This window comes from Actinoplanes sp. CA-030573 (genome assembly GCF_050951115.1).
Classification (GTDB): Bacteria; Actinomycetota; Actinomycetes; order Mycobacteriales; family Micromonosporaceae; genus Actinoplanes.
The window spans coordinates 1,393,137-1,449,617 of the sequence record NZ_CP192038.1 but is presented as its reverse complement, the minus strand read 5'-3'; the positions used below and the strand labels follow the sequence as shown (position 1 = coordinate 1,449,617).

Sequence of the window (56,481 nt, the reverse complement as noted above, 5' to 3'; positions counted from 1 at the left end):
CCGGCCTTCCCCGGTAACCCGGCCTCCCTCGGCGATCGGAACATCGTGATCCACGACGCTGGAAGCCGGTGCACGCTCTGCGACCGGCTGGTGCTGGGCCTGGCCGGGCACGACTGGACGGCCCTGCCGTGGATGATCGCGGCCGGCAGCGGGGTCCCGCCCGGTCCCTGCCACGTCCGCTGCCTCGAGGAACTGGGCTGCGGGTGGGCCTGGGCCGGGGCGGTCGAGAACTACCACCGGATCCGTTGGCCGTTCTGGCTCGGCGGCGTCGAGGGCGGCGTGCGCTGGCGGCTGCACGGCAGCCGCTCGGCACGGCGGTTCCATCTCTGGCGCTCCGACGGGCTGCTCATCTCCTTCCCGTACGCGTCGACGGCCGCCCATCCGGGGAGGATCCGCACGGAGCTGGCGGAGGTCGGCACCGCCCACGCGGCGGCGCTGCTGACCGCGATGGGCACCGACGAGCCCGCCATCGCGGTGCCCCTGACCTCGATGACCACCGCCCTGGGCGTGGCCGACCGATACCCGCGCGTCGCCGGCACGGTGACCCGGGACCGGGCCGGCGCCGCCGATCTGGTGACCGCCCGCCACCGGCTGACGCTGACGCCGGCCGTGGTGCGGACCGCACGGCGCATGCTGCCGAGCGGGGGCTGACTATGCTGCCGCTTATCGGTGCCGGTCGGGGGCGTGTGGTGCAGCGATTCGAGATGCTCGGCGAGGTTCGGGTGCGGCGGGACGGCGAGGAGCTGCCGCTCGGCCCGGCCAAGCAACGTGCTGTACTCGCGGTGCTGATGCTGCATGCGGGCCACCCGGTCCCGACGTACCAGATCGTGGACGCGGTGTGGGGCGAGGATCCGCCCGGGAACGGCGCCAACGTGGTGCAGAAATACGTGGCGGGGTTGCGCAAGGCGATCGGGCGCGAGCTGATCGAGCTGACCGGCGGCGGGTACGTGCTGCGGACCGCCGGCGCGGCCTTCGACCGCGACGAGTTCGAGGCCGCCGTCCGCCGGGCCGCCGCCGAGCGGGCCGCCGGTCAGCTGGTGACGGCCGCGCAGACACTGCGGGACGGCCTCGGCCTCTGGCACGGGGCGGCCTTGGCCGGGCTGACCGGCCCGGTCTTCGAGGCCGTCCGGGCCGGACTCGCCGAGCAGCGCGCCGCGGCCTGGGAGACGTGGGCCGACCTGGAGATCGCGCAGGGCCGGGCCGGCGACCTGATCGGCGAGCTGACCCGGCTGACCGGCGAGTTCCCGCTGCGCGAGGGCCTGCGCGCCCAGCTCATGATGGCCCTGCACCAGGCCGGCCGGTCGGCCGAGGCGCTGGCCGTCTTCCGCGATGCCCGCGAGTACCTGCGGGACGAACTCGGCACCGAGCCCGGTGAGCGCCTACGGCAGGCACACCAGCGGATCCTGCGCGCCGAGCCACCGCGGCCCGCGCCCGGCCCGCCGATTCCCGCGCCCGGCCCGCCGATTCCCGCGCCCGGCCCGCCGATTCCCGCGCCGGTGCCGTCGCCACGCCGGCGGGCCATGGTGCTGGAGGTGCTCTTCGCCCTGCTCCTTCCGGCCGCCACCTGCCTGCTCGGCTCCTGGGGGTTTTTCCTGTACGTGGCGGTCCGCCGCCGCAAGCCCCGGTACTACGCGATCGCGGCCGGATACGCCGCCGCCGTGCTGGTCGGCTTCCTGCTCGGCTGGGTCATCGACCCGTCACCGCTCGACGCCGACTATTCGACCCCCACCGAGGACGCGGGCGACGCCATCCTGATCGGCGTGGCCGTGGCCGCGACCGTGCACGGCGTGATCGTCGCCCTGCTGCACGACGGCTCCGACCAGCAACAGGCGCTGACCTAGCCGGCATATCCGGATCAGCGCGACCCCGCCGCGGTCAGCTGCCGGCGCGCCACGTATTCCACCAGCTCGATGAGCACGTTGCGGGCCGCCATCGGCTCGCGGGCGTCGAAGAGCACCACCGGCACACCGGGGTCGAGGTCGAGCGCCCGGCCGACCGCGTCCGGCGCGAAGCGCTGCTCGGCGTCGAAGCAGTTCACGGCGACCACGAACGGGGTGCCGCGCTGCTCGAAGTAGTCGATCGACGGGAAGCAGTCGGCCAGGCGGCGGGTGTCGGCCAGCACCACGGCGCCGAGCGCGCCCTGCGACAGCTCGTCCCAGAGAAACCAGAAGCGGTCCTGCCCGGGGGTGCCGAAGAGGTAGAGCTGCAGGTCCTCGGTGATGGTGATGCGCCCGAAGTCCATCGTCACGGTCGTGGTGGTCTTGCTCTCCACGCCGTTGACGTCATCCGCGCCCTCGACCCCGGTGAGGATCTCCTCGGTCTGCAGGGGACGGATCTCGCTGACCGACCCGACCATCGTGGTCTTGCCGGCGCCGAAACCGCCCGCGATCAGGATCTTGAGCGCCACCGGGATGCGCGACGACGCGCCGTTGCGGTCAGAGCGCACGGAGTCCATTGACAACCGCCTTGAGTACGTCGACGTCGTGCGGCTTCGTCGCCGCCGGGGGTTCGTACATCGAGATGAGACCAGCCGAGCGTAGATCACCGAGCAAAACCCGGACGACACCGACCGACAGGTCAAGCGTGGAGGCGAGCTCCACCACGGGGATCGGCTCCCACGCCGCGGCGACGATCGCGTGATGCTCCGGCTGCAACGGGCCATCGACGAACGTCTCCGCGTGGGCCGCCACGACGAACGCCATCATGTCGATGTCGCCGCCGGCGGGTGCGACCCGGCCCTGGGTCATCGCATAGGGACGGACCACCGGGCCCGCGTCGCGGTCGAGCCAATCGTGCGCTACGCGGGGCGGGTCAGCCGGCATCGGAGGGCGTCACCGGCGTGCGTTCGGGCGCGCTCATGTTCTGGCCGACCCGGGTGACGAGCATCGCCATCTCGTACGCGATGAGGCCGAGATCGGCGTCGCTGGAGGCGAGCACCGCCAGGCAGGCGCCCTGCCCCGCCGCCGTGACGAAGAGGAAGGCCGACTCCATCTCGACGACCGTCTGCCGTACCGGCCCGGCCCGGAAGTGGCGGCTCGCACCCTTGGCCAGGCTCTGGAAACCGGCCGCCATCGCCGACAGGTGCTCCGCGTCCTCCCGCTTGAGCCCGGCCGAGGCGCCCATCATCAGCCCGTCGGCCGACAGCACCACCGCCTGCTGCGCGGTCGGCACCCGCTCGACTAGATCGTCGAGAAGCCACGTGAGGTTCGCGCTCTGGTTGGTCGTCTGGATCACTATGCGTCCTCTTCCGGCCTGGTCACATGGTCTTGCCCGCGGTCGTCGCCCGCGTTGTCGTGCCGGCTCCCGTGGTCGTGCTGGTCGCCGTCGCCGTTTCCCTTCGCCTCGCTCGCCTGAGCCAGCGCGGCGTTCACGATCGCCGGGAAACTGACGGTAGCCGCATCGGCGAACGACGCGCCTCCGGGTGATCCCCCGTTGCCCGTTTCCTCCGTCTTCCGCCGATCTTCAGATGATGCGGGGACACGTGGCCGGGGAATCATGCCGGACCCGCCCTCCCCCGGCAAGCGAGACGCGTCGATGCGTCCGCGGGTGGTGCCCTGCTGAAGGGCGCTCATGATGCTGCGCACCTGCTCGGGCGAGCGCAGCGGAACGGTCGGCTCGTCGGGCATCGAGCCGGCCGGCCGCCGCAGCTGCGGCGCCAGGCTGGCCTGCCGGACCCGCTTGGGGAGACCGTCCTGGGTGGTCTCACCGACCTGCTTCGCCGGCGCCGCCCTCTCCAGGGGCGCCGCCCTCTCCAGGGGCGCCGCCCTCTCGAGCGGCGACTCCCTCGCCGGCGCCAGAGCCTCGGGCGGCAGGTCGATCGACGGCGTGGCCTTCTCCGGGGCGGCGGGCAGGGCGGTCGCGAGGTCGATCGGGCGGCGTACGCGGCGGCGCTGCACCAGGCCGTCCACGCTGAGGCCGTCGGCCACCGAGGACGGGACCGGGCCGCCGATCGCCGGCTGCTCCCGCGCGGGCACTTCACGCCCACGCACCGACGGGTCCTGCGCGCCGATCGAGGGCTCCCACGCCGGCCGGTCCTGAGCGCCGCCCGCGGGCCGGCCGACCGAAGGCTCACCCACCAAGGGCTCACCGGCCGAGGGCTCACCCACCGAAGGTTCCCGCACCGGGGGCTCCGCGACCTGCGGCAGGGCGGCGAGCGCGCCGTTGAGGGTGACCGGGCGACCGGCCACGGTGACCTCGCGCAGCTGCTCGGTCCCCTGCCACTGCAGCGCCGCGAGCGAGCGGCGGTCGTCGGTGCCGGAGCCGACCAGCGGCCGCTCCCATGGCTTGTCGATGGGCGCACCCGAGGGCAGGGCGGCCTGATCGGGGCGGCCGGCCACCAGGTCGCCCGGCACGAGCACGATCGCGGTCACCCCCGCGTACGGGGAAGGTCGCAGTGAGACTCTGATGCCGTGCCGGTTGGCCAGTTGCGCCACCACGAACAGGCCGAGACGGGCGCTGTCGGCGGGGTCGAAGTCGGGCGGCTCGACCAGCTTGCGGTTGGCCTCGTCGATCGCCTCGTGGGTCATGCCGAGGCCGCGGTCCTCGATCTCGATCGCGTAGCCGTTGGGCAGCACCTGGCCGGAGACCTGGACCCGGGTGTGCGGCGGCGAGTAGGACGTCGCGTTCTCGAGCAGCTCGGCCAGCAGGTGGATGACGTCGCCGACGGCCCGGCCGAGCACGGCCGACCCCTCGATCGAGCGGATGTCGATGCGCTTGTAGTCCTCGACCTCGCTGATCGCGCCGCGGACCACGTCGATGATCGGGACCGGGTTGCGCCACCCGCGACCGGGCGCGGCGCCGGCCAGGATCACCAGGTCCTCGGCGTGGCGCCGCATCCGGGTGGCGAGGTGGTCCACCCGGTACAGGTCCTCGAGCTCCTGCGGCTCGGTCTCGCGGCGCTCCATGCGGTCGAGCAGGGCGAGCTGGCGGTGCAGCAGGGTCTGGCTGCGGCGGGCGATGTTGAGGAACACCTCGTTGAGGCCGCGCCGGACGTTGGCCTCCTCGACCGCGGACCGCACGGCGGTGCGCTGTACGTCGTTGAACGCCTGACCGACCTGGCCGATCTCGTCGCCGCCGTACTCCAGCGGCGGGGTCTCGACGTTGACGTCGACGGTCTCGCCGCGCTGAAGCCGGCGCACCACGTTGGGCAGACGCTCGGTCGCCATCTCCAGGGCCTCGCCGCGCAGGCGGCGCAGCCGGCCGACCATCGACCGGCCGACCTTGATCGACACGGTGACCGACACCGCGACCGCGATGAGGCCGAGCACGCCGGCCAGGGCCAGCCGCAGCAGGATCGTGATCGCCAGCGACGAGCCGCGGTCGGCCAGGTCCTTGATCGCGGCGTCCTCGAAGTCGCGCAGCTGCCCGGTGGTCTGGGCATAGGCGCCGTGCCAGCTGTCCGCGCCGACGGGCGAGATCGCGCCCGCCCGGCTCTGCGTGACCAGCCGGTCCATCATGCCGTCGAGCTGCTCGTACGGCGTGTCGCTGCTCAGCCTCTGGAAGGCCGCCCGGCTCGACTCGGGCAGGTCGTCGACGCCCTGGGCGAGCAGGAACCGGGCCGTACCCACGTCCTGCACCAGGGCCGAGCGCAGCGGGTCGGAGAACTGGCCCGCCACCGTGGCGCCGGCCAGCAGCGAGTCGACCCGGCTCAGGTACTCCTGGCCGCGGCCGACGGTGGCCAGCGCCCGGATCTGCCGGTCGATCTCGTCGTCCGGGAAGGTCGCGGTGGCCGCGAACATGTCGAAGCCGGCCGCCACCATGGTGCTGTAGAGATTCTGGGCGCCGATCGGGTCGAGCTCGCGGTTGTCGATGTGCCCGCGCTGGGCCTGCAGCAGCGCGATCTCGGTGGAGAACTGGTCGATCCGGCCGCGCAGGCTGTCGCCGGCCGAGCGCCAGGCATCGCCGCCGCGGGCCGCCGAGCGGAAGTCCGCGACGGCGCGGTCGGTCGCGGCGCGCTGCGGGGTCAGCATGGCGACCGAGGCGCTGGTGTCGGACAGGTACTGCACCGAGAGCCGGCGCTCGCGCTGGAGCTCGGTGATGACCACCTCGCCCGGGTTGGCGACATCGGTGGCCAGCGTGCGCGCGGAGAGCAGGGTGAGCACCGGGCTCGCGGTCAGCGCCGTCGCGAAAAGCCAGACCACGAGCAGCGCCGTGAGCGGCACCGTGACCATCGTGATGATCTTCGAGCGAATCGACCAGTTGCGGGTTCTCATCAGGCTCCGCCCGAGGGTTGACGGCATCTCCTCGGCGCCGCCGGTCGTCGCAGGTTGTGACCGACCGCTCGCGCCTTCCGGAGAATACGTAAAACCTTCAACCGGCACTACCATCTGCTCGGCCGAAATTGGACCGCTCTGTCCTAAATGTCCAGCGGATCGGCATCCGTTCGCGAAGTCGACCTTGTGACAGAGCGCCGATCGAGTCCCTACTCAGCGGTAGTCGAACCGTTCCGACCAAAGGGGATTGACGACCCTCGGTGAGTGGGCATAACGGGGGGCGAAGAAGGAGGAGACCGATGTCCCCCACAGTCACCATCGTCCTGATCATCGTCGTCCTGGTGGTCATCGCCGCGATCGTGTACGGCGTGCAGGCCGGCAGGCGCAAGAAGCTCCAGAGCACCTTCGGACCCGAGTACGACCGCGTGGTGGCCGACACCGGCAACCGGACCGAGGCCGAGAAGGAACTGCGCGAGCGCGAGAAGCGGCACGCCGAGTTCGAGCTGAAGGAGCTGACCCCCGAGTCCCAGCAGCGGTACCGTGCCGCCTGGGAAGAGGTGCAGATCCAGTTCGTCGACAACCCGTCCGAGGCGGTCACCACCGCCGACGAGCTCGTCACCCGGCTGATCGGCGAACGGGGCTACCCCACCGACGGCGAGTACGACGACCGGCTCGCGGACCTGTCCGTCGCCCACGCCAACACGCTGCAGCACTACCGCGACGCGCATGCGATCAGCGAGCGGAACACGGCCGGGTCGGCCAGCACCGAGGACCTGCGCCAGGCGCTGGTGCACTACCGGGCGCTCTTCGCCGATCTGCTCGGCACCGACCCGGTGTCGACGACTGCTGGTACTACTACTTCCGTTCCCGATACTTCCGATCGCGACGATGAGCCGGCCCCCGCTCCCCGCGAGGCCGCCGACACCGACGCCGCCCCCGACACCCGCCGCTGAGGAGTCATCGAGCCATGAAGTTCTTCTCGAACGAAGCCAAAGAGAACGAGCCCGAGTACGACCGTGAGAACTCGGACGTGGTGACATCGGAGCCGGTGGCGGTGCCGCAGCAGCGTGCCGGCTCGCCGTGGAGCGACGCGCCGGCGTCGGGCGATCACATCGCCGCCGATCACGCGACCGATCACTCCACCGACGTGGACGGTAGCCCCGACGACGAGCTCGCCGACCGGGAGCGCCGCGACGGCACCGAGGAGGGCGACTCCTTCCGCCGGGACGAGACCTCCCTCGACGGCGACTCCTTCCGCCGTGACGACACCGCCCGCGACACGGGCCTCGACGACACCGGCCGCGACGACACGGGCCGCGACGAGACCGGACGCGTCGACGGGCACGACGGGTCGGACCCGGTCGATGTCGACCTCGACGATCCCGCCACGCGTCACGACGAGGACGCCTCGCGCCGGGATGCCGGCGAGGCCGAGGCCGTCACCTACGGTCCGGACGGCACGGTCACGCCGGCCTCGACCGACGACTCCGACCGGGACACCACCGAGGGTGTTTCCGGGGGCACCGCCGAGGACGCCGCGATCAAGGACGAGGGCACCTTCGAGAGCCCCGAGGTCGTCGACCCCGCCACCGGCGACAAGCTCGACGAGTCCGGTGCCGCCGGCCGGCGCGACGTCGCCGACGAGAACGCCGACGACCGGGCCGGGGCCAGGGCCGAGGCGGACGAGACGGTCGACGAGGCGCGCGCCGACGAGGAGCGGGCCGAGCACGAGCTCGACGGCACCGGGACGACGCTCGACGGGACGTCCGCCGAGGCCGCGCAGTCCGAGCCGGTCCCGGTCGCCGCGGCGACCACGACCACGACGGACGACGCCGCCGCGACGACCACCGACGAGCCCGCCGCCGCCACGCCCGGCAGCGTGCCCGCCCCCGCGCTCGACCGGCTGTTCGCCGAGGGCGACTCGTTCGCCGACCGGTTCCGCGACATCCAGCTCCGCTTCGTGGACAGCCCCAAGGAGGCGACCGCCGAGGCCGCCGCCCTGGTCGGCGAGGCCGTCGACAAGCTGACGTCGGCCCTGAAGGCGCAGAAGGACGCGCTCGCCGGCGAGTCCGACGACACCGAGCAGCTCCGGGTGCAGCTGCGCAGCTACCGCGACCTGCTGAACCGCCTGTCCGCGCTCTGAGACCGGTCATCATCGAAGGGGAGCCTCGGCTCCCCTTCGTCGTGTCCGCCGGTTAGCGTGCGGTAATGCGCGCGGGCCGTCTCGTCTCGCTCCTCCTGCTGCTGCAGACGAGGGGCCGGATGACCGCGCGCGAGCTGGCCGACGAGCTCGAGGTGTCGGTGCGCACGGTCTACCGCGACGTGGAGTCGCTGGGCTCGGCCGGCGTGCCGATCTATGCCGACCGCGGGCCGGCCGGCGGCTACCAGCTGCTCGACGGCTATCGCACCCGGCTGACCGGGTTGACCGGCGACGAGGCGGGCACGCTCTTCCTGGCCGGCATGCCGGGGCCGGCCGCCGAGCTGGGGCTGGGATCGGTGCTGGCGGCGGCGGAGCTCAAGCTGCGCGCCTCGCTGCCGGGCGAGCTGGCCGACCGGGCTGACCGCGTACGGGAAAGGTTTCATCTCGACGCACCCGGCTGGTTCCGTGGTGATGAGCCCACGCCGCACCTGTCCACCGTGGCGGAAGCGGTGTGGGGGGCGCGGCTGCTGGAGGTGCGGTACCGCCGGTGGAAGGCCCCGCGTGAGGTCACCCGCACGCTGCACCCGCTCGGTGTGGTGCTGAAGGCCGGCCGGTGGTACCTGGTGGCGACCGCCGGCGACCACGTCACCGCCTACCGGGTGTCGAACATCCTCGAGGCCGAGGTGCGCGACGAGCCGGCGGTCCGGCCGCCGGGCTTCGACCTGGCCGCGTACTGGCGCGAGTGGGCCGACCGCTACGAGCGGAGCGTCTATCGGGACACGGCGACCGTACGCATGACCGAGGCCGCGCTGCGCCTGATGCCGTTCGTGTTCCCGCCCGAGATGGCCCGCGCCGCGCGCGAGGCGGCCGGGCCGCCGGACGAGGACGGGTGGCTGATCACCACGGTGCCGATCGAGTCGGTTCGGCACGGGCACATCGAGCTGCTCAAGCTGGGGGCCGAGGCCGAGGTGCTGGAGCCGGCCGAGTTGCGGGCGCGCTTCGCGGAGACGGCCCGGGGGCTGACCGCCCGGTATCTCACCGCCAAGGACGCCCGGGCGGCACGGCTCTCGGCCGCCGCGGTCAGCGAGACGTGGCCGGCGCCGGATGATCGCCCCGGATGGTGATGGTTCGGTCGTTAGGCCGGGCCACCCCCTCCCCCGCCCTCATGGGTGGGCCTGATTCAAGCACGCCCCACCGACAATTTTGGCGCGCTGTCCACAGGGAGAGCTAGCCCGGCCCGCCCGCCGCGATGCCGCCGCTGTCGCCGTTCAGATGGTTCTCCGGGTAGCTCGGGCCCGGACCGCCCGAGGTGGGCGGGTCGGGCGGCGTCGTCGGCTCGGTGGTGGGGTCGGTGGACGGCGTGCCCGGCTGGGTGGTCGACTCGGTGGGCGGTGTGGCCGGGGTGGTCGGTCCGCCGGTGGTGGCCGACGGGGATGCGCTGGCCGAGGCCGACGCCGAGGCCGAGGTGGTCGTGGGCGCCGCCGACGTCGCCGGGGTCGCGGACGGCGTGGGGGACGTGGAGGCGCGCAGCGGGAGGACCTTCACCCGGTGCGTGGCCTTGATCGTCGGCTCGTCGCCGATCTCGCTGTCGCCGGCCCCCTCGCCGCCGAGCAGCGTCTCCGGCCCGGACGTGTGCTCGCCCACGACGGCGGGCGGACGCACCGGCGCGACCTCGACCGCGCCGAGCTGGACCCCCAACCACATCGCCGGACCCAGTCCGACCGCGACGATCGCCCCGAAGAGCGCCGCGGGACCCCGATCCATGAGTGACCTCCCCCGTATACAGGCGATCATCCGCGCGATCCCCGTCCGAGGACTACCCATTTCGGGAAACGCCAAGCGAACAACCACTGAGGCTATTGTGACTCAAGGTGATCAGGCGGTTGCTCATTCGTCGCGGATGAGACGCTTCCGTTGTGGGCCACGGATCCGCAGGTCAGAGAGTTCAGACCGGGGCATGCCGGTTTGAGCGCAGTCTGCAATCAAGCCCGGTTTCGCACCGACCGCAAGCCCTCGGTACGCCCGCCGGCGCACTCGCGACGGCCGGCTCAGCGGGTGCTGGTGAGGAACGCCACAGCGTCGTCGAGGGCCGTCCAGCCGCCGGGCAGCTCGTCGGAGTCGAGCCCGGTGCGCACGCTGATGGCGCCACCGTCGCGCAGGCTCATCTCCCACGACCGGCGCCCGTTGCGGGTCGCCGACGCGCCGGCCATGTCGGCGAACGGCACGAACCGGCTCCCGCTGGTCTCCCCCGCGGCCGGGGTCTCGGCGAGGACGGTGCCGTCGGCCAGCACGCCGTCGGTGGCGACCTTGCTGAGCCGGCGTTTCGCCTCGCCGGTGCGTGACCGGGGCAGCCCGGGCAGCAGGAACAGGCCGGTCTCGACCACGAGCAGGTCGGTTCGCACGCCGTCGACCAGCACGTTGACCACGCCGCCGATCACCGGCACCCGGGCCGGCGCGCGGCCCGCCGCGGCCGGGTCGGCGGCGCCCAGGTCGATGCCGATCGCGGTCAGCCGCTCGCGGGCCTCGGCCACGGTGGCCGGGTCGGCGGCGATCTCGGCCACGCCGACCAGGTCGAGGTGGGCGCCGTCGATCGCGACCAGCTCGGCCGTGCCGGTCCAGCTGTGCCGCCAGCGCGCGACCCCGCCGTGCAGCGCGGCCAGCGCGAACAGCAGGGCGATCAGGTCGGTGACGCGGCCCGCCACCTCCTCGGCCGGCCGGTCGTCGAAGACGGTCTCGGCGATCTTGCGAAGCCGGCCGTCGGCGGCGAGGTCGAGCACCTGTGCCGGGCCCGCGACCGGCGAGCCGGCGGCCCGGGAGATCGCCCGCAGGGACGCGTCGGCCTCGCGTTCCATCTCGGCGACCCGGGCCGCGCCGAAGAACTCGTCCCACGGCACGACCGTGCGCCCGGCCGGCGGGAACGCCACCGCCTGCAGCGCCCGGCCGAGCCCCGGCAGGTCGGGCACGAGGTCGCCGGCGGCGCCGCGCTCGGCCGGCTCGGGACCCTCGGCGGTCAGCGCGACCAGGGCCGCGACCCGGTCGGCGAGCGGCGGATGCGGGTCGCCCTCGGCCGGCGGCGCGGGCTCCAGCGCGCGCAGCAATGCCATGTCCTCGGGTCGGGCGGCCAGCACCCGCAGGAAGCCGCCGAAGATGTCGTCCGGCACGTAGCCGGCCTGCCAGCCGGGACTGAGGTACTCGGCGTGGAAGAGCTGCTGCATGCCGTCGAGCGCCGGCTCGTCGCGCAGGATCTCGGCCATCGCCCGGCCGCCCGCGAACTCGGCCGCCACCCGGTCGGCGGCGAGCTCCTGCTCGCGGGCGAAGGGCGCGTCGACCGCCCTATACCACCTCGCGTAGGCCCGCAGCAGCGGCCCGGCCGGGCTGCGCCGCGGTATGCGCGGCACGATCCGGGCGATCGCCAGCCGGCCGCGGTAGGCCATCGGGGCGAACCGGCCGAGCCGCGGCGTGCCGTGGGCGAGCTCGTGCGCGACGGCGGCCCGCAGGCGTTTCTCGTCCCACGCCTGCAGCAGCGGCAGGCCGAGGAACAGCACCCGGCGGCCGCCGCGCAGGCCGGTCAGCAGGACGTGCTCGACGAGGCTCGCGGTCGCGCCGGCCACGACCACGATCTCGGCCGGCGGGCGCACCCCGGCCGCCTCGGCGGCGGCGTCGGTCATCGCCCAGAGATCGGGGGCGTCGGACCGGGTCACCGGCACCCCGGCCGGGGCCGGCCGGCGCAGGCGCAGGGCGCGCACGGTCGCGAACCACAGCAGACCGGCGGCGGCGATGACCAGCGGAAAGGCGATCCGCAGGGCGGCCGCGCCGGGCAGCGCCGACAGCACCAGCAGGACGGCCAGCAGCACCACTACCACCTGCAGCCAGGCCGCCAGCAGAAAACCGGCGAACATGGCGGCCGACAACGCCGCCCGCTTGCCGTCGCGCACGGTACCTCCGAGTCGAGGGGAACTGAACGGGCACAGCCTAGACAGGGCCACCGACCGAAAACCCAGACGGCGAGTCCGGCGCCCGCAAGAATTAAGGAAGTCTTGTGGCCTCGTTTCGGCCCGTGACGAGAGGGGATACGGATGGCCATGGTTCTGCCCGACCAGACCCCCCTCATTCCGATCAAGGGCTACGCCTGGCTCCCCGATCTGCGCCGCCGCTGCCACGGGCAGCCGGTCCGGATGCGGGTGATGGGCCGGCCGGCGGTCGCGATCAGCGGGCCCGACGCGGCCCGCTTCTTCTACTCCGACGGCAACCTCGAGCGGCACGACGCGCTGCCGCACCCGGTGGTGGCGACGCTGTTCGGCCGCGGCGCCGTGCACACGCTGGACGGACGCGACCACGAGGTGCGCAAGGCCCTCTTCGTGTCCCTGCTCATGCACGAGGACGGCATCGACACGCTGGCCAAGATGGTCGGCGAGTCGTTCGACACCGCGGCCGACCGATGGCGCGGCGGCCCGGCGGTCTCGCTCTTCGACGAGACGGCGAAGGTGCTCGCGGACGCGGTGACCCGCTGGACCGGCGTACCGGGGGAGGCGCGTGACCGAGCCGCCCTGGCCGCCGATCTCGTCGCCATGGTCGACGGGTTCGCGACGCTGGGTCCGCGGCATGCGCGGGCCCTTGCGGCGCGCCGGCGGCAGGAGCGCCGTCTGGCCAAGATCATTGCGGATGTACGGCGTGAAGACCGTTACCCATCGCCCCTGTCCGCCGTCGCGCACCACCGGGCCGGCGGCGAGTTGCTGGACCCGCGCACCGCGGCCGTCGAGGTGCTGAACATCATCCGGCCCACCACCGCGGTCGCCTGGTTCGCCGCGTTCGCCGGCCACGCGCTGGAACGATGGCCGGAGAACCGCCGGCGCCTGACCGACGACGACTTCGCCCTGGCGTTCGTCCACGAGCTGCGCCGCTTCTACCCCTTCGCCCCGTTCCTGGGCGGCCAGGCCACCCGCGACCTGCGGTTCCAGCGGGTCGACATCCCGCGGGGCGCCCTCGTGCTGCTCGACGTCTACGGCCAGCATCACGACGAACGGGTCTGGCCCGACCCGTACGACTTCCGCCCCGAGCGCTTCCTGCACCGCCCGGTCGGCGCGTTCGAGCTGATCCCGCAGGGCGGCGGCGACCCGCGCACCGGCCACCGCTGCCCCGGCGAGAAGATCACCATCGCCGTGCTGGGCACGATCGTGCAGCGCCTGGCTCGCCTCGAGTACTACATGCCGCCGCAGAACCTGTCGATCGACCTGTCCCGCATCCCGGCCCGAGTCCACGACGGCCCGCGAATAGTCGTGCCCTGAGCAGGCACGTCACTCGGCCCAGTCGATCTCCGGGGAGCGGTGGAACGTGACGCCCTGTGCGGTCCAGCGCGGCCCGAACGCGCCCACCCGCGCGCGGAACGACGGCCAGTTCCGCCTCTCCCGGGGCGTCCAGCCAATCTCGGCGATCGCCGCCAGCCGGGGGAACGCCATGAACTGCACGTCGGCGATCGAGCGCAGGGTCTCCGACCAGAGCGGGGCCTCGACGCCGAGCAGGGCCTCCTCGCCCACACCCGGCAGGCGGTCGGCCGGGTCCCAGTCGTACGACCGCTCGACCCCGACCAGTCCGGCCCAGTCGAGCCCGAGCGGGGTCTGGTCGTCGTACTTCATGTCCAGGTAGCTGCGGTCGGCGGGCGACATGATCACCTGATGCCCGTCCGCGGCCGCCCGGGCCACGCCGTCGTCGGCCGGCTCGATCCGCCAGTACTGCGGGATCGCGTTCGGCGGCAGGTCGACGGCGGCCATCTCGTGCCAGCCGATCGGCTGCTTGCCGTACTTGCCGGCCATCGGCAGCACCCGGCTCATGAAGACGCGGTAGTCCTCGGGCGGGGTGGAGAACGCCTCGTCGCCGCCGATGTGCAGGTAGGGCCCGGGAGTCATGGCGGCGAGCTCGCGGATCACGTCCTCGACGAACTCGTACGTCCGCTCCTTGTCCGCGACCAGCGAGCTGTAGCCGACCTCGGCGTCGGTGCGCGGCCCGACCGGGTTGCCGTCGCGGGTCAGCTCCGGGTAGGCGACCTGCGCCGCGTTCACGTGACCGGGCATGTCGATCTCGGGGACGATCGTGACGTACCGGCTCGCGGCGTATTCGACCAGGTCGGCGTACTCCCAGGCGGTCAGGAAGCCCGGCCCCGCGCCGTCCACCCCGGTCCCCGCGCCGCCGCTGACCTCGGTGAGCCGCGGCCAGCCCGGGATCTCCAGGCGCCAGCCCTGATCGTCGGTCAGGTGCAGGTGCAGATGGTTGATCTTGAACTGCACGATCGAGTCGATGTAGGACCGGATCTCGGCCGGCGCGAAGAAGTGCCGGGCCAGGTCGAGCATGGTGCCGCGGTAGGCGAAGCGCGGCTGGTCGTCGATCCGCCCGCCGGGCAGGATGATCTCCCCGGTGGTCCGCTCCTCCGGCAGGAGCTGCCGCAGCGTCTGCAGAGCCAGGAACAGACCTTGGTTGCTCGCGGCGCGAAGGGTCACGCTTTCCCGATCGATTTCCAGCCCGTACGCCTCCGTGAGCGGGCCATTGTCGTCGGACCCCTCGAGGAGGACCCGGAACGAGCCGCCGTCCGCCCGGGAGACCGGCCGGCCGGTGACCCGTCGCAGCAGCTCCACCAGCTGCTCGGCGATGTCCTCCGCCGCCGGGGTGGCGGTCACGGACACATCTGCCGGAATGCGGAAATTCCCGGCCGAATCGGGCCGCACCGCGGCCGGAAGGGGGATGACGTCACCGAGCTGTCGGAGTGCGGGCACGATCGAAACCTTAAACTGTCTTTCCATGTCGATCACGACCCGTCGCGCCGATCCCGCGGATGCCGACCTGCTGCATGACCTCGCGGCTCGTACGTTCGGACTAGCCTGCCCGCCCGGGACCCTCCCGAGCGACATCGACGCGTTCATCGCGCGGCATCTGTCGCGGGAGAGCTTCGATCGCTACCTGGCCGACTCCGGCCGCACGATCCTCATCGCCGAGCAGGACGGAACGCCGGTCGGCTACTCGATGCTGGTCGACGGCCCGATCGCCGACCCCGACGTGGCCGCGGTGGTCGACGAGAAGACGAGCATCGAGCTGAGCAAGTTCTACGTGGCCGAGGACCGGCACGGCTCGGGGGCGGCCGCCGCCCTGATGGCCGCGACGCTGACCGAGGCGGCGGCGACCGGCGCGGAGCACTGCTGGCTGGGCGTGAACCAGCAGAACGCGCGGGCGGCCCGCTTCTACAAGAAGCACGGCTTCGAGATCGTCGGCGTCAAGCGCTTCCTGGTCGGCGACGTCTGGCACGACGACCACGTCCGCGTGCGGTCCCTGCCCTGACCTTCGTGGGCCGGTGTCGTCTCCTTGGCCGGCCTCGTCCTCGATCAGGCTGCGTCGATCTTGACCCAGTCGACGTACTTGCCGGTCCGGGCGTCGCCGGAGGACCGGCCCCGCAGGCGGCGATTCACCCACGGAAGGACGTGCTGGCGGTAGTAGCGGGCCTCGGCCAGCACGCCGCGCGACTCGTCCGGGCCCGGGTCGATGACGTGGGCCTCGGTCGGGTGCCCGAGCGCGGTCAGCACCAGGCCGGCCACCCGGCGGTGACCGGCGGCGTTGAGATGCAGGCGGTCGGCCGACCAGTAGCCGGCCCGGCGGATCTCACGATCGTGGAAGACGTCCACGAACGTGACGTCGAACCGATCCGCGAACGGCGCGATGGCGGCGGTCAGCATCTCCCCGCGGCGGCGCATCATGCCGCCGAACGGAAGCCGGTCGGAGGGGTCGGCCCCGCTGAGGAGCAGCACGCGTACGCCCGCGTCGGCACAGCGGCGCAGGGCCTGCTCGGTGAGGGCGACCAACCGGCTCATGTCCCCGCCCGGCCGCATCATGTCGTTGCCGCCGCCGTTGAGCGACAGCAGCGTGGGCTGCGGCGACAACGCGAGCGCGGCCTCGAGTTGCTCGGTCACGATCGGCTCGAGCAGCCGGCCACGGATCGCCAGGTTCGCGTACTGGATGGTCTGCGACTCGCCCCCCGCCAAGCCGGCGGCCACGAGATCGGCCCACCCTCGCTGGCTCCCGTCCGGCAGCGTATCGCCGAGGCCCTCGGTGAAGCTGTCCCCGATCGCCACGTACCGCGTCACCGCTGTCCTCCGCTCACCCGCGCCCACTTGCGCACGCCCGCTTGTCCGCCGCCGCTTGTCCGCCGCCGCTTGTCCGCCGCCGCCGCTTGTCCGCCGCCGCCGCCGCTTGTCCGCCGCCGCCGCTTGTCCGCCGCCGCCGCTTGTCCGCCGCCGCCGCTTGTCCGCCGCCGCCGCTTGTCCGCCGCCGCCGCTTGCCCGCGCCCGCTTGCCCGCGCCGCTTGCCTACGTCCGGACCGACGTTACCGAACGCTTCCGTGCAGAAACCCCGCCCGCGCCCGGCACGTGACCGAAGTCGCCCGGTAGCGCGATCCGGTCTAGCCGAGGACCGGCTGACCCGTCGCGAACCAGGCCGCCTCCCCGGGCAGGACGGCGAGCTCGATGCGGCGGCGGGTGCGTTCGTCGATCGGCGGCAGGGCGTCCAGCGTGAACCAGCCCACCTCCAGCGACTCGTCGTCGTTGACCCGGGCCTCGCCACCGATCGCGCGGCAGCGGAACGCGATGTCGACGAACTCGCACTGGTCGCCGTTGGGATAGGTGTTCGGCTGCTGGGTGAACACGCTGATCACCCGCTCGGCCACGGCGTGCACGGCGGTCTCCTCGAAGACCTCGCGCACCGCCGTCTCCGCGGGCTGCTCCCCCGGGTCCATCACGCCGGCGATGGGCGCCCACTTGCCGTTGTCGGAACGCCGGGCCAGCAGCAACCGACCGAGGTCGTCGAAGACGATCGCGGTGACCCCGGGAAGCAACAGGAGCCGGTTCCCGAGCTCGGCGCGGATGCTCTTGATGTACGGCGAAATCGGCATATCGGACAAGATAGGCCGTTGATGGCGGTCAGGCGAACATGGGACCGACCTCCTCGGCGACCTGTCGCACGAAGCCGACCGGATCGGGGTCGTCCACGGTCGGCTGAAGGATCAGCTTCGTGGCGCCGGCGTCGACGAACTCGTGCAGCCCGGCCGCCATCTGCTCGGGACTGCCGGACACGCCGGGGACGTCGATCTCGTACCGCCGCTGCTGGTCCTCGAGACGCGCGGCGGCGCCCGGCCCGAACGCGGCCGGGACGAAGACCACCAGCTCGTGCGGGCCGGCGGCGTTGATGTGGGCCTTGGCCCGGGCGACGCCCTCGGGGGACGTGCCGGCGGTCAGGATCGTGCCGTCGCCGACCTCGCCGCCGAGCGCCAGCGTCTTCGGGCCGGTGGAGCCGACGTAGAGGGGCGGGACGACCGGCGGCGGCCAGTCGAGCTTGACGTTGTCGAGATTGACGTAGCGGCCCTTGGTCGTCACCGCCTCGCCCTGCAGAAGCGAGCGCAGGGCCGTCGCGTACTCCCGGAGGAGCGTGAGCGGCGACGCGACGCGGGCGCCCACCTGGCCCATCCATTCCTGCACGCCGTGGCCGATGCCGGGCAGCGCACGGCCGCCGGAGATGCGGCTGAGCGTGGCGATCTCCATGGCGCAGGCGGCCACGTTGCGGAACGGCAGCGGCATGATGCCGATGCCGACCTTCAGATTCTCGGTCCAGGCGAGCGCGGCGGCGGTCGCCGAGACACCGCCGGCGAGGAAGCAGTCTTCCCACAGCCAGAGCTCCTCGAGGGCGGCCCGATCGGCAGCGACGGCGATGTCTCGAAGCTTCTCCGGCGGATTCTGCGGCAGCGCGATGGCACCCAGGGTCGTCATGGTCACCTACTCTGCCACCGCTCGGCCGCTCACATCGGCCCCGCTCGCCACCTCGCCGCCGCTCCTGGCCAGCTCGGCGCGGGCGCGCATCAGGGCGAACCCGAGCAGGTTGAGGCCGCGCCAGCGGGTGGGATCGGTGGCGCGCTCGTCGCTCGCGGCCAGGCCGATGCCCCAGACGCGGTCGGTCGGGCTCGCCTCGACCAGGATGCGGTCGCCGGTGGTGAGCAGGTAGGCGCGCAGGTCGGCGTGCTGCCCGAACTTGGCCAGGCTCGCGTCGGTGACGATCTCGAAGCGGCGGTCGGCCCAGGTCTGATCGTCGAAGCCCGCCACGCCGCGGCCGAGCATCTTCGCGTCACGCGGGTGCCCGGCCTCGAGGATGCGGCCGGCCGTCGTCTCGTCGCCGAAGAGCTTGGCCTTGCGCCACATCATGTAGTGCTCGGCCGAGCGGAAGACGACGCCGTCCACAGTGAACTCGACCGGCCACCACTGGCTCAGGCAACCGGCGCCGACACTGCCGTCGCGCTGCGGGCGATGGCCCCAGAACAGCAGGTATTTCACGCTGTCGCCCAGCGCGACCAGCTCGTCAACAGTGCTCGGTGGCTTGTTCACGGCGCCCATTGTGCTGGGCGCGACGGCGGCGCGACAGCCGAATTTCGGGCCTGTGGATATCCGGTCAATCTTATATAAGCGACGGCTTAGAAAGGGCCGGAAAATGTCGGAGGGGGTCGATAGCTTCGTGCATGCGGATCGGCGCCACGGGGGCGCCGATCCGCACCGATGATCGTCGGGCGGCCGGGGAGACGCGGTCCGGGAGACGCCGTCCGGGAGACACGATCAGGCGGAGTTGCGCAGCAGGGTCTCGCCCACCTCGCGGACGCGGTCGCGCAGCTCCGGCGGCGACTCCACGGTGAAGGGCGCGCCGAGCACGCCGAGGGTCAGGACCGGCCACGAGAGGTCTTCGACGTTCATGCGCAGGCGGCACGACCCGGCTCCCGCGTCGCTTACGGAGGACGGCTGTCCGGCGGGAGAAAGGGCAGCGTCGGCGGGAGACGAGCCAGGGGCGGCGGGAGACGCGCCGGCGGTGGCGGGAGGCGGGCCGGCGGTGGCGGGAGACGCGCCGGCGGTGGCGGGAGACGCGCCGGCGGTGGCGGGAGACGCGCCGGCGGTGGCGGGAGACGGGCCGGCGGTAGTGGCAGACGGGCCGGCGTCGGTCGCCGCTGCGGGATCGGCGGCTCGGGCGGTGGCGGGCGCGGGCAGGGGCAGGGGCTCGACCGTGCCCCAGTGGCCGACGACGGCGCGGACCTGGTCGGGTGCGGCCTCGATCACGACCGAGACGTCGTAGCGGTTGGGCAGGGACCGCATGCGGGAGCGGAGCCAGGCGGCCGGGTCTCCGCCGGGGATGTCGCGCGGGCGGAAACGGGCGCCCGTCAGCGCGGGGGCGGTCAGGCGGTCCACGCGGAAGCTGCGCCAGTCGGCTCGGTCGAGGTCCCAGGCGAGCAGGTACCAGCGGCGGCCGAGCGGGACCAGGTGGTGCGGCTCCACGTGGCGGGCGGCGGCGTCGCGCTCGCGGGCGACGTACGTGAAGCGCAGCCGCTCCTCGCCCCGGCATGCCAGGGCGATGGTGGTCAGGACGGATGGGTCGAGGGTGGGGCCGCCGCCGAGGACGCCGGGGGTGGTCACGGCCCGGAGGGCGTCTATGCGGCGGCGCAGGCGCGGCGGCAGCAGCTGGATGACCTTGGCCAGGGCCCGGACCGAGGTCTCCTCGAAGCCGGCCACGGCGCCGGCGGCGGCGGTTCGCAAGCCGATCGCGATGGCCACGGCCTCGTCGTCGTCGAGCAGCAGCGGGGGGACGGCGGCGCCGGCCTGGAGCTGGTAGCCGCCGGCCGCGCCCCGGTTGGCGTCCACCGGATAGCCCAGCTCGCGCAGGCGGTCCACGTCGCGGCGCAACGTGCGCGGGCTCACCTCGAGGCGCTCGGCGAGCTCCCCGCCGGGCCAGTAGCGGTGAGTCTGCAGCAGCGACAGCAGTCGGAGCATCCGGGCACTCGTGTTCGCCATGAATTCAGACTCCGCCGCATTGAGGCCAGAAACTGTCCGCAACGAACCATAGCGTCGGAACCATGATTGAGACACGAGGTCTGACCAAGCAGTTCAAGGACGTTCGCGCGGTGGACGGCATCGATCTCAGCGTGCGCGCCGGGGAGCTGGTCGCGCTGCTCGGGCCGAACGGGGCGGGCAAGTCGACCACGCTGCGGATGCTGACGACCCTGATCCCGCCGACGTCGGGCACCGCCACCGTGGCCGGCTTCGATGTGGTCAAGCATCAGCGCGACGTGCGGCTCCGGATCGGATACATCGGGCAGGGAAATGGTGCGGGCCATAGCCAGCGCGGGCGGGATGAGCTGATCAGCCAGGGGCGGGCGTACGGGATGAGCGTGCGCGACGCCCGGCGACGGGCCGGCGAGCTGATCGAGTCGCTGGGGCTGGCCGAGGTGGCCGACCGCACCGTGGCGACCCTCTCCGGTGGGCAGCGCCGGCGGCTGGACATCGCGATGGGCCTCATCCACGCGCCCGAACTGCTCTTCCTGGACGAGCCGTCGACCGGGCTCGATCCGCAGAACCGGGCCAACCTGCAGGAGCACATCCTGCGCCTGCGGCGGGAGCACGACACCACGATCGTGCTGACCACGCACTACCTGGACGAGGCCGACTCGATGGCCGAGCGGGTCATCGTCGTCGACCACGGGCGGATCATCGCCGACGACACCCCGGCACGGCTCAAGGCCGAGCACGTCGGCGACACCATCCGGCTCGGCTTCGACTCGGCCGACGAGGCCTCGTGGGCGGCCGCGCAACTCCAGAACCGCAAGCTCACCGCGTACGGGAAGGGCATTGTGATCCACACGCAGGGTGGGCCGCGGCAGGTGCCCGGGATTCTCGAAGATCTGCGTTCCGCCGGAGTGCCGGCCGCCGAGGTCGAGGTGACGCGGCCGACGCTGGACGACGTCTTTCTTCAGCTCACCGGCCGCAGCCTGCGTGAGCAGCAGCCGATCCAAGAGCTCGTGGAGGTCTGAATCATGCTCACCGACACCATGACCGTGTTCAGCCGCGAGCTGCGGCCCACGCTGCGCAACCCGTTCACGCTCATCATCGCGATGGTGCAGCCGCTGGTGTTCCTGGCGCTGTTCGCGCCGCTGCTCCCGGGCGACAAATCGGACGCGCTGCGCTGGTTCGTGCCCGGCATCGTCGTCATGTCGTGCCTGTTCGCGTCCTCGATGACCGGGTCGAACCTGCTCTTCGAGATCCAGACCGGCTCGCACGAGCGGATGCTGGTCACCCCGCTGCGCCGGCCGGCCCTGCTGATCGGGCGTGCGCTGAAGGAGATCGTCCCGATGGTGGCACAGGCGGCCCTGATCGTGATCGTCTGCCTGCCGTTCGGCTACCGGCTCAGCGTCGGCGGCGCGTTGTTCGGGCTCATCATCCTGGCCGGCTTCTGCGTCGGGCTCGGCGCGCTCTCGTACACCCTCGCGCTCGCCTCCAAGCACCAGGAATGGCTGTTCTGGACCGTGCAGCAGACCGTGCTCTTCCCGATCCTGCTGCTCGCCGGCGTGCTGCTGCCGCTCGACGGCGGGCCGGGCTGGCTGCGCGCGCTGGCCGCGTGGAACCCGCTGCGCTACGTGGTCGACGCCGAGCGGGCGCTGTTCACCGGTGACGTCTGGCGGTCGACGACGGTCACCGGCTTGCTGGCCGCCGCCATAGTGGGATCGCTCGGCCTGCTCGTCGGCGTGCGAGCGATGCGCCGGTCCGACTGACCACTACGGTCGGGTCCGGACCAGCGGGCGGACAGGGGTGGAGCGATGTTCGGGTTGCGGCGGCTCATCGAGGGGATCACCCCACGGCGTACGCGAGGAGCCGTGCCGCCGCAGCGCCGGCACAACCCGGACGCCGTCGTCGACTGCGCGGTCTACGCGGCGGGCGAGCGGCGGCCGGGGACGGTTCATTACACCGAGGCGGCACGCTTGGCGCGACGGCATGGGGCGTACGTGTGGCTGGGTCTGCACGAGCCGGACCGGGCCACCATGCGCTCGATCGCCGAGACCTTCGACCTGCACGAGCTGATCGTGGAGCGGACCGTCGAGGGCGGCCACCGCCCGGCGCTCGAGGTGATCGGCGACGTGACCCGGCTGGTCCTGCGCACCGCGCGGTACGTCGAGCACGACGAGCTGACCGCCACGTCGGAGGTGGTCGACACCGGCGACGTGACGGTGCTGATCGGGCCGTCGTTCGTGATCAGCGTGCGGCACGGCGCGGCCGGAGCGCTCTGGCCGGTGCGGCAGGACCTGGAGAAACGGCCGGCGGTGCTGCGGCTGGGACCCTGGGCGGTGGCGTACGCGATCGCCGGCCGGATGGTCGACGAATACCTCGATGTGGCGGTCGCGGTCGAGCACGACCTGGAACGGCTCGAGGAGGAGACGTTCGCCGACCAGCGCTCCCCCGAGATCGCGCACTTCTACCAGCTCAAGCGGGAGATGGTCGAGTTCAAGCGGGCGGTGCTCCCGCTGCAGGAGCCGCTCGCCCGGTTGCTCGACGAGCCGCGGCTCCCGGTGGCGCTGCGGCCCTACTTCACCGACGTGCGGGGCCGGCTGGCGCGGGCGGTGGACCGGGTGGCCGGCTTCGACGACCTGCTCAACTCGATCCTGCAGGCCCGGCTCGCCCAGGTGTCGATGGGCCAGAACAACGACATGCGGATGATCGCGGCGTGGGCGGCGATCGCGGCGGTTCCCACGGTGCTGGCCGGGATCTACGGCATGAACTTCGAGCAGATGCCGTTCCTCGACGCGCCGTACGGGTTCTGGGGCGTCATCGCCGCGATCGCGGTGATCTGCGGCGGCCTGTACTGGCGGTTCAAGCGCGTTGGCTGGCTGTGACCGAACTCGTGGCACACCAGCAACGGAGATCATCCGAACGGTCGGCAGTCCACTCCGGACAGCGGCCACGAGGCTGCCCGCTCTCCCGTGGTCCTGGTCACCGCCGGTAACTACCTTGAGGTCGTCGACGTCCTCGGGGATCGGACGCCGTCGGAAGAGGACCTGCGCCCGGCCGGTACTGCCCCCCAGCCGGCCGGGCGCATCCCTTTTTATATGTTCGGCAAAGTCGCCGGGTACAAACGTCGCGCGAGTCGGGGCCGGTCGCCCCGGCCCCGTCTCACGTCATTCCCCCGTTGAGGCCGCGGCCACTACTCGAGCGTAGAAGCCGGGCCGCTCCGACGTCCCCATTCCGGAGATTTACGGATTTGTCGGACAGAGCGGGTCGGGGCGGCGTCAGTTGTTGCCGTTGCCGTTCCCGTTGCCGTGGCCGTGGTTGTGCTGGCCGTTGTCACCCTGCTGGCCGCCACCCTGCTGGCCACCGCCCTGCTGGCCGCCACCCTGCTGGCCGCCCTGCTGACCACCGCCCTGCTGACCGCCGCCCTGCTGGCCGCCCTGCTGACCACCGCCCTGCTGACCGCCGCCCTGCTGGCCGCCCTGCTGACCGCCACCCTGCTGGCCACCGCCCTGCTGGCCGCCCTGCTGGCCACCGCCCTGCTGACCGCCCTGCTGGCCGCCACCCTGCTGACCGCCACCCTGCTGGCCGCCCTGCTGGCCGCCCTGCTGACCGCCACCCTGCTGACCGCCGCCCTGCTGGCCGCCCTGCTGACCGCCACCCTGCTGACCACCGCCCTGCTGGCCACCGCCCTGCTGACCGCCCTGCTGGCCGCCACCCTGCTGGCCACCACCCTGCTGACCGCCGCCCTGCTGACCGCCGCCCTGCTGGCCACCGCCGTGCTGGCCGTGGTCGTCGCCGTGACCGCCGGGGCCGCCCTGGCCCGGGAAACCGGGACCGCCGGGGAAACCGGGACCACCGGGGAAGCCCGGACCGCCCGGACCACCCGGGTGGCCGCCGGGGAAGCCGTGGCCGGGACGGTCGTTGCGGACGACCGGCAGCGCCAGGCTGAACGAGCGCCACTCGGTGCGGGCGCGCCGGGTGCAGTCGTCGAAGGAGACGATCGCGCGGAGGCGGGCGATGCCGGAGCGGTCGAAGTCGGCGTTCACCCGGATCGGGGTGAAGTCGGTGCGGCCGGGGCGGAGGGTGTCCCCCCGGAAGAACGTCGCGTAGGGGCGGCGGCCGGCGTAGTCGACGTCGACGTCGCGCGCCACCAGCCGCACCGAGAAGTCGCAGACCCGGCGGTCGGTGCGCCAGTTGATGTTGATCCAGTTGTCGGTGTGCGCGCGCACCGCCCGCAGCCAGCTCGACACCGGCTGCGGCCCGCGCGCGGCGGCGTTGGCCGGCGCCGCCGTGGTCACCGCGGCCGTGCCGACCGCCGCCGTGGCGAGGGCCATCAGCACTCCGATACGCCGACTCTTGTTCATCATTCCTCCGGTGGCTGATCGGTTTCATTCGCCCCGAGCCGTCGCGGGGCAAAACGGACACTATGGGCAACCGGCCTCCGGGGTGCGGTTTTACGCGGTGTTTCGGACTTATCTACTCTTTCCTGTACAAAATGTTTAGCGCCCCCTCGGCCGAAAAGATGATGTTGGAGACGCGGCGGACGCGATCGGCCACGATCAGGGCGTACGAAGGGAGAAGTCATGTCGCTCAGCGGTGCCCACAAAGCGGCGTTTCGTCGCGAGGTCACGCAGGGAGGTCACGTCTACGCGATTCGCGACCCGGACGGTTTCCCGGCTCCGGCCGGCGAGGACGGGCGGCGCGCGGTGCCGTTCTGGTCCAAGCCCACGCGCGCCCAGCTGATCGTCAAGCACGTCGACGCGTACAACGGCTTCGAGGTTGTTCCGATCCCGGTCGAGGAATGGCTCTCCGGTTGGATGACGAACCTCGAGCACGACGAGATGATGGTCGGCGTCAACTGGGCCGGAGCGCGCGCGACTGGCTACGACATGACGCCGGGCCAGGTTCTGCGGTGGTTCGCCGAGCTCGGCACCGAGGCGACCGGCGAGCCGCGGGTTCCGACGGCCCAGCGGTAGTTCGGATCGACCCGTACCCCTATGCTTGCGGCACTGCAAATACAGGGGGTACGGCAATGCGGAGCCTGCAGATCCTCGTCGTCGACGACGACGATGCCGACGCCCTCATGATCTCGGAGGCGCTGGCCACCGAGACCGACGCCAGCGTCGAACGGGTGCACGACGGCCGCGAGGCGCTCGACTACCTGCGCCGCGAGGGCCCGTTCAGCGACGCCCCGCGCCCCGACCTGATCCTGCTCGACCTCAACATGCCGCGGATGGACGGGCGCGAGACGCTGGCCGCGATCAAGACGGACGACGAGCTCAAGGCGATCCCGGTGGTGATCCTGACGACCTCGGGCGCGGCGCCGGACATCGTGTCGAGCTACCAGCAGCGGGCCAACGCGTACGTCACCAAGCCTCTTGGTCTTGATGACTTCGAATCGACCGTACGCCAGATCAACCGCTTCTACCGCGAGGTCGCGAGCCTGCCCGACGCCGGGCTCTGAACCGCGCCGCGCCGTGTACCGGGCACGCGCCCGGGGTACCACCGGAGCATGACCGACAACGACACTCCCGTGGATCTCGGCGCCCCGGTCTCCTACCTCGTGCTCAAGGACGGCACGCCCGTCTTCGACCGGTCCGGCAGCAAGGCCGGCGAGGTCGAGCACGTGGTGGCCGACGAGCAGGCGGACGTCTTCCACGGTCTGCTGATCAAGACCCCGGCCGGGCACCGGTTCGCGCGGGCCTCGCTGGTCGACGGCCTCTTCGAGCACGGCGTGATCATCTCGGCCGCGGCCGGCGAGCTGCCCGAGCCGAGCGCCGACCCGGCCGCCCGGAAGACCGAGGACGACGAATCGCTCACGCACGGCCTCAAGAAGGCCTGGGACTGGCTGGTCCAGCCGCACTGACTCCCGCGGCCGCATGGCGCCGGGCGGTTGAGGCCGCCCGGCGCGGCCCGCACCCGCCGGCGGATGCGGGCCGCGTGCACGGCACGGCGGCGGAAAGCGGCCGGTGCGGCGCGGCCGCGGGAGGCGGCGGGTGCGGCGCGGCCGCGGGAAGCGGCAGGTGCCGCGCGGCCGCGGGAAGCGGCAGGTGCCGCGCGGCCGCGGAAAGCGGCGGGAACGGTCAGCGGGAACGGTCGCGGTACGTCCAGTTGCCGGCGCCGAGGGCGGAGGCTCCCCGCGACGGCTGCTCGACCGCCGGCGCCTCGGCCTGCCGCGGGATGAAGCCGGTCTGGCCGGACTCGCGGCGGGCTGCCAGGTATTCGGCGGCCGCGCGGTCCTCCTCGGTCGGGGCGGCCATCAGCGCGTACGCGAGGCCGAGGATGCCGAAGACCACGGTGAGGCCGACCGGGACGATCATCGCGGTCGCGGTCGCGCCGGAGAGGACGCCGGCCGGGTCGTGCTCGGTGACCGACATGGCGGACATGCCGGTGAAGTGCATGCCGTTGACCGCGATGCCCATGACCAGGGCCGACACGAAGACGATGAGCGGCTTGCGGACGGTCACGGCGAGCCAGAGCGCCACCGAGGCGGCGACGACGGCGATGCCGATCGACATGCCGACCCGGGTGGCCGAGTACGCGATCTCGCCATTGAGGTGCATGGCCGCCATGCCGGTGTAGTGCATCGCCGCGACGCCCAGCCCGGCGATGATGCCGCCGGCCAGGATGCGGAAGTTCTGCGCGCGCTTGCCGAACAGCGCGATCACGAGGCCGAGGCCGACCGCGACGACGGCGATGACGGCGCTCGCGATGGTGAGGCCCACGTCGTACCGGATCGGGGTGCCGACCACGCTGAAGCCCATCATGGCGACGAAATGCATGCTCCAGATCGCCGTGCCGCCGATCGCGACCGCGGCGAGGATCAGCCACCAGACGCGCTCGGTGTTCGAGCGCGCCGATCGGAACCGCACCGCGAGCGTGAGTCCCAGCAGTGATCCGAGCACGGAGAGCACATAACTGATCGTCGGGGTGATCCACCCATGATCGAAGTGATGGATCTGCGCCATTGCGTTCCTTCCTCGGTGCCCGCCGCGATGCATCCTGCCTGCTCGATCGTGACCTTGGGAAGCATTGTGACCGAGGTTGCGTCACCTTCCGGCTACAGATGTCGAAACAACGCGCGAAGCTGGCGTTGGCCGCGAAGCAGCAGGTCAACCAAGGATTGATCTTCAGCGATGCCGATCAACCGGCGGTCTTCAGGCCGCTCTCGGCGCAAACGCCTGACATATCGGAAGCCGCGGCACCAACCGCCGCCACCTTGTCCGGTTCATCCGCTTTGCCGGCCGCGGCCACGGCGATCTTGTAGGCGTCGCCGAGGCGAGTCGCGGCGTCGGCGAGCGGCGCGTCGGCATCCCGGGTCGCCGCCACGACGTCGTCGACCACACCGGGCGTCATGAGCGAGCCGGCGGTGATGGCGGCGCCGAGCAGGGCGCACCCAACGGTGCCGGGCGGGTCGTCGACCATCGCGGTCTCCGACGACAGAATCACGCTCGGTGAAGGACGGTCCGGTGACGATCGAGCCCGATCACGGACACTGCAGCCGGCCGTCAGAGCGATGCCGCACCCGGCCGTCAGCGCGACAAGGAGAACCAACGACGCGATCCGGTGCATTAACCAAGATTATGCGCAATTTCCGCGTACGGAACGGGAAAGGCGCGGCCGACAGTCGACCGCGCCTTTCTCCGCCCGTTCTCGTTACAGGTAGCTGAGCTTCTTCCACGCGGCCCAGCTGAGGTTGAAGTCGGTCCAGCCGTTGCCCTGCTTGAGCTTTTCCTCGGTGCCGCTCACCGTGATCGGGTCGCCCATCATCGTGCGGCTGAAGAGCCAGGCGCCCATGGCCTCGGAGACGTTCACGCAGCCGTGCGACACGTTGACCTTGCCCTGCTTGCCCTCGGACCAGGGCGCGGCGTGGATGAACTGGCCGCTCCAGGTGATGCGCTGGGCGAAGTCGATCGGCGTCTTGTAGCCGTTCTTGGGGTCGGTGTCGGTGGTGTCGAAGACGGTGTGCCTCATCTTCTCCATCACGATCATCGTGCCGCTCGACGACGGGGTGCTCGGCTTGCCCAGGCTGACCGGCAGCGTCTTGATGACCTTGCCGTCCTGCTTGACGGTCATCTGCTTGGTCTTGTTGGAGACCGTCATGACGAACGAGCGGCCGATCTTGAGGTCGACCGTGAGATCGCTCTTGCCGTAGTAGTCGTTGCCCAGCGGCACGCCGGCCAGCTGCACCTTGTAGAAGACCTTGGAGTTGGCCTTCCAGAACTCCTTGGGCCGGTAGTGCACCTCGGTCGGGCTGATCCAGCCCCAGGAGCCGACCTGCGCCGGGCTCGCGGTGACGGTCATGCGGCGCTCGACGTCGTCGCGGTAGCTCGCCGGGATCGCCCGGCTGAACTTGATGATCAGCGGCATGCCGACGCCGACGACGTTGTTGTCGCCGAGGAAGCTCGTCACCCGGATCACCTTCGACGGCTTGGCCATCGTGGTGAACGTGCTGGTGGTCGTGCCGCCCTTGCCCTCGGACGCGGTGCCGTTGACGGTGACCGTGTACTTGGTGCCGTAGGCCAGCGCCTTCTCCGGCCGCCAGACCTTGTCGTCCTTGTCGAGCGTGCCCTTGACCTCTTCGCCCTTGTCGTCGGTGACCTTGACCGACGTGTTCTCCGGGTCCTCGCTCGTGTACTTCACCTCAGTGGCGGCCACCACGCCGGTCGCGTCGGACTTGGGCGAGACGACGGCGACGGTGGCCGGCGTCGGGGACGGTGACGGCGTGGCGGAGGCGGTGCCCCCGTCGGCCTGCGCGCTGTTGTTGACGCCGCTGCCGTTGCCGTTGCCGCCGCCCTGCCAGCTCGGCGACTTGTCGCCGTGACCGCAGCCCGAGCTCAGCAGGACGGTGCCTGCGATCAACCCCACCGCGGCGATGCGCCACGGCCGGCTCACTCGACTGTTCTTCATGGTCCCCTCACGGCGTCGTTCGTCCCCGGCGCCCAATAGTGCTCTATGAAAGCCCGGTGACCAATCCCGGATTCGTGCCGCGGCATTCACCGTCACACAGGTCATCGGGGCAAGTCGCCCGTTCAGGGCCATTTGTGCGACCCCGGCCGGGCTACTTCAATGCCGCCGGCACGGGCAGGGCGCTGCCCTTGACGAACTCGGGCCAGCTGACGTTCCACGGCGTCCAGCCGTCGCCGTAGCCGAGCTTGCTGCCGGTGCCGTTGACCTTGACCGGGTCGCCGATGAGCGTCTTGTCGAACAGCCAGCGGGCGTTGCCGGGGGCGACGTTGACGCAGCCGTGCGACACGTTGCGGTGGCCCTGGGCGCCGACCGACCAGGGGGCGGAGTGGATGTACTGACCGCTCCAGGTGAGGCGTTGCGCGTACTGGATCTCGGTGCGGTAGCCGTCCGCGCCGTCGGTGTCGGTCGTGTCGAAGACCGTCTCGGCCAGCTTGTCCATCACGACCATGGTGCCGCTGGCCGAGGGCTTGCTGGGCCGGCCGAGGCTGACCGGCATCGTCTTGACGACCTTGCCGTCCTGCTCGACCGTCATCTTCTTGGTCTTGTTGTCGACCACCATCTCGAACTTGCGCCCGATCTTCGCGGTCGCCGCCCGGTCCCGGTCGCCGTAGCGCCCGGCGCCGGTGGGCACGCCGCCGACCGCGATGCGCACGGTCAGCGTGGTGCCGCTCTGCCAGTAGTCCTTGGCGCGGTAGTAGGCCTGGGTGCCGCTCGGGGTCCACGACCAGACGCCGGGCTGCGGCGGGTCGGTCTTGACGAACATGCGCTTCTGCACGGCGGCCCGGTCGGCCTTCTTGATGCCCGGGCTGAACTCGACCACGACCGGCATCGCGACGCCGTAGGTGTGGTCGTCGAAGAGGTAGAGCCCGGTGCCCGTCCGGTGGGCCGGCGCGCCCATCGTGGTGAACGTCGTGCCGACGGTCTTGGTCAGGCCGCTGTCGCTGGTGGCGACGACGCTCGCCGCGTACGACTCCTTGGTCTTGAGGGTCTTGCTCGGCACCCAGCTGGAACCGTCGTCGCGCAGCTCGCCGGCGACGGGCTTGCCCTTGCTGTCCTTGAGGGTGACCGAGGTGACCTTGGCGCCCGCGACCTTGAACCCGATCTCGGCGCTGACCGGCACGTCCTTCTTACCGGAGACGGGAGTCACGGTCAGCTCGATCGGCACCGCGGCGGACTCGGGCTGCGGCGCGCTCGCGCTCGGACCCGCGCTGGTGGACGCGCTCGGCTGCCCGGCGGCAAAGGCGGCCGGCTTCTTGTCATCACCGCAGGCGGACAGCGCGAGAGGCGCGATCACCGCCGCCACCACCACAGCCACCAGCGAGCGCCGCATGCCGACCATCCCCGTGAGATCAACTTCTGGAGTTCGTTGCGGGGACATCCTGCCTCATGGATGCAAGGTGTGGTTCATCCCTGGGGCTGATTCAAGCTGTGAAGGTGTTGGGAGGAGGGCCGATTTCAAGGATCAAGGAGGTGCGTGCTAACGTTTCCGTCGTTGCCGGAGAGCGCCGCTAGCTCAACTGGCAGAGCAGCGGACTCTTAATCCGCGGGTTGTAGGTTCGAGTCCTACGCGGCGCACCACGCATCACCAGGCCATATAGCCATCCGGCTATATGGCCTTCTTCTATGTGGCGCCTGAGCACGTCACCCCATCGGGGGTTCGCGACGTCTCGCGGCCGATGCCGACGCATTGAACGATGTCGCGTTGACTTCCGCATGTCTAGGGTCGTGGCTACTCCTCGCGGAAGGATCCTCCGTTGTCGGGTGCGCTCATGGTCGTACTGGTGATCTTCGCGGTCCTGCTGTCCGTGGTGGTATACGGGTGGCGGCGCAAGAAGGTGGACGCCGCCATCGCGCTGGCGCTGGTCGCAGTGGTGGTCGCCGTCTTCGCCAAACCGATCGAGGACTTCTTCGACGTCTTCCTGGAATCGCGTCCCGGCGGCGCCGCCCCGCAGGTCGTCAACCCGCCCTCCGCTGGTGTCACGGACGCCCGGACATCGGCGGCGGCGCCGGCCACGACGCAGCCTTCGCAGCATGCCCGCGCCACCGGCGCGCCGGTCACCACCAGCGACGTTGCGTCTGATCCGGAACCGGCGACGACGCCGCCGAAGCGGCCGAGCGGACCGCGATCGATGTTCGTCGCCGACTTCGAGTCCTCCGACGTGCGGTCGTCGAGCAACACCTACGAGGCCGACAGCGTCAACCTCGACGGTCGCACGTACTCGAAGTCGAGCCTGCCGACCTGCTATTACGACGACACGTGGACCGAGTTCACGTTGCACCGGAAGTGGACGCGGTTCTCGGCGCTGGTCGGGATCAAGGACGAGGCCCAGAGCGACTACAGCGCCACCGTCACGATCTATCTCGACGGCAACCTGTGGAAGGAGCCGCTGACCGTCAAGGTCGGCAACCCCAAGTCCGTCCGGATCGACGTGACCGGGGTGCTGAAGCTCAAGCTCATCTGCTCACCCGGAACAGGACACGAGGGCTTCATCCGGCTGGCATTGGGCGACGCTCTGGTGTCGGCGCCCACATAGAACGAGGCTACGCTCGGGGCAAGTACGGTGACCGGGCAAGATCGGCGTCCGGGCCGGCCGAGGTACAGCGATCATGAGCCTTCCGCACGCACACCAGCGCATCATCGACGCGGAGATGCGCGCCAGCCGTCGCGAGCTGTTGCGCCAGTTTCGCCGCGAACTGCGCCGTGACCCGGAAACGCTCGTCGCTCCACGGTTCCTCGACGTGGCGGACTGGCCCGCGGTCTGCACCGCGATCACCATCGCGGCCGGCGGCGGCGCCGACGCCTGCGCCCTCCACGCTCCCTCTCCCTATACCTCGGTATGGCGCATCGTCCGCCACCGCGGCCTTCCGGCGGCGCTGCTCGATCACCTCAGCACGGTCGGCCCCACCAGGCCGTCGGTGCTGAGCGCCGTGTTGTCGACGGGCGCCCCGCTGAGGATCGACGACCTCACCGTCAGCCCGATCCTCGCCGGGGAACCGGGGCCGGGCCTGATGCTCGCCGCCGGCATCCGCTCGGTGCACTCGTACCCGCTCCATCACCCGCAGGGCTCCCTGCTGGCCGTACTCACCCTGTACAACCGCACCAAGGGCCGCCACCCCGCCCATGCCCGGCTCGCGAAGGTCGCGGCCGAGGCATTGGCCACCTCCGCGACGCGCTCACCGAGCCGGCCCCCGGTTACCGCGAGCCGGACCGCAGCCCCGTGATCTTCTTCCGGAGGTCGCCGGCCGACACGTGCTCGAGTCTCGTGCGGATCTCCAGAGCGCGGCTCCAGGCCTCGCGGGCGGCACCGGGCCGGCCGGCCTCGTGGTGGGTGTCGCCGAGGCGCTCCAGGGCGTCGGCGGTCATCGAGGCGTGACCGAGCCGGCGGAAGATCTCGATGGCCCGCCGGTAGCAGTCGACGGCCTGCTCGTGGTGGCGCAGGTGCTGGTGGGCGTAGCCGAGGCTGTCCAGGGTGAAGGCGATGTTCTCGTGGTCGCCCCGCCGGGTGTTGATGGCCAGCGCCTCCCCGCAGAACTTCAGGGCCGCGGCGTGGTCGCCGAGCAGGGCGCGGAACCAGCCGACCGTGTTGAGGGCGCGGGCCATCCGCAGCTCGACCGGCTCGGGGGCGGGCGACTTGCCCGACCGGGTCGCGGCCAGCGCCCGTTCCGCGTGCGCGAGGGCCTCCTCGAGATGGCCCTCGCGCTCGGCCAGCATCGACAGGTCGAGATGGACGTCGGCCTCGCCGCACCGGTCGCCGATACCGTCGAAGAGAAGCAGGGCCTCCCGGGCCTGGGCGGCGGCCTCGGCCGGGCGGCCGAGACCGCGGTAGGCCTCACCGAGCCGGCGGTGGGTGTACGCCAGCACGCCGGGACTGCCGAGGTGACGGGCCGCGGTGACGGCCGCCTGCCAGGTGTCCATCCGGTCGTGCAGGTGCCACTGGCGGCGGTGGAAGGTGTCCAGGCCCCAGGCCAGCTGCCAGGTGTACGCGTGCAGGCCGGCGGTGGCGGCATGGCTCGCGGCCGCCAGCAGGTTGGCGTGCTCGGCCGCCAGCCACGCCATGGCCGCCTGGTGGTCGGCGATCGGCTCGGCCTCGACGCCGTCCGGCAGCGGCGCGAGCGGCACAGCGATGGCGTCCAGGTTGGGGTAGACGATCCGGTTGGCGGCGCAGGCGGTGTGCACATAGTGGGCGATGAGCCGGGCCGGCGCCTCGGCGGCCTCGTCCGCTTCCTCGGTCGCGGCCAGCTCGGCGGCGTAGGCGCGGAGCAGGTCGTGCTGGGCGAACCGGCCGGGCCGGTGTTCGGTGGCGAGGTTGGCCCGGGTGAGTTGGGTCAGCAACCGGCGCGTCTCGGGCACCGGCGCGCCGGCCAGGGCGGCGGCGGCCGGTACCGACAGATCGGCGCCGGGATGAACGCCGAGCAGGCGGAACAGCCGCGCGGCCGGGGGCGTGAGCGTCGCGTAGGACCAGGAGAAGATGGCGCGTACGTCGCTGAGCGGGTCACCGGCGTCGAGCGCGTTGAGCCGGTGACCGGCCGCGTTCAGGTCGGCGGCGAGCGCGGCCAGCGGAAATCCGGACTGCCGGGCCCGGGCGGCGGCGATGCTCAGCGCGAGCGGCAACCCCGCGCAGGCCGCGACGATCTCCGGCACGGCGCCCGGCTCGGCCGCGACCCGGTCGTCGCCGAGCCGCTCGTTCAGCAGGTCCCGCGATTCCTCCGGGCTGAGCACGCCGAGCTGCAGCGGGTGCGCGCCGTCGGTGGCCAGCAGACCGGTGAGCTGGTTGCGGCTGGTGACCAGGACCAGGGCGGACGGGCTGCCGGGCAGCAGGGCGCGGACCTGCTCGGCGTCGCGGGCGTTGTCGAGCAGCACCAGGACCCGTTTGCCGGCGAGCAGGCTCCGATAGCGGGCGGCCTGCGCGTCCGCGCCGGCCGGGATCCGGTCGGGCGCCACGCCGAGCGCGTCCAGGAACCCGCGGACGGCGTCGGCCGGATCCATGACCCGGCCGTACGGGTCGAAGCCGCGAAGGTTGACGTACAGCTGGCCGTCGGGGAAGTGCCCGGAGACCCGGCGGGCCCAGTGCACCGCGAGGGACGTCTTGCCGATCCCGGCCATGCCGGACAACGCCGAGATGACGGCTACGGTCGGCCGGTCGCCCGACATCGCCAGCAGCGCGTCGAGTCGGGCCAGTTCCTCGGCGCGGCCGGTGAACGGGAACATCTCCGGGGGCAGCTGGGCCGGCGGCCGGGTGGGGGCCGGCTGGGTAGGCGGCGGCCCGCCGGCCGTCTGGCAGAACGAGTCGCGCGCCTCGCCGGTGAGCCCGAAGGCGTCCGCGAGCAGGCGCATCGTGGCCGGCCGGGGCCGGCTGATCCGGCCCGCCTCGACCTTGCCGATCGTGCTCGTGCTGACACCGATCCGCTCGGCGAGATCTTCCTGCGAAAGCCCCAGCCGCCGCCGGTGCGCCCGTACGGCGAGCCCGAACGCCGATGCTCCCACCTCGCCGATAGTACGGGTGAGTTACCGGTGAAGTCTCTGGTGAGCCGGTCCCGCGCCTGCCAGGGTGGAGGTTCGCCCTCGGCTGACGGGGGGCTGAGGGCGAACAGCCGATGAAGGAGACCGTCGTGTACGTGGCCGGTTCGCCCGTCGTCGAGTGGACGCGGGCGGTCACTCCCACCCGGACGGCGCCCGGCCATAGGCGGGCGGCAGGTGCGGCCAGCTCAGCGGGCGGCCGTCGAGCCGGCCGGGCGGGCTGATCCCGCTCCACCCGCCGCCCAGTGCCGTCCGGTAGGCGTCGGCGTCGCGAGGCGAATCCTCGCCTGCGGCCGGTCCGCTGCCCTGGTCGAGCAGCCATCGCGCCGTTCGGGCCAGCGACACCGACACGTGGGTCGCCTCGCCGGTGCGGACGCGACGGCCGAGCGCGGCCAGCGCCCCGGCCGCGATGAGGTAACCGGTCGCGTGGTCGAGCAACTGGCACGGCAGGGCGCCGGGCCGGACGCCGTCCGTGCTCGTCGCCCAGCCGATGCCGGTGGCGATCTGCACCAGGCTGTCGAACCCGCGCCTGGTCTCCCAGCCGCGGGACGTACCCCAGGCCGAGAGCGTGACGACGATCGTGCCCGGGTGCTGCTCCGCCACCTGGCCGGGGTCCAGACCGAGGCGGCTCAGGGCGCCCGGCCGATAGCCGGTCACGAGGACGTCGGCCCGGTCGAGAAGGCGGTGCAGGACCCGGCGGCCTTCCGCGGTGCCGGCGTCCAAGGTGGTGCTGGCCTTTCCGATTACTCCGTCGACCGAATGCAGCGGCAGCTCCGGGCGACGCGGGTCGTCGACGCGCAACACGTCGGCGCCGAGCGCGCCCAGCATCCGGGTGCCGACCGGGCCGGCGATGACCCGGGTCAGGTCGAGCACCTTCATCCCCGACGCCGGCAGGGGGCCGGGCGTGGCCGGCGGCGCCACCGCGCGACCCAGCGGGGACATGCCGATGAGCGGGCCGTCCGGGCCCTGCCACTCGGCCTGGGTGCGAGCCGCTACGGCCAGGCCGCCGGCGGCGTACACGATCCGCTCGATCTCCGATGCCGGGCGCGCCGCGATGACCGCACCCAGCGACGCCTGAACCTCGGCCTCGGAACCGTCGGGCACGCCGAGGGACGTCAGCAGCGCCGTGCGGTGCCACGGATAGTTCGCATGGGTACGCACCCAGCCGTCCGCGGCTCGCCACAAGCGCGACAGCGGCGCGAAGCCGTCGATCCCCCGCCCGTCCGCGTCGCGGAGCCAGACCTCGCTGCGCACGGCGGCCGCCACGTGGTCGCGGTCGAGCGCGACGGCGGGACGGCGGCCGGTGCGCGCGAAGGCCAGCTCGGCGGCCGCGGTGAGGCAGGCGGCCACCGAGGCGGTCGCGCAGTCGGCGACGGCCAGCGGGGACGCCAGAGCGGCCGGTTGCGGATCGCCGGTGAGCTCGGGGCCGGGGCCGGCCAGCCCGAGGCCGGCCAGCACACCGTCCAGCAAAGCCGTCATGCACCGATTTTCGCCCACCGAAGGCGGTCGGGGTGGGTGCTGTTGCTCACCGTGGAAGCGTCGCATCAGCCGCCTGGGTGCCCCGGCGACGAGCCGCGGTCCCTGGTCACACGGGTGAAGGTGCCGGATAACTTAGCCGAACGGCCATTCCATTCTCCACACCGGACATCGAGCCTTGAGGCCGTGGCGCACTCCGGATCACCAGGCGGGTCGCAGTTCGATTCAAGGGGCGAGCCCCATCCCGATATCTCCGTTGCCGGTTCTCGCAGCGTCCAGATCGGCGATCACAACTTCATGGTCAACATCTACCACGGGATGGTCGACTGGCTGCGCGGAGATCTCTCGTCGGAGACGGCGGCTGCTGAGGTGGCGCGACAACTCGAACAGTCGGCCGACGCTGAGTGGGACGCCCTGACCGAGTGGGGATACATGCAGGTGCCATGGGTCGAACTGAGCTCGCCCAAAGGCCTGCGCACCGACGACGACCTGGCACGGCACATCGCCGAAGGCGGACATCTGATCATCGAGGGCGAGGCACAGTCCGGCAAGACCACTCTTGCGGTGCGGCTCATCAAACTCCTGGCCGAGCAGGGAGAGGCTCGTGCGGTTATCTTCCGCCTGCACTCGTGGGAACCGGGGCAGCGCCTCCGGCCCTGGATGGCCCAAGTCCTGCGGGACGATTACGGCCTGAGCGGAAAGGCCTACAACTCTGCCGTCAGGCAATTGTGGGATCGGCGAATCATCCCGATCTTCGATGGTTTCGATGAGCTGCAGGTCGTCGCCAACCCGCGAACCGTCCAGGAGTTGAGGATGTTCACCCATGGGCGGCCCGCGGTGATCACGGGGATCCGGCCGAGAACCGGCTCCTGGGATCTGGAGAATGTTCTGTCGGATGCCGCGGTGATCGCATTGCAGGGAGTTGCGGACGACGAGATCCGGCACTACATGCTGCAACGGCCGCCTCCGACCTCGGCGCTCCGAGCCGAGTGGGAACAGGTGGTCGATGCGGCCGCCAGCGAATCAGCGGCACCGGTTCGCGTCGCGCTCTCCTCCCCTTTGAACGCCTGGTTGGCCAAGACGGTCCTGCGAGCCGGAAACCCCATGTCGACGTTGTCCCGGCTGAATACGATGGAGACGCCCGCACAGGTCGAGGAATATCTGCTGCGCGACGTGGTCCGAGCGGTCATTGAACGCCATGCCGCGCAGGGCGAGACACTGAATCCGCCGAGCAGGGAGTTCGATACCGGGCGGGCGCAGCGGTGGCTGGGGTTTCTCGCGCATCGGTCGGCTGGCCGCGCCATCGCGTTCTGGCACTTGAGAGACTATGCACCACTCTTATGGATCGCGCTCGTCGCCGTCATCGCTCTCGGCGCTTCGGCCGGGTTCCTGGGTTGGCTAGGCGTCATGCCTCCCGCACCCCCGGTTCTCTTCCTCCTGGCCGGCGTCATGTTCGGTTTTGGCTTCGCCCGAGGATATTCGATCGGTCGTTGGAAGGGACCGGACGACGCGGCTCGGCTCGGCTACATCATCGCGGAGCAGGATCCGGCGAAGCCGGCGCTACTGCGGCCGTCCATCGTCAAGGACGGCGCTTTGCGCGAGCACGGCCGCAAGTTGTTGTGGGGATTGGCACTGGTCGCCGCCGGCTATGTCACCGCGACCACGGTCTATTGGATCCTCCGCGGATCGATCGACTGGCTTATCGGATATTCGCTCGACCAATTCGTAGCCGCCGCGGTGGCGTCGACGGTCATAGCGCGCGTCGTCGCCCATGTCGCCGGCCGGAGCGCAGCCTTCATCCTGAGTCGTAGCCGCCGGTTGGACGCTTCGCGCGGCGCCCGGACCTCGCACCCCCTCAAGGTCATTCACAACGACGCCAAATCCGGCATTCTGATGGTGACGGTGTCGCTGGTCGTGCTCGGCCTCGGCTACGTGCTCTTCTGGCGGTTCTTCGATCCGCCGTCGGGCCTTGCCGGCCTGTTCTCCGTCTTGGTGGGCGTCCTGGCGGCGGAGTTCTTCTGGAATCAATGGGCGCCCTATAAAGCGGCTCATCTCTGGCTGGTCTACCGAGGACGGCTTCCGTTATGGCTCGAGGACTTCCTCCGAGCCTGCCACCGCACCAACCTGCTGCGACAGAACGGCAATCACTTCGTCTTCCGCCACCAGAGCCTGAAGAGCTCGCTGGCCAGGGAATACCGACGGCAGGCCGGGCGTGCTGGATGATGGTGCCCGTGAGCTTTCAGATAGTAGCCGGCACCGAGGGACTCGGGCTCGATGCGGTGGCACATGTCCTCGTGCCGGGCCGCGGGCGGGACGAGTCCGGCTTCGGGCTGACCCCGGAAGCAATCGACCGGGTGACGGTCGCGGCCGAACTCTACCGAGAGATCGCCGGCCCGAAGGGCGGACGCGTAGTGTGCTCGGGTTACAAGTCACCGATCGACCGCAAGGGGGCGCCTTGGTCGTCCGACGCCGCTCCCGGAGTGGTGTTCTCCGGCATGCCGGAGGCCGAGTTGATGCGGCGCGAGCTGATCGAAAAGGGCGTGCCGGCCGAGGCCATCAGGGCAGAGCGAAGGTCGATCGATACCGTGACGAACTTCCTCCGGTCCGAGCTGGAAGGTCACTTCGGAGACGATCGCCCGGTCGCCATCGTTGCCCAGTATGATCATCTATGTCGGATGATCACAGTTATCGCTCCCCGCACGCTGCGAAGGCAATACCTCGGAGTCGTGGCTCCGTCCCGATCGCCGGACGATGAAGGCTGGCTGCCCACGTTGGTCAGTCGCGTGGTGGCAGCCCGGCTACCGGACGACTCCCAAGCAGCGATCGACGTCGCCACCGCTCGGGCGGCGCGGATCTGGCGAGCGGCTGAGATAACGGGCATGCGCAGCTATCACTAGGAGGTTCGGTGACCGAGGGCAATGTGGTCTTCATCCACGGCTTCTGGTCCTCGCCGCGGACATGGGATCGATTGGCCGAGGTATTGGCTGACGACCTGGATCTGGCCGGGCTGCGTTGGCATCGGTTCGGTTACGCATCACCCAAATACTCCCTGCCGCTCTGGCCCGTCCGCATTCCGGATTACGACGACATCGCACAATCGCTGCGGCCTTTCCTCCAACAGCCGGAACTGCGGGGCGACGTCGCCATCGTGACGCACAGCCAGGGCGGCCTCATCCTGCTGCGGTATTTGGCCTGGATGCTGAACGAGGGCCGCGGGGCCGAACTGGCCCGGATCCGGTCCGTGGTGTTGCTCGTTTGCCCGCATGAAGGCACCGACTACGCCCGCTCGATCCGGGCCGTGCTGAGGTTCGGTCAGCACCCTCAGGCGCGTGCACTGCGGACGCTGGACGAGCGCGTGGCCGCCGCCCGCCGCACGGTGTTGAACCAGGTCGTCCACGCGACGGCGGTAAGCAACCGGGAGTGCCCTATTCCGATCCATGTCTATGCCGGCCAGACCGACAAGGTCGTTGGACGGGTGACGGCTCAGAGCAGCTTTCCGCACGCTGCGGTGCTACCCGGTGATCACTTCTCGATTCTCGATCCGGGCTCGCCGAACAGCCTCACCGCGCCGACGGTGAAGCGGCATCTGGTGGAAGACCTGAAGGCCGGGGAACAGCACCCATCCGTCCCGACTCCAGATAACACGATGCCGCCACAGCGGTCCGGCCGACCCACCATCAAAGTGCAAGGTTCGAGCGGCGTACAGATCGGCGACAGCAACACTCAATTCAACACATGGGCTTCGACAAAGGACAACGAGGCCGAGCCTGAGTAGTCCGGCTTCGGCGCCCGGACGGTCGCGCTGGCCACCGCACTGCGCCGGGCCGGCGGCACCGTGGTGCTGGTTCCCGTCGAACGGCCGAACGTCGCCGAGCAGGCTGTCAATATTCGGCTGAATGCCCATGCAACCTTCCACCGTCCCGGCCGCGACGTGAATGGTGGACCACCGGGGGGACAGGGGGAGCCGGGATGCGGCCCGATCACGAGCGGGAGTACGTCGAGTATGTGTCGGTGCGGCTGCCCCGACTGCATCGGCTCGCGTATCTCCTCTGCTCCGACGCACACCAGGCCGACGACATCGTCCAGGCGGCGATGACCTCGCTGTACCTGAGCTGGAAGCGGGCCCGGCGGGCGGACAACCTCGATGCGTACGTGCATCGGATCGTGGTCCGCCGTTATCTCGACGAACGCCGCCGCCGATGGTCGAAGGTGTTGCTCGGCGACGCCGTTCCGGAGATCGCCACCGGCGGCGAGCATGCGATCGAGGCCCGCGACGAGCTGGTGACCGCGTTGCGCTCGCTGCCGAAGGGTCAGCGGGCCGTGCTGGTGCTGCGCTTCCTCGGGGACCTGTCGGTGGAGGCGACGGCCGAGGCGCTCGGTTGCTCGGTGGGCAACGTCAAGAGCCAGTCCTCGCGCGGCCTGGCCACCCTGCGCGGCCTGCTCGACCCCGGCCAGTTCCGGCTTTCGGACGGAAACCAGTTCCGGCTCTCGGAGGGAAAGGCGTGAACGGCGTGGACGAGGAGCGGGAGCTGCGGGCGCGGCTCGAGTCGGCGTACGTGCCGCCGACCCGCCTCGAGGTGGGCGCGCTGCTGCTCGACGGCCGCCGGCGGCAGAAGCGGCGGCGGGCGGTGCTCGGCGCGGCGGTGGCGATGGCGCTGCTGGTCACGGTGCCGTCGATCCTGCTGCGGGAGGCGCGCGAGTCGGCCCCGGTGGTGGGCGTGGTGGTCAAGCCGTCGCCGTCCGCGCCGGCCTCGGCGGCGCCGCCGGCCGCGTGCCCGGTGCGCACCCTGCCGGTGCCGGCCGGGATGAAGAACGTGACGCCGACCGGGATCGATCCGACCGGGCGCTTCATCGTCGGCAATGGAACGGTCGGGCAGAACTTCCACCCGGTGCTGTGGACCGACGGCAAGCCCCAGGCGCTGCCGATGGTGGGTCAGTCGGTCGAGCTCGACGCGGTCAACTCCAGCGGCGTCGTGGCCGGCCTCGTGGCGAACGGGACCTCGGAGTACGCCTTCCGCTGGCAGAACGGCAAATACACCCGATTGCGTACGCCGCCCGGCAGCTGGCACGTCTATCCCTGGCCCCGGATCAACACCGCCGGCGACGTGGTCATGATGGCCGAGCCGAGCGCCAACATCGAGGGCAAGGGCGCCATCGCCGTACTGTGGAAGGCCGGCTCGACCAAGGCGACGAAGCTGCCGCTGCCGAAGAACGCCGGCATCAGCGACATCGACGACGCCGGCCGGATCGTCGGGGACGTGGACAGCGACAACGACGGTTCGGCCGATCTCGCGTACGTCTGGGACCAGCAGGGTCATGGCACCAAGCTGAAGCAGGCCGCCGGACAGCAGTCAGCCGCGCGCGCGATCCGCGGCGACTGGGTGACCGGCGGCTTCTGGCCGCGCCAGGCCGCGGTCCGCTGGAACCTGCGCACCGGCGAGATGAAGGAGTTCGCGACGCCGGAGAACGCCGATCTGCCGCCGGCGCTGGACGGCGTCGGCCCCGGCGAGATGGTCAACGCCAAGGGCTGGGTGGTCGCGAGCGGCTACGTCCTGCGCGACGATGGCCCGGCCGTGCTGACCGTGCCGAAGGGCCTGACCGCCAAGGCCGCCGCCGTCTCCGACGACGGGGTCGTGGTCGGGATCGCCCAAAACGATGCCCACGACGCGACCGCCAACCAGGGTCCGCGCCTCTGGCAGTGCTGACCCGGAACGCCCAGCCGACGCCGCGCCGGGCTCCGACGACTACAGGTCGTGCCAGGGGTGGGCGGGCGCGGGCTCGGGCTCGAGCACCTCGGTGGCGAACGGGGTCGCGGCGAACGGGTCGGTGACCGTCACCGAGTCGGCGTCGGCCGGACGCGGCGGCGTCCACATCGGCCGGCGCTCGGCCGGCGCCCAGGTCAGCGCCGGAGCCTGGTGGCCGGCTAGCGCGGGGCGCACCCGCTCCGGCGGCACCCAGATGGGTGGCGGACCCCACCAGATCACCCGCTCGCTGTGCGAGGGGGCGGGCACGCGGGCGGGCGGCGCCGGAGCGGGTGCCGACTGCGGGACCGGCGCCGGTGCGGCCGGGAGGGCCGGGCGCTCGGCGGCGGGCAGGGCCGGCGGGGCCGGCTCGGCGGGAAGGGCGGTGGCCTTGTTGGCGGGGGCGGTGGACAGCACGACCGCGGTGCCGACCGTGACCAGGCCGGCGATCATCGCGGGCATCGCCCAGCCGGGGCGGACGGTGTCGCCCAGGAACATGACGGCGACGAAGGACGGGGCGATGACCTCGGCGATCCAGAGGACGGCGGTGACCGGGCCGACCTGGCCGCGCTGCAGGGCGTTCGCGTAGAGCATCATGCCCGTGACGCCGAAGACCAGCAGGGCGGCGACCAGCGGCTCGGTGACGAGCGCGAGGGCGGCCGAGGCGAAGCCGTCGCCGGGCAACGTCAGCGCGCGCCCGACCAGCGCGGCGCCGCCGAGGCAGAGGCCGGCGAGACCGGCGACCACGCCGGGCGGCGCGAACCTGGTGGCGCCCCAGCCGGCCAGCGCGATCGTCAGGGCCGCGCCGCAGAACCAGAGCCGCAGCTCGGTCGAGGCGGCCACGCTCTCCTGCGGGCCGGCCGACATGGCCAGCACGGTCAGGGCGGCGACGGCGACGGCGACCGCGAGCACGTCGATGGTGCGCAGCCGCGACTTGAGGATGACCCGGGCGGCCACCACCGTGATCGCGAGCGAGCCGGCCAGGACGGACTCGACCACGTAGACCGCGAGCGTGCCGAGGGCGATCATCGAGCCGACCCAGGCGAGCAGGTCGAAGCCGGTGCCCAGCAGGTAGAGGGGATGGCCGAGGGACTTGACCGTGCTCGTCGAGCGGCGGGCGCCGACGGCCTGGAGGATCGACGCGGCGGCATAGGCGAACGCGCCGAAGATGGTGATGGCCAACGCGACCCACCCAGCGGCGGTCATGGAGCCCACCAGCCTTGATGACGCTGTGTATATTGACCGGTCACACTCTGATGATATGTGCGCGGTTCCTAGATCGGAACGGCCACGAGGATCTGTCCTGCGTAGGTTTCCGCCTGCACGCCCGCGACCTCGGCTGGGGCCATCAGCGCGGCGCCGTCCAACGTGGTGGTTCCCGAGGCCGAGGAGAGCCAGCTGCCGGCCGGCTCGCGCGATCCGTCGGCGGCCACGACGAAGAGCCGGCACTGCTCACCTGGGGGAACGCCGGTCACGGTGGCGCTGACCCGGACCCAGCCGACGGCGGGACGGACGGTGGCGCTCATCGCGACGCCGGTCCCGGTGTCGGTGGCCGAGCCGGTGCGGGTGCCCGGGGTGGACGTCGTGGTGGTGGCGGCCGCGACCGGTGAGCCGGAGGAGGCGGTGCCGCGCCCGATCAGCGTGCCGGCGGCGAGCGCCACCAGCGCCACGAGCACGGCCGCGGCGGTCAGCAGCGCGCGGTTGCGCCACGCCCGGCGACGGCTCTGGCCGCGTACCTCCGCAAGCGTCTTGTGAAGCAACAGCTCACCGTCGGGCGGTGGCCCCTCCAGGAACGCCTCCGGGGGCAGCTCACCGAGCGCCGCCTCCATCTCGCGCAGGTCCTCGACCTCGCGGCGGCAGGGTGCGCATCCGTCGAGATGGGCACGCACCGAGTCCTGTTCCTGACGATCGAGGACACCGAGGACGTACGCCCCCAGCAGCTCCGTCTCGTGCTCGCTCACCCGGCCACCGCCTCGCGAAGTTGCCGGAGAGCGCGATAGCTGCGCGTCTTCACGGCGCCGGCCGGCACGCCGAGCGACTCGGACGCCTCGGCCACGTCGCGACCCTGGAAGTAGAGCGCGTTGAGCACATCGCGGTCCTCCGGCTCGAGCGTTTCCATGGCGCCGAGCAGCGCCATCGCGCCCGGTTCCGGACCGGCGCCGACGATGCCGTGGACGATCGTGAACAGCCGCGCCCGTGCCGGTCCCTCCAGAATGGCAGGCTCCTGCCAGGCGCGGACGAGGGCTTCCTGCGCCACTTCCGCGCCGCGGGCGCGATCACCGACCAACCTCGACGCGTACGCGAGAAGCGCCGCGCCGTGCTCCTCGAACACCTGCCGCACGAGGACCTCGTCGGCGGCCCGCGACCGACGGCTCACTCCCCCACCCGCAACACCGAGACCGTGTCGTCGTCCCCGTTCGAGACATAGGCGAGCCGGCCGTCCGGGGAGACCGCGACCGTGCGCGGGCTTCGTCCCACCTTCACCGTGGCGGTCAGCTTCCCGGTGTGCCCGTCGAGCACCGAGATCGTGTTGTCGCCCTCGTTCACCACGTACGCGTGATCGCCGTCGGCGGAGAAGGCGACGCTCTGCGGCTGACGGCCGACCGGGAACGGCCCGGTCCGCTTCAGCGTGGTGGTGTCGATGAGATCGGCCGCGTTCGCCTCGAAGCCGGCGACCAGCACCCGCCGCCCGTCCGGCGAGACGGCCAGGCTGTGCGGGGCCTTGCTGACCGGCACCGACCGGAGCAGCCGGTTGTCGCGCATGTCGACGACGGCGACCACGTTGGACTCGTGGTTGGCGCTGAACGCCCGCAACAGGTCGCCGGCGTAGCCGATCGCGTGCGGGTTGGGCGGCACCGCGATCCGGCCGACCTCGGTCCGGCTGTCGGCCGTGTAGATCTCGATGCGCCCGCTCGAGTGGATCGGCACCCAGACCTTGCCGTCCGGGCTGACCGACAACGCGTACGGCTGCGGCCCGGTGGTCAGGTAGTGGTCGACCGTGCGGGCCGCGGTGTCGAGGACGGCCACGCCGCTGCCCGTCTTCTTGTCGTTCTCGTACATCGACACGTACGCGGCCCGGCCGTCCCGGGAGACGGCCACGAACCGTGGTGTGTTCCGCAACGGCGTCGCGGTGACCCTGCGGGTGCCGGCGTCGATCACCGAGAGCACGCGCTGGCCCTGGTTGGCGACGTAGACCGTCCGGCTGTCGGGCGAGACCGCGATGCCCTCGGGCTCGTTGCCGACCCTGATCGTCCCGACCACGGCCGGCTTCGCGACGCTGACGATCCGGTGCGCGAGCCGCTCGGTGGCGATCGTGGCCTCGGGGGTGGCCGTGCGCGGCGCCTCGCCGACGCCCACCGCCGCGGACGTGGCCGGCGCCTCGACCAGGGCCGCCTGCCGGTTGCCGTCCGGGCGGTCGACCAGGGCGAACGCCACGCCGACGCCGCCGAGGACGACCAGCGCGGTGAGGCCGGCGATGAGGGCGGCGGCGCCCACCCGGCGGCGGTGCTCGCGCGGGGGTGGCAGGACGGTGACGCGCGGCGGGCCGTACGTGCTGAGGCCGTCGACCGCGCGCATCTGGGCCTCGACGCCCATCCGGGACATCGGCGGCGTGGTGGTCAGGACCTGGCCGGTCACGCGTACGTCGGCCCAGCCGGCCGGGCCGCGAACGGTGACCGAGCCGTCCAGCCACTCCGACCGCGGCTGCCAGAGGATGCGCAGCTGGCGGCCGGCGAGCATGGCCCGCAGCCCGGGACCGGAGACGGTGACGGTGGCGGTGGCGGTGGCCAGCGGCGGGCCCTCGACCAGCACATCGGCGACCACCCGCGGGGTGCCGTGCGCGATCTCGCCGAAGTCGACCCGGTCGGGGCGCAGGCGGATCGCGGTGCGCTCGAGGGCGCCGGCGGCCGCGGCCGAGACGCTGCGGCTGTCGTCCTGGGTGAGGCCCTCGAGGGCGCGGCGGGCGGCAGCCGCCATCGCGAGGTCGGCGCCACTCGCGATGCGGGACAGCTCGTCGACCGCGGTCAGACGAGTCTCCCGGATCGGGCTGTCGATCTCGGTCACAACATGCGTCGGCAGGCCTAGATCACTCATCGTGTCCCCGCGATCATCATGCAGTGACCGAGGGGGTCAGCGGAAGCCGCCGAGCAAGATTGGCATCTATCTGGTTATCCGACGATTGCGGACTGTAACCGGTCGGTGGCGTACTCCCGGGCGCCGGTCAGGGACGGCTCGGTCGTGATGGTCGCCGCCCAGACCGGGAGCCGGCGGGGAAGGCGGTCGACCGCTTCCTGGATCTCCGGGAGCAGCTCCGGACCCCAGGAGCCGCCGATCACTATCCGCGCCGGGTCGGCGAGGGCGATCGTCGCGGCGATCACTCCGGCGATCGCATTGGCCAGCGGTTCCGACATTTCCGATTTATGGGTTTTTAGGTGGTCGACGTCGATCGCCGTCGAGCCGGCGCGGCGCAGATCTAGCTCGGCGAAGATCTCGATGAACGGGACCGCCCGGCCGCCCGGACCGACCGTGATGACGTGCGCGATCTCGCCGGCCAGGCCCGCGCCGCCGCGCCGGATCTCGTTGTCGCCGACGATCGCGCAGCCCAGGCCCTCGCCGAGGAAGAGGTACGCGAACTCGCCGCCGGCGTGCCGGCGCTCGGCCCGGGCCGCCCAGTTGACGTCGTTGTCGACCACGATCGGGCCGTCCACATGGGGCGCCAGGACCTTGACCGGGTCGAGCTCACCGACCAGGAACGGGGAGTCGGGCAGCTGGACGAGGCGGCCGGAGTCGCGGTCGACCGGGTCGGCGGCGCTCACCACCGCTATCCGGGGCTTGCCCGGCCGCCGGTCTTCGCCGGCGCTTGCCGCCCGAGCGGTCGTCGCTCTTCCCGCCCGGCCGGCCGCCGCGCTTCCCCCCGGGCTTCCCGCCGCGTTTGCCGCCGGGTTTCCCGCCCGGCCGGCCTCGACGGCGACCTCGCGCAGGGCGGCGGCGACCCGGGCCGGGCGGGCCGGGCGGCCGACCTCCCGCTCGGCGCGATGCACCACCTCGCCGTACGCATCGAGGCACAGCGCCGTCACACCTGCCGGCCCGATGCTGATCGCCAGGGCCGTGCCCACCTCGGCGGACAGCGAGTAATAGGTGCCGACCCGCCCCCGCCCCCGCCCGCCCGGGGTGCGCTCGCCGGTGTCGGCCACCAACCCCCGCTCGGTCAGCCGGCGCACGCTCTCCCCCGCCGTCGGCTTCGAGATGCCGGTCTCGGCGGCCAGCTCGGCCCGGGTCAGCCGGCGGTGGCGCATCAGCGCCCGCAGCACGTGCTCGTCGGTCAGCGCGCGGACGAGGTCGAACGACGGCTTCGCGGAGTCCACGTGCCAATTCTAGGCAGGACCCTTGCCTTGAAAGACGCCACGCCCTACAGTCTTTTCAAGTAAGGAACATTGACTAGAAGGAGGAGCCGTGCCGACGCCAGCCTTGTTGCCCCATTGGGAAGAGACGCCGACCGACCTGGCCGCGGCGACCCGCGAGGTCAAGGCGGCCCTGCGCGAGCGCATCGCGGCCTCCGGCCGCACGGTCGACGAGGTCTTCGCGGTCGTCGAGCGGCGGGTGCAGACCGCGATCGACGAGATCGTCGCGGCCCGGCGCCGGGGCGAGACGGTCTGGCCGGTGATCGACTATGCCGACATCGCCGCCGGCACCGTCCCGGCCGAGCAGGTCGCGCTGCTCCGGCGCCGCGGCTGCCTGGTGGTGCGCGGCCACTTCGAGCGCGAGCAGGCGCTGGGGTGGGATCGCGACATCGTCGACTACGTCGAGAGCAACCACTTCTTCGAGAACTACCGCGGTCCCGGCGACGACTTCTTCGGCAGCGTCGGCTCCAAGCCCGAGATCTACCCGATCTACTGGTCGCCGGCCCAGATGCAGGCCCGGCAGAGCGAGCGCATGGCAACCGTGCAGGAGTTCCTGAACCGGCGGTGGACGTTCGAGTCGGAGGGCGAGCGCTGGTTCGACCCGGCGCGCGACTCGCTCTACCCCGACCGCATCCGGCGGCGCCCCGAGGGCGCCGACTCGGCCGGCCTCGGCACGCACCTCGACCCGGGCACGCTCGACCTGTGGATGACCCGGGCCTATCAGCAGGCGTTCCGGCACCTGTTCGACGGCAGCGTCGAGCAGTACGACCCGTGGGACGCCGCGCACCGCACCGACGGCCCGCAATATCCGGGCTCGACCATGTGCTCGGCATTCCGCACGTTCCAGGGCTGGACCGCGCTCTCCGACATGGACCACGACCAGGGCGTGCTGCACACCGTCCCGATCCCCGAGGCGATGGCCTACCTGATGCTGCGCCCGCTGCTGAGCGACGTCCCCGACGACGACATGTGCGGCGTGACCGTCAACCAGGTCTTCCCGGCCGGCCACAAGTGGCACGCCCCGCTAATGGAGGCCTTGTCCGGCATCCCCGACGTCAAAGCCGGCGACTCGGTCTGGTGGCACTGCGACATGATCCACAGCGTCGCCCCGGTCGAGGCCCAGAAGGGCTGGGGCAACGTCATGTACATCCCGGCCGCCCCGTGGTGCCCGCGCAACGAGGCCTACGCCGAAAAGGTGCGCGACGCCTTCCTGAAGGGCGAGAGCCCCAGCGACTTCCCGGCCGAGCACTACGAACGGGAGTGGCCCAACCGCTTCCACGCCGAGGACCTGAACGAGATCGGCCGCCGCGGCCTCGGCCTCTGACCGCCGCCTCAGCCTCCGCCCACCGCCTCAGACTCCCCCACCGCCTCAGCCTCCGCCCACCGCCTCAGCCTCCGCCCACCGGCGCAGCCTCCGCCCACCGGCGCAGCCTCCGCCCACCGGCGCAGCCTTCGGAAACCCTCCAACCACCGCCCAGCCTCTGACCATCAGCCGAGCCCGGCGCCCGAGCGGCAGCCGGGCTGGGCGCCCCTACGTCCCACGGCCACCACCGCTCTCGTGGCTCGCCCGCCGCGCTGTTCTTGGCACACCGCCACCTGGCACTCGCGGTCAGCACGCTGGTTGGCGGTCAGCGGCGCGTGTCGATCAGGGCGGCGATGCCGTCCAGCAGGCGGGCCAGGCCGAACTCGAAAGCCCGGGCCGGGTCGGCGGCGGCGTTGTATTCGGCGCCGGCGGCGGACCCTACCCGGGAAGCCGTCGGAGTGGCGGCGGGGTCGAGGACCTTTTCGAGGGCGGGGGCGGCCTTTTCCCACCATTCTTCGTCGGTCAGGCCGGTTCGCTGGGCTACCAGAATGGCCGCTACGGCGGTGCGGGCGGCGCCGTGGACGTAGTCGCCTACGAGCTGCACCGCCAGGTCCATCTCGATGTCGGTCAGGCCGATGCCGTCCACGGCGCGCAGCTCGTGGTCGTACTTGGCGATCACGTTGGGGCCGAGCGGCGGGCGACTGGTCGCCACCTGCAGCAGCCAGGGGTGGCGTAGATAAAGGGCCCAATTGTCGCGGGCCACGCGCTCGAGCCGGCCCCGCCACGCGCCGGGCGCATCGTCCGGGCGAGGGGCGCCGTCGGGGCCAGGAGCGTCGTCGGGGCGAGGGGCGCCCTCGGGGCCAAGAGCGTCGTCGGGGCGAGGGGCGCCGTCGGGGCCGAGAGCATCGTCGGGGCGAGGGGCGCCCTCCGGGCCGAGAGGGTCGCCGGGGCGGGGGATCTCGGCCAGGACGTTGTCGAGCATCAGGTCGATCAGCTCGGCCTTGCCGGGCACGTAGGTGTAGAGCGACATCGCGCTAACGCCCAGCCCCTCCGCCACCTTGCGCATGGAGAGCGCGCCCAGGCCGTCGGCGTCGGCCACGGCTATCGCGGCGCGGGCCACCTCGGCGGCGGTGAAGCGGGGCTTCGGGCCGGGACGGCGGGCGGCGTCGTCCGCGCGGACGTCCCACAGCAGCTCGATCGTGCGCCTCGGGTCGCCGCCGCCGGTGAAATCGGTGGTCACCCTTTACAGCGTACGGAGTCTGCCGGTACCTTCGAACTCCGTACGGCGTAAGGAGATGACCGATGATTGTCGCCGAAGGCCTGAGCAGGCGGTTCGGCACCACCACCGCTCTTGACGGGTTCGAGCTGAGCGTTCCGGGCGGGACCGTGCACGGGCTGCTCGGGCCCAACGGCGCGGGCAAGTCCACCGCGGTGCGGATTTTGACCACCCTGTTGCGGCCCGACTCGGGGCGCGCGACTGTGGCCGGCCACGACGTGGTGCGCGAGGCCGATCGGGTGCGCGCCGCCATCGGGCTGGTCGGGCAGCAGGCCGCCGTCGACGAGCAGCTCACCGGGCGGCAGAACCTGGAGATGTTCGGGCGGCTGCATCACCTCGGGGCGGCCACGGCCCGGCGGCGGGCCGGGGAGATGCTGGAGCGCTTCGGGCTGGCCGAGGCCGCCGACCGGGCGGCGGGGAGATATTCGGGCGGCATGCGGCGGCGGCTCGATCTGGCGACCGGGCTGCTGACGGGGCCGGCCGTGCTGTTTCTCGACGAGCCGACCACGGGGCTCGACCCGCGGGCCCGCAACGAGGTGTGGCGGGTGATCCGGTCGCTGGCGGCCGAGGGCACGACCGTGCTGCTCACGACGCAGTATCTGGAGGAGGCCGATCAGCTCGCCGACGGGCTGGCGGTCATCGATCGGGGGCGGGTGGTCGCTTCCGGCACGTCGGACGAGCTCAAGGGGCGGCTCGGCGACGACCACGTCGACGTCGTGGTGCGCGATCCCGGCCGGCTCGGCGCGGCGGCCGAGCTGCTGGCGCGGGTGGGTGCGGGCGAGCCGCGGCTCGATCCGGACCGGCGGCTGGCCGGCGTTGCGGTGGCCGACCGGGTCGCCGGGCTCACGACGATCGCGCGATCGCTGGCCGAGCACGGGATCGAGGCCGAGGACATCGTGCTGCGGCGGCCCACCCTGGACGAGGTCTTCCTGGCGCTGACCGAGAGGAGCGCGGCGTGAGCGCGTACGGGATGGCCTCGGACAGCTGGGTGCTCACCCGGCGCACGCTTCTGCACTGGCGCAACCAGCCGGCGCAGTCGGTTCTCGGGCTTCTGTTCCCGGTGATGGTGCTGCTGATGTTCGGCTACCTGTTCGGCGGGGCGATGGTGGTGCCGGGCGGGGGCGACTACCGCGAGTTCCTGCTGCCGGGGATGTTCACGCTGACCATGGCGTTCGGGCTCGAGGGCACCTACACGGCGGTGGCCGCCGACGCGCAGCGCGGGGTGACCGATCGGTTCCGGACCATGCCGATCTCGGCGGCCTCGGTGGTGACCGGGCGCAGCGTGGCCGACATGCTGAACGCGGCCGCCGGGTTGCTGGTAATGATCGGCTGCGGGCTGGCGATCGGCTGGCGCTGGCACAACGGCGCCGGGGACGCGCTCTCGGCGGTCGGGCTTCTGCTGCTTCTGCGGTACGCGTTGCTGTGGCTCGGCATCTGGCTGGCGCTCGCCGCCGGGAAGCCGGAGACGCTGATCGCCCTGCAGATCCTGGTCTGGCCGCTGGGCTTCCTCTCCAGCGTCTTCACCTCACCCGAGACGATGCCGGGGTGGCTGGGCACGATCGCGACGTGGAACCCGCTGTCGGCGACGGCCGCCGCCACCCGCGCATTGTTCGGCAATCCCGGTTTCGGCGGCGATAACGCGATATTGCTCGCGGTGCTCTGGCCGCTGGCCCTGCTCGCGGTGTTCGTGCCGCTGGCGATAAGGCGATACCGCCGTCTCACGTGACCACATTTCCTCAGGTCACTCACAACCTATTTTGAGCAAACGCTCCTACAGTCGAGAAATGCAGAGCGTGGGCGATCGTCCGGTGATGACGGTGATCCCCGCGGCGGACGGTGCGGCCGACGACAAATCGCCGGAACCGCCCAGGCGCCGCTGGAACACCCCTGACCTGCGTAAAAAGGCATTGATCGGCGTGCTGGCGGTCTGGGCGGTGGCGATCACGGCCGTGGTGATCTTCCGGGACGGTGGCGGCGGGGCGAAGGCGCCCGTCGCCACCCGCCCCTCGGCGTCACCCTCCGCATCGGACGCTCCGCTCACCGTCTCGCAGGTCTATCAGGCCGTGCTGCCCTCGGTGGTGCTGATCCAGTCGACCGGCAAGGCCGGCGGCTCGGCGACGGCGAGGAGCATGACCGAGTCGTCGACCGGCACCGGCGTGATCGCCAACGCGGACGGGACGATCCTGACGGCCAACCACGTGATCGAGGGCGCGGCGGCTATCAAGATCACGTACACCGACGGGACCACGTCGGCGGCCGAGGTCAAGACCGCCGACGCCAAGCGGGACATCGCCACCCTGACCCCGGCCCAGCTGCCGGACACGCTGGTGCCGGCCACGCTCGGCGGCGGCGTGCAGGTCGGCGACGACGTGGTGGCGATCGGCAACCCGCTCGGGCTGACCGCCAGCACCACCAGCGGCGTGGTCTCCGGCCTCAATCGGACGATGGCCCCGGACGAGGGCGGGGACATCACCGGGCTGATCCAGTTCGACGCGGCGGTCAACCCGGGCAGCTCGGGCGGGCCGCTGGTCAACGACCGCGGCCAGGTGACCGGGATCGTGGTGGCGCTGGCCAACCCGACCGACGACGGCACCTTCATCGGCATCGGCTTCGCCGTCCCGATCGGCGCCGCGCTCGGCGCCGGTCAAGGCGACGGGAGGACGCCGCCGCTGTGAAACCGCCGCCGCGGTGAAGGGCGGCCCCGGAAGAGACGCACGCGAGAGACGAGGGATGCACGCATGAACTGGAGCGACGCCGCGGCCCCGGCCGCGTCCGCCGGCCCGATCGAGAAGGTGCTCTACGAGGTCAAGAAGACGATCGTGGGGCAGGACGCGCTGCTCGAGCGCCTGGTCGTGGCGCTGCTGGCGCGCGGGCACATCCTGGTCGAGGGCGTGCCCGGCCTGGCCAAGACGCTCGCGGTCAAGTCGCTGGCCCAGGCCGTCGGCGGCGACTTCCACCGGGTGCAGTTCACCCCCGACCTGGTGCCGGCCGACATCGTCGGCACCCGCGTCTACCACCAGCCGACCGGCGAGTTCCAGGTGCAGCTCGGCCCGGTCTTCACCAACCTGCTGCTGGCCGACGAGATCAACCGCGCGCCGGCCAAGGTGCAGAGCGCGCTGCTCGAGGTGATGCAGGAGCGGCAGGTCACGATCGGCCGCGAGACCCACCCGGTGCCCAACCCGTTCCTGGTCATGGCCACGCAGAACCCGATCGAGAACGAGGGCGTCTATCCGCTGCCGGAGGCGCAGGTCGACCGCTTCATGATGAAGGTGCTGGTCGGCTATCCGTCGGTGACCGAGGAGTTCGTCGTGGTCGAGCGGGCGCTCACGCCCGCCGCGGTGATCCAGCGCATCATCGACCCGGAGACCTTGGTGGGGCTTCAGCAGCAGGCCGACCAGGTGTACGTCGACCCGTCGCTCATCGAGTTCGCCGTGCAACTCGCGCATGCCAGCCGGGAGCCGGCCCGGGTCGGACTCACCGACCTGGCCCGATACGTCACCTTCGGCGCCAGCCCCCGATCGTCGATCAGCCTGGTGCTGGCCGCGCGCGCCCTCGCGTACATCCGGGGCCGGGAATACGTCGTGCCCGAGGACCTCACCGACCTCGCCCTCGACGTGCTGCGGCACCGGCTCGTGCTCTCCTACGAGGCGCTCTCCGACGAGGTCACCCCCGACCTGATCCTGTCGAAGATCCTGGCCAACCTGCCGATCCCCGAGCCGGCGGGCCGGGGCCGCTGATCATGGCCACCGCACCGGAGAGGCTGCTGCGGCGACTGGAGTGGCGGCTCGGCCGCCGGCTCGACGGGCGGTTGCAGGGCGCGTACCGCACGGTGTGGCACGGCGCCGGCATCGACTTCACCGACCTGCGGGTCTACCTGCCCGAGGACGACGTCCGGCACATCGACTGGAACGTGACCGCCCGGGTCGACGAGCCGTACGTCCGTCTCTACACCGAGGACCGCGAGCTGACCTGCTGGCTGGTGGTCGACCGGTCGGCCTCGATGCGGTTCGGCGGCCGGAACCAGGCGGGCGACGGCAAGGAGTCGGTGGCGACCGAGCTGGCGATCAGCCTGGGCCGGGTGGTGTCGCAGGGCGGCAACCGGGTCGGCGCGATCCTCTTCGACAACGAGGCGCATCAGGTGATCCCGCCGCGGACCGGCCGCGACCAGATCCTCCGGATCACGCGCGAGCTGCTCCGGGCGCCGGCCAGGAGCAAGGCCGCCAGGACGACCGATCTGTCGAAGATGCTCGAGCTGGCGGCGGCCACGACCGTACGCCGCCGCAGTCTGGTCTTCGTGATGAGCGACTTCATCGGCGACCCGGGCTGGGACCGTCCGCTGGCGCGGCTCACCCACCGGCACGAGGTCGTGGTGATCCGGGTGGTCGACCCGGCCGAGCTCGAGCTGCCCGACCTCGGCGTGATCCTGGTCGAGGACGCCGAGACCGGCGAGCAGCTGCTGGTCGACACCAGCGACCCGTTGCTGCGCAGCCGGCTCGCCGCCGAGGTCGGCGCCCGCGAGGATGCGGTGGCCGCCGGCATGCGCAAGGCCGGGGTCGGCGCCCACCGGATCACCACCGACCAGGACCTGGCGGCCGCGCTGGTCACGATGGTGCGCGGCTCGGGACGGGGGCGCCGGTGACCTTCCTCTATCCGCTCGTGCTCGCGGTCGCCGTCGTCGTCACGGCGGCGGCCGTCGTCGCCTACCTCCGGGTGCAGAAGCGGCGGACGGCGGCGCTCACGGCGGCCGGCTTCGCCCCGGCGGGCACCCGCCGCGCCACGGTGCGGCGCCATTTGCCGTACGCGCTGCTGTTGCTCGCTCTTCCGATTTTGATCGTCGGTCTGGCCCGTCCGCAGGCCGAGGTCGCGGTGCCGCGGGTGTCCGGCACGGTGCTGCTCGCCTTCGACGTCTCCAACAGCATGAAGGCCGCCGACGTGCAGCCCTCCCGGCTGGTGGCGGCGCAGAAGGCGGCGGCCGGCTTCGTCGAGGAGCAGCCGGAGAGCGTGGACGTGGGTGTGGTGGTCTTCGGCGAGCAGGCGCTGCTCACCCAGGCTCCGACCGACGACCACGCACTCGCGCTGGCCGCGATCAACCGGGCGGCGGCCGGCGGCGGCACCTCGCTCGGCCAGGCGATCCTGGTCGCGCTGGGCACGATCACCGGCAAGCCGGTCACGCTCCCCCAGGACGGCGCCGCCCCCGACACGTCCGCCCTCGGCTACTGGCCGTCGGCGACCATCGTGGTCTTCTCCGACGGGCAGGACACCGGCGGGCCGGACGCGGAGGCCGCCGCCGAGCTCGCGGCCGCGGCCGGGGTGCGCATCCAGACCGTCGGGGTCGGCACGGCCCGGGGCGCGACCGTCGAGGTGGACGGCTACCAGCTCGGCACCTCGCTCGACGAGGCCCTGCTCACCACCGTCGCCCAGACCACCGGCGGCGCGTACCACCGGGCCGGCGACGCGGCGTCGCTGGCCGACACGACCAAGTCGATCGACCTTCGCCTGACCGCCAAGAAGGAGCCGGTGGAGCTGACCGCGCCGTTCGCCGGCGCCGCCCTGCTGCTGCTGGCGGCGGGCGCGTTCCTGAGCACCCGCTGGCACGGAAGGATCGTCTGATGTCGCTCAGCTGGCCGTGGGCGCTCGCCGCCCTGCTCGTCGTGCCGCTGCTGCTGCTCGCCCGATGGTGGATGAACCGGCGGCGCAAGCGGTCGGCGGTGACCGTCTCGAGCGTGGCGCTGATCCGGGCCGCGCTGCCCGGCCGCAGCTCGTGGCGGCGGCGCATCCCGGTCTGGCTGTTCCTGGCCGGCCTCCTCGTGCTCGGCGCGGCGATCACCCGGCCGCAGGCGACGATCTCGGTGCCGTCCAACAACACCTCGATCCTGCTCGCCATCGACGTCTCCGGCTCGATGTGCAGCACCGACGTCAGCCCCAACCGGCTGACCGTGGCCAGCGAGGCGGCCCGCAAGTTCATCCGGCAGCAGGACGACGGCACCCGGATCGGGCTGGTCGCGTTCTCCGGCATCGCCGGCCTGCTGGTCGCGCCGACCACCGACAAGGACAAGCTGCTCGACGCGATCGACACGCTGAAGACCGCCCGCGGCACGGCGATCGGCCAGGCCATCCTCACCTCGATCGACTCGATCGCCGAGTACAACCCCAACGTGGCCAAGACCGGGGTCGACCTGGGCGACGCGGCGCCGGACACGGTCGGCGAGTACCAGCCGGACACGATCGTGGTGCTCACCGACGGGTCGAACACGACCGGCGTCGACCCGGCGACCGCGGCCGAGCAGGCGGCGGCCCGGCGGGTGCGGGTCTACACGATCGGCTTCGGCACCACCGAGCCGGCGCCGATGGTCTGCACGGCCGACCAGATCGGCGCCGACCAGTTCTCGGGCCGGGGCGGATTCCCGGGCGGCGGCTTCGGCGGGCGGGCCGGCGGCGGCCGCAACCAGGAGATCGACGAGGACGCGCTGCAGACCGTCGCCGACACCACCGGCGGGCGCTACTTCCGGGCCGAGGACTCCGACCAGCTCGTCGGCGTGCTCAACGACCTGCCCCGGGAGATCGGCCTGCACAAGCAGAAGACCGAGATCACGTTCTGGTTCGTGCTGC

At 71.9% G+C, this 56,481-nt stretch carries 53 protein-coding genes and 1 tRNA gene (1 of these 54 cut by a window edge); 30 read left to right on the top strand and 24 right to left on the bottom strand.

Annotated elements, in window-relative coordinates; genetic code table 11:
- Positions 1–45: 45 nt before the first annotated feature.
- Positions 46–651 (top strand): hypothetical protein, encoded by a 606-nt coding sequence (locus ACQP2F_RS06670; RefSeq protein ID WP_433301639.1) that lies wholly within the window; start codon positions 46–48, stop codon positions 649–651.
- 38 nt (positions 652–689) lie between these two features.
- Entirely contained in the window at positions 690–1,841 is a 1,152-nt protein-coding gene (locus ACQP2F_RS06665) for an AfsR/SARP family transcriptional regulator (RefSeq protein ID WP_433301637.1), read from the top strand.
- Positions 1,842–1,855: 14 nt separating this feature from the next.
- Here ACQP2F_RS06665 and ACQP2F_RS06660 read toward each other — a convergent pair whose 3' ends face one another.
- The 4 genes from ACQP2F_RS06660 to ACQP2F_RS06645 are packed head-to-tail and all read right to left on the bottom strand — an operon-like array spanning position 1,856 to position 6,212.
- The gene (locus ACQP2F_RS06660) at positions 1,856–2,455 is read right to left on the bottom strand and encodes a GTP-binding protein (protein ID WP_433301635.1); all 600 of its coding nucleotides are present in this window, start codon (positions 2,453–2,455) and stop codon (positions 1,856–1,858) included.
- Positions 2,436–2,822 (bottom strand): DUF742 domain-containing protein, encoded by a 387-nt coding sequence (locus ACQP2F_RS06655; protein WP_433301633.1) that lies wholly within the window; start codon positions 2,820–2,822, stop codon positions 2,436–2,438. The genes ACQP2F_RS06660 and ACQP2F_RS06655 overlap by 20 nt, the downstream gene beginning before the upstream one ends.
- Positions 2,812–3,237 carry a roadblock/LC7 domain-containing protein gene (locus ACQP2F_RS06650; RefSeq protein WP_433307369.1) on the bottom strand — a complete coding sequence of 142 codons (426 nt, stop codon included), beginning with the start codon at positions 3,235–3,237 and terminating at the stop codon, positions 2,812–2,814. The genes ACQP2F_RS06655 and ACQP2F_RS06650 overlap by 11 nt, the downstream gene beginning before the upstream one ends.
- Entirely contained in the window at positions 3,234–6,212 is a 2,979-nt protein-coding gene (locus ACQP2F_RS06645; RefSeq protein WP_433301632.1) for a nitrate- and nitrite sensing domain-containing protein, read from the bottom strand. The genes ACQP2F_RS06650 and ACQP2F_RS06645 overlap by 4 nt, the downstream gene beginning before the upstream one ends.
- Positions 6,213–6,511: 299 nt before the next feature.
- Between ACQP2F_RS06645 and ACQP2F_RS06640 the strand changes: the two genes are divergently transcribed.
- The 3 genes from ACQP2F_RS06640 to ACQP2F_RS06630 all read left to right on the top strand — a co-directional run bounded on the left by ACQP2F_RS06640 (position 6,512) and on the right by ACQP2F_RS06630 (position 9,476).
- Positions 6,512–7,165: a hypothetical protein gene (locus ACQP2F_RS06640; RefSeq protein WP_433301630.1), complete on the top strand. Its 654-nt coding sequence runs from the start codon at positions 6,512–6,514 to the stop codon at positions 7,163–7,165.
- Positions 7,166–7,179: 14 nt separating this feature from the next.
- On the top strand, positions 7,180–8,355 hold the full coding sequence (locus ACQP2F_RS06635; RefSeq protein WP_433301628.1) for a hypothetical protein: 1,176 nt from the start codon (positions 7,180–7,182) through the stop codon (positions 8,353–8,355).
- Between the two features lie 65 nt (positions 8,356–8,420).
- The gene (locus ACQP2F_RS06630; protein ID WP_433301626.1) at positions 8,421–9,476 is read left to right on the top strand and encodes a helix-turn-helix transcriptional regulator; all 1,056 of its coding nucleotides are present in this window, start codon (positions 8,421–8,423) and stop codon (positions 9,474–9,476) included.
- 103 nt (positions 9,477–9,579) lie between these two features.
- Here the strand turns inward: ACQP2F_RS06630 and ACQP2F_RS06625 are convergent, their stop codons facing one another.
- On the bottom strand, positions 9,580–10,116 hold the full coding sequence (locus ACQP2F_RS06625) for a hypothetical protein (RefSeq protein WP_433301624.1): 537 nt from the start codon (positions 10,114–10,116) through the stop codon (positions 9,580–9,582).
- Between the two features lie 284 nt (positions 10,117–10,400).
- The gene (locus ACQP2F_RS06620) at positions 10,401–12,287 is read right to left on the bottom strand and encodes a M48 family metalloprotease (protein ID WP_433301622.1); all 1,887 of its coding nucleotides are present in this window, start codon (positions 12,285–12,287) and stop codon (positions 10,401–10,403) included.
- 141 nt (positions 12,288–12,428) lie between these two features.
- Here ACQP2F_RS06620 and ACQP2F_RS06615 point away from each other — a divergent pair, with 141 nt between their 5' ends.
- A complete protein-coding gene (locus ACQP2F_RS06615) occupies positions 12,429–13,637 on the top strand; it encodes a cytochrome P450 (protein WP_433301620.1) in 1,209 nt (402 codons plus the stop codon).
- Between the two features lie 9 nt (positions 13,638–13,646).
- Here the strand turns inward: ACQP2F_RS06615 and ACQP2F_RS06610 are convergent, their stop codons facing one another.
- Positions 13,647–15,116, bottom strand: coding sequence for a beta-N-acetylhexosaminidase (locus ACQP2F_RS06610; RefSeq protein ID WP_433301618.1), 1,470 nt, complete (start codon positions 15,114–15,116; stop codon positions 13,647–13,649).
- Positions 15,117–15,141: 25 nt separating this feature from the next.
- Between ACQP2F_RS06610 and ACQP2F_RS06605 the strand changes: the two genes are divergently transcribed.
- Positions 15,142–15,675, top strand: coding sequence for an N-acetyltransferase family protein (locus tag ACQP2F_RS06605; RefSeq protein ID WP_433301617.1), 534 nt, complete (start codon positions 15,142–15,144; stop codon positions 15,673–15,675).
- 44 nt (positions 15,676–15,719) lie between these two features.
- Here ACQP2F_RS06605 and ACQP2F_RS06600 read toward each other — a convergent pair whose 3' ends face one another.
- From ACQP2F_RS06600 to ACQP2F_RS06580, 5 genes are all read right to left on the bottom strand, one after another.
- Positions 15,720–16,475: an SGNH/GDSL hydrolase family protein gene (locus ACQP2F_RS06600; protein ID WP_433301615.1), complete on the bottom strand. Its 756-nt coding sequence runs from the start codon at positions 16,473–16,475 to the stop codon at positions 15,720–15,722.
- Positions 16,476–16,789: 314 nt separating this feature from the next.
- On the bottom strand, positions 16,790–17,278 hold the full coding sequence (locus tag ACQP2F_RS06595) for an NUDIX hydrolase (protein WP_433301613.1): 489 nt from the start codon (positions 17,276–17,278) through the stop codon (positions 16,790–16,792).
- A gap of 28 nt (positions 17,279–17,306) precedes the next feature.
- Positions 17,307–18,149: an LLM class flavin-dependent oxidoreductase gene (locus ACQP2F_RS06590; RefSeq protein WP_433301611.1), complete on the bottom strand. Its 843-nt coding sequence runs from the start codon at positions 18,147–18,149 to the stop codon at positions 17,307–17,309.
- Between the two features lie 6 nt (positions 18,150–18,155).
- A complete protein-coding gene (locus ACQP2F_RS06585) occupies positions 18,156–18,758 on the bottom strand; it encodes an NADAR family protein (RefSeq protein WP_433301609.1) in 603 nt (200 codons plus the stop codon).
- Positions 18,759–18,983: 225 nt separating this feature from the next.
- Positions 18,984–20,204 carry a WYL domain-containing protein gene (locus ACQP2F_RS06580; RefSeq protein ID WP_433301607.1) on the bottom strand — a complete coding sequence of 407 codons (1,221 nt, stop codon included), beginning with the start codon at positions 20,202–20,204 and terminating at the stop codon, positions 18,984–18,986.
- 62 nt (positions 20,205–20,266) lie between these two features.
- On the opposite strand from ACQP2F_RS06580, the gene ACQP2F_RS06575 reads away from it, so the two are divergent.
- The 7 genes from ACQP2F_RS06575 to ACQP2F_RS06545 all read left to right on the top strand — a co-directional run bounded on the left by ACQP2F_RS06575 (position 20,267) and on the right by ACQP2F_RS06545 (position 26,055).
- The gene (locus ACQP2F_RS06575) at positions 20,267–21,220 is read left to right on the top strand and encodes an ATP-binding cassette domain-containing protein (RefSeq protein WP_433301605.1); all 954 of its coding nucleotides are present in this window, start codon (positions 20,267–20,269) and stop codon (positions 21,218–21,220) included.
- Between the two features lie 3 nt (positions 21,221–21,223).
- On the top strand, positions 21,224–21,958 hold the full coding sequence (locus ACQP2F_RS06570) for an ABC transporter permease (protein ID WP_433301603.1): 735 nt from the start codon (positions 21,224–21,226) through the stop codon (positions 21,956–21,958).
- Positions 21,959–22,003: 45 nt separating this feature from the next.
- Positions 22,004–23,074: a magnesium and cobalt transport protein CorA gene (locus ACQP2F_RS06565; protein WP_433301601.1), complete on the top strand. Its 1,071-nt coding sequence runs from the start codon at positions 22,004–22,006 to the stop codon at positions 23,072–23,074.
- Positions 23,075–23,497: 423 nt separating this feature from the next.
- On the top strand, positions 23,498–24,571 hold the full coding sequence (locus ACQP2F_RS06560) for a hypothetical protein (protein WP_433301600.1): 1,074 nt from the start codon (positions 23,498–23,500) through the stop codon (positions 24,569–24,571).
- Positions 24,572–24,772: 201 nt separating this feature from the next.
- Positions 24,773–25,165, top strand: coding sequence for a DUF2750 domain-containing protein (locus tag ACQP2F_RS06555; RefSeq protein WP_433301598.1), 393 nt, complete (start codon positions 24,773–24,775; stop codon positions 25,163–25,165).
- 56 nt (positions 25,166–25,221) lie between these two features.
- On the top strand, positions 25,222–25,653 hold the full coding sequence (locus ACQP2F_RS06550) for a response regulator (RefSeq protein ID WP_433301596.1): 432 nt from the start codon (positions 25,222–25,224) through the stop codon (positions 25,651–25,653).
- A gap of 48 nt (positions 25,654–25,701) precedes the next feature.
- A complete protein-coding gene (locus ACQP2F_RS06545) occupies positions 25,702–26,055 on the top strand; it encodes a PRC-barrel domain-containing protein (RefSeq protein ID WP_433301594.1) in 354 nt (117 codons plus the stop codon).
- A gap of 217 nt (positions 26,056–26,272) precedes the next feature.
- Here ACQP2F_RS06545 and ACQP2F_RS06540 read toward each other — a convergent pair whose 3' ends face one another.
- The 4 genes from ACQP2F_RS06540 to ACQP2F_RS06525 all read right to left on the bottom strand — a co-directional run bounded on the left by ACQP2F_RS06540 (position 26,273) and on the right by ACQP2F_RS06525 (position 30,498).
- A complete protein-coding gene (locus ACQP2F_RS06540) occupies positions 26,273–27,157 on the bottom strand; it encodes an MHYT domain-containing protein (RefSeq protein WP_433301593.1) in 885 nt (294 codons plus the stop codon).
- A 175-nt stretch (positions 27,158–27,332) separates the two neighbouring features.
- Entirely contained in the window at positions 27,333–27,761 is a 429-nt protein-coding gene (locus tag ACQP2F_RS06535; RefSeq protein WP_433301591.1) for a hypothetical protein, read from the bottom strand.
- Between the two features lie 84 nt (positions 27,762–27,845).
- Positions 27,846–29,099, bottom strand: a complete 1,254-nt coding sequence (locus ACQP2F_RS06530; RefSeq protein ID WP_433301589.1) for an Ig-like domain-containing protein — start codon at positions 29,097–29,099, stop codon at positions 27,846–27,848.
- A gap of 151 nt (positions 29,100–29,250) precedes the next feature.
- Positions 29,251–30,498, bottom strand: a complete 1,248-nt coding sequence (locus ACQP2F_RS06525) for an Ig-like domain-containing protein (protein WP_433301587.1) — start codon at positions 30,496–30,498, stop codon at positions 29,251–29,253.
- Between the two features lie 163 nt (positions 30,499–30,661).
- On the opposite strand from ACQP2F_RS06525, the gene ACQP2F_RS06520 reads away from it, so the two are divergent.
- The 3 genes from ACQP2F_RS06520 to ACQP2F_RS06510 all read left to right on the top strand — a co-directional run bounded on the left by ACQP2F_RS06520 (position 30,662) and on the right by ACQP2F_RS06510 (position 32,381).
- A tRNA-Lys gene (locus ACQP2F_RS06520) sits at positions 30,662–30,737 on the top strand.
- A gap of 191 nt (positions 30,738–30,928) precedes the next feature.
- Entirely contained in the window at positions 30,929–31,693 is a 765-nt protein-coding gene (locus tag ACQP2F_RS06515) for an NPCBM/NEW2 domain-containing protein (RefSeq protein WP_433301585.1), read from the top strand.
- Between the two features lie 73 nt (positions 31,694–31,766).
- The gene (locus ACQP2F_RS06510; protein ID WP_433301583.1) at positions 31,767–32,381 is read left to right on the top strand and encodes a GAF domain-containing protein; all 615 of its coding nucleotides are present in this window, start codon (positions 31,767–31,769) and stop codon (positions 32,379–32,381) included.
- Here the strand turns inward: ACQP2F_RS06510 and ACQP2F_RS06505 are convergent.
- On the bottom strand, positions 32,353–34,644 hold the full coding sequence (locus tag ACQP2F_RS06505) for an ATP-binding protein (protein WP_433301582.1): 2,292 nt from the start codon (positions 34,642–34,644) through the stop codon (positions 32,353–32,355). The two genes, ACQP2F_RS06510 and ACQP2F_RS06505, sit on opposite strands and share 29 nt — an antisense overlap.
- Before the next feature lie 168 nt (positions 34,645–34,812).
- The gene (locus ACQP2F_RS06500; RefSeq protein WP_433301580.1) at positions 34,813–36,156 is read right to left on the bottom strand and encodes a CoA transferase; all 1,344 of its coding nucleotides are present in this window, start codon (positions 36,154–36,156) and stop codon (positions 34,813–34,815) included.
- Positions 36,157–36,270: 114 nt separating this feature from the next.
- Between ACQP2F_RS06500 and ACQP2F_RS06495 the strand changes: the two genes are divergently transcribed.
- From ACQP2F_RS06495 to ACQP2F_RS06475, 5 genes are all read left to right on the top strand, one after another.
- The gene (locus ACQP2F_RS06495) at positions 36,271–38,376 is read left to right on the top strand and encodes an NACHT domain-containing protein (protein WP_433301579.1); all 2,106 of its coding nucleotides are present in this window, start codon (positions 36,271–36,273) and stop codon (positions 38,374–38,376) included.
- Between the two features lie 8 nt (positions 38,377–38,384).
- Positions 38,385–39,050, top strand: coding sequence for a YdcF family protein (locus ACQP2F_RS06490; RefSeq protein WP_433301577.1), 666 nt, complete (start codon positions 38,385–38,387; stop codon positions 39,048–39,050).
- Between the two features lie 8 nt (positions 39,051–39,058).
- Positions 39,059–39,928 (top strand): esterase/lipase family protein, encoded by an 870-nt coding sequence (locus ACQP2F_RS06485; RefSeq protein WP_433301576.1) that lies wholly within the window; start codon positions 39,059–39,061, stop codon positions 39,926–39,928.
- A 194-nt stretch (positions 39,929–40,122) separates the two neighbouring features.
- Positions 40,123–40,659: a SigE family RNA polymerase sigma factor gene (locus ACQP2F_RS06480; protein ID WP_433301575.1), complete on the top strand. Its 537-nt coding sequence runs from the start codon at positions 40,123–40,125 to the stop codon at positions 40,657–40,659.
- Complete coding sequence (locus tag ACQP2F_RS06475) at positions 40,656–41,858, top strand: hypothetical protein (protein WP_433301574.1); 1,203 nt, start codon at positions 40,656–40,658, stop codon at positions 41,856–41,858. Before ACQP2F_RS06480 ends, ACQP2F_RS06475 begins: the two co-directional genes overlap by 4 nt.
- Before the next feature lie 39 nt (positions 41,859–41,897).
- On the opposite strand, the gene ACQP2F_RS06470 is transcribed toward ACQP2F_RS06475, so the two are convergent.
- The 5 genes from ACQP2F_RS06470 to ACQP2F_RS06450 all read right to left on the bottom strand — a co-directional run bounded on the left by ACQP2F_RS06470 (position 41,898) and on the right by ACQP2F_RS06450 (position 47,257).
- Entirely contained in the window at positions 41,898–43,100 is a 1,203-nt protein-coding gene (locus ACQP2F_RS06470) for a hypothetical protein (RefSeq protein ID WP_433301573.1), read from the bottom strand.
- Between the two features lie 68 nt (positions 43,101–43,168).
- On the bottom strand, positions 43,169–43,855 hold the full coding sequence (locus tag ACQP2F_RS06465; RefSeq protein ID WP_433301571.1) for an anti-sigma factor family protein: 687 nt from the start codon (positions 43,853–43,855) through the stop codon (positions 43,169–43,171).
- Complete coding sequence (locus tag ACQP2F_RS06460; protein ID WP_433301569.1) at positions 43,852–44,271, bottom strand: sigma factor-like helix-turn-helix DNA-binding protein; 420 nt, start codon at positions 44,269–44,271, stop codon at positions 43,852–43,854. The genes ACQP2F_RS06465 and ACQP2F_RS06460 overlap by 4 nt, the downstream gene beginning before the upstream one ends.
- Positions 44,268–45,986, bottom strand: a complete 1,719-nt coding sequence (locus ACQP2F_RS06455) for a YncE family protein (RefSeq protein WP_433301567.1) — start codon at positions 45,984–45,986, stop codon at positions 44,268–44,270. Before ACQP2F_RS06455 ends, ACQP2F_RS06460 begins: the two co-directional genes overlap by 4 nt.
- A gap of 74 nt (positions 45,987–46,060) precedes the next feature.
- A complete protein-coding gene (locus tag ACQP2F_RS06450; RefSeq protein ID WP_433301566.1) occupies positions 46,061–47,257 on the bottom strand; it encodes an ROK family protein in 1,197 nt (398 codons plus the stop codon).
- An 88-nt stretch (positions 47,258–47,345) separates the two neighbouring features.
- Here ACQP2F_RS06450 and ACQP2F_RS06445 point away from each other — a divergent pair, with 88 nt between their 5' ends.
- Entirely contained in the window at positions 47,346–48,617 is a 1,272-nt protein-coding gene (locus tag ACQP2F_RS06445; protein ID WP_433301564.1) for a DUF1479 domain-containing protein, read from the top strand.
- A 304-nt stretch (positions 48,618–48,921) separates the two neighbouring features.
- Here the strand turns inward: ACQP2F_RS06445 and ACQP2F_RS06440 are convergent, their stop codons facing one another.
- Entirely contained in the window at positions 48,922–49,836 is a 915-nt protein-coding gene (locus tag ACQP2F_RS06440; RefSeq protein ID WP_433301563.1) for a TetR/AcrR family transcriptional regulator C-terminal domain-containing protein, read from the bottom strand.
- Positions 49,837–49,898: 62 nt separating this feature from the next.
- Between ACQP2F_RS06440 and ACQP2F_RS06435 the strand changes: the two genes are divergently transcribed.
- The 7 genes from ACQP2F_RS06435 to ACQP2F_RS06405 form a co-directional block, all read left to right on the top strand.
- Positions 49,899–50,831: an ATP-binding cassette domain-containing protein gene (locus ACQP2F_RS06435; RefSeq protein ID WP_433301562.1), complete on the top strand. Its 933-nt coding sequence runs from the start codon at positions 49,899–49,901 to the stop codon at positions 50,829–50,831.
- Positions 50,828–51,598: an ABC transporter permease gene (locus ACQP2F_RS06430; RefSeq protein WP_433301560.1), complete on the top strand. Its 771-nt coding sequence runs from the start codon at positions 50,828–50,830 to the stop codon at positions 51,596–51,598. The genes ACQP2F_RS06435 and ACQP2F_RS06430 overlap by 4 nt, the downstream gene beginning before the upstream one ends.
- A 58-nt stretch (positions 51,599–51,656) precedes the next feature.
- Positions 51,657–52,547: a S1C family serine protease gene (locus ACQP2F_RS06425; RefSeq protein ID WP_433301558.1), complete on the top strand. Its 891-nt coding sequence runs from the start codon at positions 51,657–51,659 to the stop codon at positions 52,545–52,547.
- Between the two features lie 63 nt (positions 52,548–52,610).
- Complete coding sequence (locus tag ACQP2F_RS06420) at positions 52,611–53,609, top strand: AAA family ATPase (protein ID WP_433301556.1); 999 nt, start codon at positions 52,611–52,613, stop codon at positions 53,607–53,609.
- Positions 53,610–53,611: 2 nt separating this feature from the next.
- A complete protein-coding gene (locus ACQP2F_RS06415; RefSeq protein ID WP_433301554.1) occupies positions 53,612–54,511 on the top strand; it encodes a DUF58 domain-containing protein in 900 nt (299 codons plus the stop codon).
- Positions 54,508–55,482 (top strand): vWA domain-containing protein, encoded by a 975-nt coding sequence (locus ACQP2F_RS06410; protein WP_433301552.1) that lies wholly within the window; start codon positions 54,508–54,510, stop codon positions 55,480–55,482. The genes ACQP2F_RS06415 and ACQP2F_RS06410 overlap by 4 nt, the downstream gene beginning before the upstream one ends.
- Positions 55,482–56,481: the 5' portion of a VWA domain-containing protein gene (locus tag ACQP2F_RS06405; RefSeq protein WP_433301550.1), read on the top strand. 101 nt of this gene lie beyond the right edge of the window; only the first 1,000 of its 1,101 coding nucleotides appear in the window; it begins with the start codon at positions 55,482–55,484; its stop codon lies off the right edge, out of view. The genes ACQP2F_RS06410 and ACQP2F_RS06405 overlap by 1 nt, the downstream gene beginning before the upstream one ends.

Bases quoted from the DNA above. Each gene is read 5' to 3' on its own strand.
- ACQP2F_RS06655 (WP_433301633.1), bottom strand. From the start codon at position 2,822: ATGCCGGCTGACCCGCCCCGCGTAGCGCACGATTGGCTCGACCGCGAC.
- ACQP2F_RS06525 (WP_433301587.1), bottom strand. From the start codon at position 30,498: ATGGTCGGCATGCGGCGCTCGCTGGTGGCTGTGGTGGTGGCGGCGGTG.
- ACQP2F_RS06660 (WP_433301635.1), bottom strand. From the start codon at position 2,455: ATGGACTCCGTGCGCTCTGACCGCAACGGCGCGTCGTCGCGCATCCCG.
- ACQP2F_RS06510 (WP_433301583.1), top strand. From the start codon at position 31,767: ATGAGCCTTCCGCACGCACACCAGCGCATCATCGACGCGGAGATGCGC.
- ACQP2F_RS06425 (WP_433301558.1), top strand. From the start codon at position 51,657: ATGCAGAGCGTGGGCGATCGTCCGGTGATGACGGTGATCCCCGCGGCG.
- ACQP2F_RS06455 (WP_433301567.1), bottom strand. From the start codon at position 45,986: ATGAGTGATCTAGGCCTGCCGACGCATGTTGTGACCGAGATCGACAGC.
- ACQP2F_RS06530 (WP_433301589.1), bottom strand. From the start codon at position 29,099: ATGAAGAACAGTCGAGTGAGCCGGCCGTGGCGCATCGCCGCGGTGGGG.
- ACQP2F_RS06630 (WP_433301626.1), top strand. From the start codon at position 8,421: ATGCGCGCGGGCCGTCTCGTCTCGCTCCTCCTGCTGCTGCAGACGAGG.
- ACQP2F_RS06640 (WP_433301630.1), top strand. From the start codon at position 6,512: ATGTCCCCCACAGTCACCATCGTCCTGATCATCGTCGTCCTGGTGGTC.
- ACQP2F_RS06550 (WP_433301596.1), top strand. From the start codon at position 25,222: ATGCGGAGCCTGCAGATCCTCGTCGTCGACGACGACGATGCCGACGCC.
- ACQP2F_RS06500 (WP_433301580.1), bottom strand. From the start codon at position 36,156: ATGACGGCTTTGCTGGACGGTGTGCTGGCCGGCCTCGGGCTGGCCGGC.
- ACQP2F_RS06420 (WP_433301556.1), top strand. From the start codon at position 52,611: ATGAACTGGAGCGACGCCGCGGCCCCGGCCGCGTCCGCCGGCCCGATC.
- ACQP2F_RS06515 (WP_433301585.1), top strand. From the start codon at position 30,929: ATGGTCGTACTGGTGATCTTCGCGGTCCTGCTGTCCGTGGTGGTATAC.
- ACQP2F_RS06415 (WP_433301554.1), top strand. From the start codon at position 53,612: ATGGCCACCGCACCGGAGAGGCTGCTGCGGCGACTGGAGTGGCGGCTC.
- ACQP2F_RS06605 (WP_433301617.1), top strand. From the start codon at position 15,142: ATGTCGATCACGACCCGTCGCGCCGATCCCGCGGATGCCGACCTGCTG.
- ACQP2F_RS06590 (WP_433301611.1), bottom strand. From the start codon at position 18,149: ATGACGACCCTGGGTGCCATCGCGCTGCCGCAGAATCCGCCGGAGAAG.
- ACQP2F_RS06565 (WP_433301601.1), top strand. From the start codon at position 22,004: ATGTTCGGGTTGCGGCGGCTCATCGAGGGGATCACCCCACGGCGTACG.
- ACQP2F_RS06435 (WP_433301562.1), top strand. From the start codon at position 49,899: ATGATTGTCGCCGAAGGCCTGAGCAGGCGGTTCGGCACCACCACCGCT.
- ACQP2F_RS06535 (WP_433301591.1), bottom strand. From the start codon at position 27,761: ATGCACCGGATCGCGTCGTTGGTTCTCCTTGTCGCGCTGACGGCCGGG.
- ACQP2F_RS06575 (WP_433301605.1), top strand. From the start codon at position 20,267: ATGATTGAGACACGAGGTCTGACCAAGCAGTTCAAGGACGTTCGCGCG.
- ACQP2F_RS06545 (WP_433301594.1), top strand. From the start codon at position 25,702: ATGACCGACAACGACACTCCCGTGGATCTCGGCGCCCCGGTCTCCTAC.
- ACQP2F_RS06635 (WP_433301628.1), top strand. From the start codon at position 7,180: ATGAAGTTCTTCTCGAACGAAGCCAAAGAGAACGAGCCCGAGTACGAC.
- ACQP2F_RS06645 (WP_433301632.1), bottom strand. From the start codon at position 6,212: ATGAGAACCCGCAACTGGTCGATTCGCTCGAAGATCATCACGATGGTC.
- ACQP2F_RS06625 (WP_433301624.1), bottom strand. From the start codon at position 10,116: ATGGATCGGGGTCCCGCGGCGCTCTTCGGGGCGATCGTCGCGGTCGGA.
- ACQP2F_RS06595 (WP_433301613.1), bottom strand. From the start codon at position 17,278: ATGCCGATTTCGCCGTACATCAAGAGCATCCGCGCCGAGCTCGGGAAC.
- ACQP2F_RS06555 (WP_433301598.1), top strand. From the start codon at position 24,773: ATGTCGCTCAGCGGTGCCCACAAAGCGGCGTTTCGTCGCGAGGTCACG.
- ACQP2F_RS06540 (WP_433301593.1), bottom strand. From the start codon at position 27,157: ATGGCGCAGATCCATCACTTCGATCATGGGTGGATCACCCCGACGATC.
- ACQP2F_RS06615 (WP_433301620.1), top strand. From the start codon at position 12,429: ATGGCCATGGTTCTGCCCGACCAGACCCCCCTCATTCCGATCAAGGGC.
- ACQP2F_RS06570 (WP_433301603.1), top strand. From the start codon at position 21,224: ATGCTCACCGACACCATGACCGTGTTCAGCCGCGAGCTGCGGCCCACG.
- ACQP2F_RS06470 (WP_433301573.1), bottom strand. From the start codon at position 43,100: ATGACCGCCGCTGGGTGGGTCGCGTTGGCCATCACCATCTTCGGCGCG.
- ACQP2F_RS06480 (WP_433301575.1), top strand. From the start codon at position 40,123: ATGCGGCCCGATCACGAGCGGGAGTACGTCGAGTATGTGTCGGTGCGG.
- ACQP2F_RS06580 (WP_433301607.1), bottom strand. From the start codon at position 20,204: ATGGCGAACACGAGTGCCCGGATGCTCCGACTGCTGTCGCTGCTGCAG.